Origin of the sequence: Pseudomonas sp. GM50, assembly GCF_000282375.1 — a bacterium.
GTDB lineage: Bacteria > Pseudomonadota > Gammaproteobacteria > Pseudomonadales > Pseudomonadaceae > Aquipseudomonas.
In genome coordinates, this window is record NZ_AKJK01000067.1 from 1 (window position 1) to 57,671 (window position 57,671).

46 protein-coding genes and 1 pseudogene (1 of these 47 running past the window's edge) are annotated in these 57,671 nt (G+C 54.7%); 19 read left to right on the plus strand and 28 right to left on the minus strand.

Annotated elements, in window-relative coordinates; all coding sequences use genetic code 11:
* Positions 1 to 319: 319 nt before the first annotated feature.
* Positions 320 to 2,257, plus strand: a complete 1,938-nt coding sequence (locus PMI30_RS13045) for an alkaline phosphatase D family protein (protein ID WP_008010522.1) — start codon at positions 320 to 322, stop codon at positions 2,255 to 2,257.
* Between the two features lie 16 nt (positions 2,258 to 2,273).
* Positions 2,274 to 2,801 carry a hypothetical protein gene (locus PMI30_RS13040; RefSeq protein WP_008010523.1) on the plus strand — a complete coding sequence of 176 codons (528 nt, stop codon included), beginning with the start codon at positions 2,274 to 2,276 and terminating at the stop codon, positions 2,799 to 2,801.
* Between the two features lie 65 nt (positions 2,802 to 2,866).
* Here PMI30_RS13040 and PMI30_RS13035 read toward each other — a convergent pair whose 3' ends face one another.
* Complete coding sequence (locus tag PMI30_RS13035; protein ID WP_008010524.1) at positions 2,867 to 4,042, minus strand: aspartate aminotransferase family protein; 1,176 nt, start codon at positions 4,040 to 4,042, stop codon at positions 2,867 to 2,869.
* A gap of 102 nt (positions 4,043 to 4,144) precedes the next feature.
* On the opposite strand from PMI30_RS13035, the gene PMI30_RS13030 reads away from it, so the two are divergent.
* Positions 4,145 to 5,050 carry a LysR family transcriptional regulator gene (locus tag PMI30_RS13030; protein ID WP_008010525.1) on the plus strand — a complete coding sequence of 302 codons (906 nt, stop codon included), beginning with the start codon at positions 4,145 to 4,147 and terminating at the stop codon, positions 5,048 to 5,050.
* A gap of 75 nt (positions 5,051 to 5,125) precedes the next feature.
* Positions 5,126 to 6,139 carry a sensor domain-containing diguanylate cyclase gene (locus PMI30_RS13025; protein ID WP_008010526.1) on the plus strand — a complete coding sequence of 338 codons (1,014 nt, stop codon included), beginning with the start codon at positions 5,126 to 5,128 and terminating at the stop codon, positions 6,137 to 6,139.
* A 6-nt stretch (positions 6,140 to 6,145) separates the two neighbouring features.
* On the opposite strand, the gene msrA is transcribed toward PMI30_RS13025, so the two are convergent.
* From msrA to msrB, 3 genes are read right to left on the minus strand one after another with little or no spacing between them, the layout of a single operon-like run.
* Entirely contained in the window at positions 6,146 to 6,853 is a 708-nt protein-coding gene (gene msrA / locus PMI30_RS13020) for a peptide-methionine (S)-S-oxide reductase MsrA (RefSeq protein ID WP_008010527.1), read from the minus strand.
* A gap of 42 nt (positions 6,854 to 6,895) precedes the next feature.
* Positions 6,896 to 8,683, minus strand: a complete 1,788-nt coding sequence (locus PMI30_RS13015; protein ID WP_008010530.1) for a cytochrome c biogenesis protein DipZ — start codon at positions 8,681 to 8,683, stop codon at positions 6,896 to 6,898.
* Between the two features lie 43 nt (positions 8,684 to 8,726).
* A complete protein-coding gene (gene msrB, locus PMI30_RS13010; protein ID WP_008010532.1) occupies positions 8,727 to 9,242 on the minus strand; it encodes a peptide-methionine (R)-S-oxide reductase MsrB in 516 nt (171 codons plus the stop codon).
* A gap of 153 nt (positions 9,243 to 9,395) precedes the next feature.
* Here msrB and PMI30_RS13005 point away from each other — a divergent pair, with 153 nt between their 5' ends.
* The 4 genes from PMI30_RS13005 (at position 9,396) to PMI30_RS12990 (ending at position 13,056) form a co-directional block, all read left to right on the plus strand.
* Complete coding sequence (locus PMI30_RS13005; protein WP_008010534.1) at positions 9,396 to 10,112, plus strand: response regulator transcription factor; 717 nt, start codon at positions 9,396 to 9,398, stop codon at positions 10,110 to 10,112.
* Entirely contained in the window at positions 10,109 to 11,632 is a 1,524-nt protein-coding gene (locus PMI30_RS13000) for a sensor histidine kinase (protein WP_008010536.1), read from the plus strand. The genes PMI30_RS13005 and PMI30_RS13000 overlap by 4 nt, the downstream gene beginning before the upstream one ends.
* Positions 11,633 to 11,699: 67 nt before the next feature.
* The gene (locus PMI30_RS12995) at positions 11,700 to 12,215 is read left to right on the plus strand and encodes a hypothetical protein (protein ID WP_008010538.1); all 516 of its coding nucleotides are present in this window, start codon (positions 11,700 to 11,702) and stop codon (positions 12,213 to 12,215) included.
* A 136-nt stretch (positions 12,216 to 12,351) separates the two neighbouring features.
* Positions 12,352 to 13,056, plus strand: coding sequence for a hypothetical protein (locus PMI30_RS12990; protein ID WP_007896422.1), 705 nt, complete (start codon positions 12,352 to 12,354; stop codon positions 13,054 to 13,056).
* Positions 13,057 to 13,288: 232 nt separating this feature from the next.
* Here the strand turns inward: PMI30_RS12990 and PMI30_RS31305 are convergent, their stop codons facing one another.
* Complete coding sequence (locus PMI30_RS31305; RefSeq protein WP_008010541.1) at positions 13,289 to 13,642, minus strand: hypothetical protein; 354 nt, start codon at positions 13,640 to 13,642, stop codon at positions 13,289 to 13,291.
* A gap of 259 nt (positions 13,643 to 13,901) precedes the next feature.
* Between PMI30_RS31305 and cysC the strand changes: the two genes are divergently transcribed.
* On the plus strand, positions 13,902 to 15,728 hold the full coding sequence (gene cysC / locus PMI30_RS12985) for an adenylyl-sulfate kinase (RefSeq protein WP_008010542.1): 1,827 nt from the start codon (positions 13,902 to 13,904) through the stop codon (positions 15,726 to 15,728).
* A 37-nt stretch (positions 15,729 to 15,765) separates the two neighbouring features.
* Here cysC and PMI30_RS30125 read toward each other — a convergent pair whose 3' ends face one another.
* The 23 genes and pseudogenes from PMI30_RS30125 to PMI30_RS12875 all read right to left on the minus strand — a co-directional run bounded on the left by PMI30_RS30125 (position 15,766) and on the right by PMI30_RS12875 (position 42,911).
* The gene (locus PMI30_RS30125) at positions 15,766 to 16,659 is read right to left on the minus strand and encodes a glycosyltransferase (protein WP_008010544.1); all 894 of its coding nucleotides are present in this window, start codon (positions 16,657 to 16,659) and stop codon (positions 15,766 to 15,768) included.
* A gap of 14 nt (positions 16,660 to 16,673) precedes the next feature.
* Positions 16,674 to 17,519: a sulfotransferase family protein gene (locus tag PMI30_RS12980; RefSeq protein ID WP_008010545.1), complete on the minus strand. Its 846-nt coding sequence runs from the start codon at positions 17,517 to 17,519 to the stop codon at positions 16,674 to 16,676.
* A gap of 6 nt (positions 17,520 to 17,525) precedes the next feature.
* Entirely contained in the window at positions 17,526 to 18,650 is a 1,125-nt protein-coding gene (locus tag PMI30_RS12975; RefSeq protein ID WP_008010548.1) for an acyltransferase family protein, read from the minus strand.
* The gene (locus PMI30_RS12970; RefSeq protein WP_008010550.1) at positions 18,647 to 19,846 is read right to left on the minus strand and encodes an ABC transporter ATP-binding protein; all 1,200 of its coding nucleotides are present in this window, start codon (positions 19,844 to 19,846) and stop codon (positions 18,647 to 18,649) included. Before PMI30_RS12970 ends, PMI30_RS12975 begins: the two co-directional genes overlap by 4 nt.
* Complete coding sequence (locus PMI30_RS12965; protein WP_008010553.1) at positions 19,846 to 20,640, minus strand: ABC transporter permease; 795 nt, start codon at positions 20,638 to 20,640, stop codon at positions 19,846 to 19,848. The genes PMI30_RS12970 and PMI30_RS12965 overlap by 1 nt, the downstream gene beginning before the upstream one ends.
* Positions 20,641 to 20,647: 7 nt before the next feature.
* The gene (locus PMI30_RS12960) at positions 20,648 to 22,630 is read right to left on the minus strand and encodes a capsular polysaccharide export protein, LipB/KpsS family (RefSeq protein WP_008010554.1); all 1,983 of its coding nucleotides are present in this window, start codon (positions 22,628 to 22,630) and stop codon (positions 20,648 to 20,650) included.
* 221 nt (positions 22,631 to 22,851) lie between these two features.
* On the minus strand, positions 22,852 to 24,090 hold the full coding sequence (locus PMI30_RS31310) for a hypothetical protein (protein WP_157173029.1): 1,239 nt from the start codon (positions 24,088 to 24,090) through the stop codon (positions 22,852 to 22,854).
* Positions 24,065 to 25,465 carry an MBOAT family O-acyltransferase gene (locus PMI30_RS12955; RefSeq protein WP_008010558.1) on the minus strand — a complete coding sequence of 467 codons (1,401 nt, stop codon included), beginning with the start codon at positions 25,463 to 25,465 and terminating at the stop codon, positions 24,065 to 24,067. Before PMI30_RS12955 ends, PMI30_RS31310 begins: the two co-directional genes overlap by 26 nt.
* The gene (locus tag PMI30_RS12950; protein WP_008010560.1) at positions 25,465 to 26,634 is read right to left on the minus strand and encodes a glycosyltransferase family 1 protein; all 1,170 of its coding nucleotides are present in this window, start codon (positions 26,632 to 26,634) and stop codon (positions 25,465 to 25,467) included. The genes PMI30_RS12955 and PMI30_RS12950 overlap by 1 nt, the downstream gene beginning before the upstream one ends.
* A 99-nt stretch (positions 26,635 to 26,733) precedes the next feature.
* A complete protein-coding gene (locus tag PMI30_RS12945) occupies positions 26,734 to 27,678 on the minus strand; it encodes a glycosyltransferase (RefSeq protein ID WP_008010562.1) in 945 nt (314 codons plus the stop codon).
* A 95-nt stretch (positions 27,679 to 27,773) separates the two neighbouring features.
* Complete coding sequence (locus PMI30_RS12940; protein WP_008010563.1) at positions 27,774 to 30,185, minus strand: glycosyltransferase; 2,412 nt, start codon at positions 30,183 to 30,185, stop codon at positions 27,774 to 27,776.
* Positions 30,186 to 30,963: 778 nt separating this feature from the next.
* A pseudogene (locus PMI30_RS12935) lies at positions 30,964 to 32,180 on the minus strand (ISL3 family transposase).
* A 77-nt stretch (positions 32,181 to 32,257) separates the two neighbouring features.
* Positions 32,258 to 33,145, minus strand: a complete 888-nt coding sequence (gene cyoE, locus PMI30_RS12930; protein WP_008010569.1) for a heme o synthase — start codon at positions 33,143 to 33,145, stop codon at positions 32,258 to 32,260.
* A gap of 11 nt (positions 33,146 to 33,156) precedes the next feature.
* The gene (gene cyoD, locus PMI30_RS12925; protein ID WP_008010572.1) at positions 33,157 to 33,492 is read right to left on the minus strand and encodes a cytochrome o ubiquinol oxidase subunit IV; all 336 of its coding nucleotides are present in this window, start codon (positions 33,490 to 33,492) and stop codon (positions 33,157 to 33,159) included.
* Entirely contained in the window at positions 33,493 to 34,119 is a 627-nt protein-coding gene (locus PMI30_RS12920) for a cytochrome o ubiquinol oxidase subunit III (protein ID WP_008010573.1), read from the minus strand. It lies immediately after the preceding gene.
* Positions 34,120 to 34,122: 3 nt separating this feature from the next.
* The gene (cyoB, locus tag PMI30_RS12915) at positions 34,123 to 36,153 is read right to left on the minus strand and encodes a cytochrome o ubiquinol oxidase subunit I (protein ID WP_008010575.1); all 2,031 of its coding nucleotides are present in this window, start codon (positions 36,151 to 36,153) and stop codon (positions 34,123 to 34,125) included.
* A gap of 3 nt (positions 36,154 to 36,156) precedes the next feature.
* On the minus strand, positions 36,157 to 37,101 hold the full coding sequence (gene cyoA, locus PMI30_RS12910; protein WP_008010578.1) for a ubiquinol oxidase subunit II: 945 nt from the start codon (positions 37,099 to 37,101) through the stop codon (positions 36,157 to 36,159).
* An 829-nt stretch (positions 37,102 to 37,930) separates the two neighbouring features.
* Positions 37,931 to 38,440 carry a disulfide bond formation protein B gene (locus PMI30_RS12900; protein ID WP_032835574.1) on the minus strand — a complete coding sequence of 170 codons (510 nt, stop codon included), beginning with the start codon at positions 38,438 to 38,440 and terminating at the stop codon, positions 37,931 to 37,933.
* A 212-nt stretch (positions 38,441 to 38,652) separates the two neighbouring features.
* Positions 38,653 to 39,105, minus strand: a complete 453-nt coding sequence (gene moaE / locus PMI30_RS12895) for a molybdopterin synthase catalytic subunit MoaE (protein ID WP_008010582.1) — start codon at positions 39,103 to 39,105, stop codon at positions 38,653 to 38,655.
* 3 nt (positions 39,106 to 39,108) lie between these two features.
* A complete protein-coding gene (gene moaD / locus PMI30_RS12890; RefSeq protein WP_008010586.1) occupies positions 39,109 to 39,351 on the minus strand; it encodes a molybdopterin converting factor subunit 1 in 243 nt (80 codons plus the stop codon).
* On the minus strand, positions 39,348 to 39,821 hold the full coding sequence (moaC, locus tag PMI30_RS12885; RefSeq protein WP_032835575.1) for a cyclic pyranopterin monophosphate synthase MoaC: 474 nt from the start codon (positions 39,819 to 39,821) through the stop codon (positions 39,348 to 39,350). The genes moaD and moaC overlap by 4 nt, the downstream gene beginning before the upstream one ends.
* Positions 39,822 to 40,055: 234 nt before the next feature.
* A complete protein-coding gene (locus PMI30_RS12880) occupies positions 40,056 to 41,450 on the minus strand; it encodes a PhoH family protein (RefSeq protein ID WP_008010591.1) in 1,395 nt (464 codons plus the stop codon).
* 336 nt (positions 41,451 to 41,786) lie between these two features.
* A complete protein-coding gene (locus tag PMI30_RS12875; RefSeq protein WP_032835576.1) occupies positions 41,787 to 42,911 on the minus strand; it encodes a polysaccharide deacetylase family protein in 1,125 nt (374 codons plus the stop codon).
* Positions 42,912 to 43,177: 266 nt separating this feature from the next.
* Between PMI30_RS12875 and yaaA the strand changes: the two genes are divergently transcribed.
* From yaaA to PMI30_RS12825, 10 genes are all read left to right on the plus strand, one after another.
* Positions 43,178 to 43,957, plus strand: a complete 780-nt coding sequence (gene yaaA / locus PMI30_RS12870) for a peroxide stress protein YaaA (protein ID WP_008010594.1) — start codon at positions 43,178 to 43,180, stop codon at positions 43,955 to 43,957.
* Between the two features lie 819 nt (positions 43,958 to 44,776).
* The gene (locus PMI30_RS12865; RefSeq protein WP_008010596.1) at positions 44,777 to 46,093 is read left to right on the plus strand and encodes a nucleotide sugar dehydrogenase; all 1,317 of its coding nucleotides are present in this window, start codon (positions 44,777 to 44,779) and stop codon (positions 46,091 to 46,093) included.
* A gap of 224 nt (positions 46,094 to 46,317) precedes the next feature.
* The gene (gene alg8, locus PMI30_RS12860; RefSeq protein WP_443216305.1) at positions 46,318 to 47,799 is read left to right on the plus strand and encodes a mannuronan synthase; all 1,482 of its coding nucleotides are present in this window, start codon (positions 46,318 to 46,320) and stop codon (positions 47,797 to 47,799) included.
* A gap of 35 nt (positions 47,800 to 47,834) precedes the next feature.
* Positions 47,835 to 49,004: an alginate biosynthesis protein Alg44 gene (locus PMI30_RS12855; protein ID WP_008010600.1), complete on the plus strand. Its 1,170-nt coding sequence runs from the start codon at positions 47,835 to 47,837 to the stop codon at positions 49,002 to 49,004.
* A 9-nt stretch (positions 49,005 to 49,013) separates the two neighbouring features.
* Positions 49,014 to 50,522, plus strand: a complete 1,509-nt coding sequence (gene algK / locus PMI30_RS12850) for an alginate biosynthesis TPR repeat lipoprotein AlgK (protein WP_443216306.1) — start codon at positions 49,014 to 49,016, stop codon at positions 50,520 to 50,522.
* Positions 50,519 to 52,006, plus strand: a complete 1,488-nt coding sequence (locus tag PMI30_RS12845; protein WP_008010602.1) for an alginate export family protein — start codon at positions 50,519 to 50,521, stop codon at positions 52,004 to 52,006. The genes algK and PMI30_RS12845 overlap by 4 nt, the downstream gene beginning before the upstream one ends.
* Positions 52,007 to 52,032: 26 nt before the next feature.
* Positions 52,033 to 53,622 (plus strand): mannuronan 5-epimerase AlgG, encoded by a 1,590-nt coding sequence (gene algG, locus PMI30_RS12840; RefSeq protein ID WP_008010603.1) that lies wholly within the window; start codon positions 52,033 to 52,035, stop codon positions 53,620 to 53,622.
* A 10-nt stretch (positions 53,623 to 53,632) separates the two neighbouring features.
* The gene (locus PMI30_RS12835; RefSeq protein ID WP_008010605.1) at positions 53,633 to 55,084 is read left to right on the plus strand and encodes an alginate O-acetyltransferase; all 1,452 of its coding nucleotides are present in this window, start codon (positions 53,633 to 53,635) and stop codon (positions 55,082 to 55,084) included.
* Positions 55,085 to 55,095: 11 nt separating this feature from the next.
* Positions 55,096 to 56,229, plus strand: a complete 1,134-nt coding sequence (locus PMI30_RS12830) for a mannuronate-specific alginate lyase (protein WP_008010606.1) — start codon at positions 55,096 to 55,098, stop codon at positions 56,227 to 56,229.
* Positions 56,230 to 56,437: 208 nt separating this feature from the next.
* Positions 56,438 to 57,671, plus strand: partial view of an MBOAT family O-acyltransferase gene (locus tag PMI30_RS12825; RefSeq protein WP_008010608.1) — the 5' portion only. Its footprint extends 332 nt past the window's final position; 1,234 of the gene's 1,566 nt are visible here — the first part of the coding sequence; it begins with the start codon at positions 56,438 to 56,440; the stop codon falls past the right edge of the window.

Consider the following 57,671-nt stretch of genomic DNA (forward strand, 5'->3'; position numbering starts at 1 on the left):
CTCTCGTTAGCGGGAGGCGAATAGTACAGCATTTTATTTCGTGGTCAACCACCTGCTGCGATTATTTTCCCCCTTATCAAAGGGCCTCAAGACGGGTACTGATTTCTGCTTCTATAAGCAGTCCTTGCTTTACTCATCGACACACCAGCTCTGGGCAGGGTGAACCCAGCATGCGTCCGTCACAACTCCTTTGGCAGATGTATTGTGCGAAGCGATCATCCATTACAGATTCGGGCATAAGCCATTGGCTATCAGACAACCCTCGCCACCGGCTGCGCTATCATCGCACGCCTCTCTACACCAAGAGTCTTGACCCCGGATGCCCGTATCCTTGCCATTGCCTGCCAATCAATCCCCATTGCCACCGGTCCTCGTCGGCCCGCTATTACGGCGCCTGGAACCCACGCGGCTAGTGCTGTGGCTGGTGGGGTCACGCACGCTGACGCTGACGTTACGCTTGCAAGGAATAGACATCCGTCTCGACGCAGGGCAATGCACGATCATCCCGGTCGGTACTCATGCCTTCATTCATTTGATAGACGTGCCACTGGATGCCGCCCTGCCCTGCGACACGTTGATCGAGTACGACCTGCTGATCACCGAAGCTGATGGCGCGCCGTCAGGCATTGCCGAGTGGGCACCGCATCTGTTGTACAGCGAAGCACGTTGCCCGAATTTCGTGCTGCGCTCGCGCATCGATCAGTTGTTGCATGGCTCCTGCCGTAAACCTCACCATCCGGCTGCCGATGGTTTGCTGTGCGTCGATCGGTTGCTGGAGTCCGAACCAGATGCTTGCAAGCGCCCCGCACTATTAATGATGAGCGGCGATCAAGTGTATGCGGATGATGTCGCGGGGCCGATGTTGCGGGCAATTCATGCCTTGATCGAGCGTCTGGGGCTGTTCGGCGAACACCTCGACGGTGCAGTGGTCAGCGATAGCGCCAAACTCTACGAGCACCCGGCCAGTTACTACCATCGTGCAGATTTGTTACCGGCGCTTGAGAGCAACGAAACCCTGCGCGAACGATTTTTCGGTGGAGCGCGTAAGCCGATTTTTACCAGTAGCAGCGCCGACAACCATCTGGTGACCTTCGCCGAGGTCATGGCCATGTACCTATTAGTATGGTCGCCAACGTCCTGGACACTGATCGCGCCGCAACCACCGGCACTGACGCCCGACCGACGCAAGCGCTATGTCCTGGAGCAGACACGCATCGATGCGTTCAAGGCGGGGTTGGGTGGTGTGGGGCGAGCGATGGCGCATCTGCCATGCCTGATGATTTTCGACGATCACGATATTACCGATGACTGGAATCTTTCCGCGCAATGGGAGGAAACGGCCTACGGCCATCCGTTCTCCAAGCGCATCATCGGTAACGCACTGCTCGCTTACATGTTGTGTCAGGGTTGGGGCAACAACCCGGACGCATTTGGCAGCATGCTGGAAAAAACCCGTTTATTGAGTGCCACGGGGCAAGACCATTACCTCGACAGCGACGTCCAGAATGGCTTGATCGATGAGTTGCTGAGCTTTCAGAAGTGGCATTACGTGCTGCCCACCCGCCCGGCGCTGGTGGTGCTCGACACCCGCACACGGCGCTGGCGCAGCGAGATGAACCTCAAGCAACCGTCGGGCCTGCTGGACTGGGAAGCGCTCAGCGAGCTGCAACAGGAATTACTCGATCATCCCTCGGCGATCATCGTTTCGCCCGCGCCGATTTTCGGCGTCAAACTAATCGAAACCGTGCAACGGGTGTTTAGCTGGTGCGGCTATCCGCTGCTGGTGGACGCCGAAAACTGGATGGCCCATCGCGGCGCGGCCCAGGTGATCCTGAACATTTTCCGACACTCCCGAACTCCCGGTAACTATGTGGTGCTGTCCGGCGATGTGCACTATTCCTTCGTCTACGAAGTATTGATCCGACACCGCAAGGCCGGCCCACAAGTCTGGCAGATCACCAGCAGCGGGATCAAAAACGAATTCCCGCCCGCCCTGCTCGAATGGTTCGACCGTATCAACCGCTGGCTTTACTCGCCCCGCTCGCCCCTCAACTGGCTGACCAAGCGCCGGCGCATGCGCATTGTTCCGCACATCCCCGAACACGCCGAAGCCGGCGAGCGACTTTGGAACTCAGCAGGAATCGGCCAAGTGTTCTTCAATGAAAAAGGCCAGCCGCAGGATATTTATCAATTCAATGCGGATGGATCACCGAAGACGCGGATGATTGCGCCTGAAATTTCCGAAGCGGCTGACTGACTTTGCCCGAGTTGCCATGAGCAATCATTACCCGCACACCATGAACCTCACCCGAACCCTGATCATCGGCAATTCCGGCTCGGGCAAGAGTTGGCTGGCCAAACAACTGGCTGAGCACTTGCAAGCGCCCTGGACCGATCTCGACCTGATTCACTGGGTATCCGATGAACACAGCATCGCTCGTCCCCGCGCCGAAGCACTGGGAATGGCGCGAGTGGCGGCGAGTGGAGAGCGCTGGGTTATCGAGGGTGTTTACGACTGGATGATCAGTGAACTTGTGGAGCAAGCGACAGCGCTGATCTGGCTGTGTCTGGAGGACGAAGACTGCGTCAGCCATATTCGCCAGCGAGAGGCAAAGCGCGATGAGCATGACGAGTTACTGATAGCGTTACTGGAATGGGCCGGCAGCTACCGTACTCGCGAAGGGTCCAGTGGATTTGCTGCGCATCAGAGTTTGTTCGAAGGGTTTAGCGGTTCGAAACTTCAACTGATGAATAGGGATGAAGTCACGGCTTTCGTCAGTACGATGCAACAAACCGACTGATCGTTCCTGATTCCACTGACACAGACACCGATTCTGTAGGAGGGAATGCGTACATCCAATAGAAGTCAGGCTGCGCTCACCGCCCGACCAACTCCTCTGACAATCATCTCCACTTCCCGCTCATCAATCGTCAGCGGTGGCAGCAGGCGAATGGTTTTGCCCCGTGTCACGTTGATCAGCAGTCCATGATCGCGGGCTGCAATCAGGGTCAGGTCGCGAATCGGTTGTTTGAGTTCGATGCCGATCATCAAACCCTGGCCGCGAATCGCCAGGACGTTGGGGTCATCGGCCAATTCGATACGCAATCTGGCGAGCAAGCGTTCACCCTGCAGTTTGGCGTTTTCCAGCAGGCCTTGTTCCTCAATGATCTCCAGCACGGTGCACCCCACTCGGCATGCCAGCGGATTACCGCCGAACGTGCTGCCGTGGCTGCCGGGGGTGAACAGGTCGGCTGCTTTGCCCCGGGCCAGGCAGGCACCAATAGGGATGCCGTTGCCCAAGCCTTTGGCCAGACTCATGACGTCCGGGATGATGCCTTCGTGCTGGAACGCAAACCACTGGCCGGTGCGGCCGATGCCTGTCTGGATTTCGTCGAGCATCAGCAGCCAGGCGCGCCGGTTGCACAGTTCGCGTACTGCCTTGAGATAACCGGGTGGAGCCATTTGCACACCGCTTTCGCCCTGAATCGGCTCCATCAGGATCGCCACGATGCGCGGGCCGTGGGCTTGATGCACCACCTCCAGCGCCGCGAGGTCGCCGAATGGCACTTTAATGAAGTCCCCCGGCAATTCGTTAAACCCCAGGCGCACCGCCGGGCCGTCACTGGCGGACAAGGTGCCAAGAGTACGGCCGTGAAAGGCGTTTTCCATGACCACCACCAGCGGCTGCTCGATGCCTTTGTGCCAGCCGTAAAGCCGCGCGAGTTTCAGCGCGGTTTCATTGGCTTCGGCGCCGGAGTTGCTGAAAAACGCCCGCTCCATGCCCGACAGCCGAACCAGTTTCTGTGCCAACCGCTGTTGCCAGTCGATGCTGTACAGATTGGATGTATGCAACAACAGCCCAGCCTGTTCGCTGATGGCCGACACAATTCGCGGATGGGAATGGCCGACGTTGGTTACCGCTACACCCGCCACCGCGTCCAGATATTCGCGACCGGCCTGATCCCACAAGCGCGTGCCCAGGCCTTTGCTGAAACTCAGGGCCAAGGGTTGGTAGGTGCTCATCAGGCAGGCGGCGGTCATGACATCAAACTCCATTAATAGTCGGTGTTTTTGCAGTATGGTTAGCCACCTGAGCTGGATAAACACTGCAACACTTCAATCATTTTAAAGCCGAGCTTGATAATGGATTTGTTCCAGGCAATGACCGTTTACGTAAGAGTGGTGGAAGCCGGCAGCATGACCGCCGCCGCTTTGCAGTGCGAAATGTCGACGACCATGGTCGGCAATCACCTTCGGGCCCTGGAGCAACGCCTGGGTGTGCGCCTGCTCAACCGTACGACACGACGCCAGCGACTGACAGAATTCGGCACGACGTACTATCAACGTTGTCTCGAGGTATTGGGGCTGGTGGCCGATTCCGAACGCCTGGCCGAACAGACCCTCGACGAGCCGAGCGGCACCCTGCGCATCACCGCGCCGCTGACCTTTGGCACCGAACGGCTGGCGCCGGCCTTGAGCGAATTCGCCCTGCGTTGTCCGCAAGTCAAACTCGACGTCGTTTTGACCAACCAACGCCTGGATCTGCTCGACAACGGTTTCGATGTGGCTATTCGCTTGGGCACTACCGAGATGTCCAACATGATCGCCCGCCCGCTCATCGACTACACGATGACCCTGTGCGCTTCGAAGGACTACCTGGCGCGCCGAGGCACTCCGGAAAAACCTACCGACCTGCAACACCATGACTGCCTGGCCTTCGCCTACCCGGCCGGAGATGACTGGCACTCGGTAGCAAAACAATGGCGCCTGAGGGGACCCGAAGGCGAAGTCATGGTAGAGGTCAGCGGACCGATGCTGATCAACAGCTCGGCGGGGCTGCATCAAGCGGCGCGAACCGGGATGGGCATCGTGATGGTGCCCGATGCGTTGGTAGAACAGGACCTTCACGACGGAAAACTGGTGGCCTTGATGCAGGACTACCAACTGCCGAGTCGACCGATGAACCTGGTGTACGCTCAGGACCGCTACCGTTTGCCGAAATTGCGCAGCTTCGTCGACTTTGCGCTGCAGAGGTGGGGCAAGCACTAGCCGAGGCAATACCCCATGAACTAATCTCCCCGACTGGCGAGTCACGTTGATATCAGTTCGGCAGGGAGACCGATGATGGGTGAGGCATCGAATATCGAGCCGTTGAAGTTCAATCTGTCAGATTTTAACGAAGACATGCTGCACACCATTCTGGAACTGGTCAGCGATGGCATCTGGGACTGGAACGCCAACACCGGGTTCGTCTATCGCAACCCCGGGTGGTACGAGATGCTCGGCTATCCGCCTCATTCCCTGGATAACAACGTGCTGACCTGGGAAAACGTGATCCATCCCGACGATTATTCACAGGTCATGGCGCTGTTTGATGACTACCTGGATCAGCGCGCTCCCGGTTATCAGGCCGAGTATCGCTGCCGCAAGCGCGATGGCACTTACACCTGGATCGAAGATCGTGGCTACGTACTGGCACGTAATGCCGACGGCTCGGTGGCACGAATGGTCGGCGCGCACCGCAGTATCGAAGACAAGAAACGCCTGTTCGAAGAAATGGAACGGCGCAATCAATCCCTCGAAGCCATCGTCGAAGAACGTACCCGTGAGTTGTCTCGGGTCAATCAGCAGTTGCAGATTCAACTCGAAGAGAATCGCAAACTGGCGGAAACCGATGTGCTGACTTCCATCGCCAATCGCTATCGACTGGAAAAAGCCCTGCCCCAGGAATGCGACCGCGCCCAACGATTTCGCCAACCCCTGTCGCTGATCGCGATGGACATCGATGACTTCAAAAACATCAACGATCACTACGGCCACGCCCTGGGTGATGCGGCGTTGGTGCAGGTGATCGAGAGTGTGAAGCACTGCGTGCGCGAAGGCGATCTGTTGGCACGGTGGGGCGGTGACGAATTCATCATGATCCTGCCCAATACCTTGTTGGCCGACGCCAGGGCACTCGCTGAAGAAATCCGTCACAGCCTGTCGAGCTTGCTGCCGGTTGGGGACTATCAAGTCACCATGAGTTTTGGTGTGGTGCAACGCTTTGAGGAAGAGCAACAGACCGGACTGCTGGCCCGGGCCGATCAGGCGCTGTATCGGTCGAAGATTGCGGGCAAGAATGTGATTTCGGGGTGAGCTTGCCTACATGCCTGCTTTAACCAATACCGGCTTCTCCTGATATCGATCCGGATACAGCTGCTTCAACTGCGCCACCTTCGGCAGGTCATTGATCACGATGTAAGGGTACGTCGGGTGCTCCGTGAGGAAGTCCTGATGCTCCTCCTCCGCCGGGTAAAAGCCGTTGTAGGTTTCCAGTTTGGTGACGATGGGTTTATTGAACGAATGGGCGGCGTCGAGTTGCGCGATATAGGCCTGGGCGACGCGTTGCTGTTCAGCGCTTTTCAGGAAAAGGGCCGATCGATACTGGGTGCCGCTGTCCGGACCCTGGCGGTTGAGTTCAGTGGGGTTGTGAGCCACCGAGAAATAGATCTGCAACAAACTGCCATAGCTGACTTGAGCCGGATCGAAGGTGACTTCTACGGCCTCCGCATGACCGGTATCGCCATTGCTGACCCGCTCGTACTGAGCGGTGTCAGCGGCGCCGCCAGCGTAACCGGAAACGGCATTCTTCACTCCTTTGACGTGTTGAAATACCCCTTGGACGCCCCAGAAGCAACCGCCCGCAAAGACCGCCGTTTCGCTGTGTGCCTGGGAGGTCTCGTCAAGCGTTGGCGGCGGGATAATGACCGCGTCTTCGGCGGCCCCGAAAGAGAACGCGGAGCACTGACCGATAACACTGGCGGCGGCCAGACCCAGCAAGGTGCGACGCCAGTTAAATAGGGTTTTCATGGGCTGTCTCCTCAGTGAATGGAGCTATCAACCAAACGGCTATCAACCAAAGGTAAATGCATACGCCGACACACCCGGATCGAGAAACTCAATGCTGAATGTCCGGTCCGTTACGCCTGCGGTCTGGCGAACCAGTTGATACAAACGCTGCTCGGTGACGCTGCCGCTGCCATCAGGCGCCACGTCGACACCGTGGGCATCACCTGGGGGCTTGCCGTCAATCAACACTTTGAAACGCACCGGTTTGCCGTCAGCGCCGGGGCCCAATACCAGATGCAGATCGCGAGCGTGGAAGCGGTAGACGATACGACTGGCCGGTGCGTTTGAAATAGCCCGCTCCGGACCGACAGTCCATTGACCCTCCAGGCTCCAGTTATTGAGGGCCAATTGTGACGGCGGGCTATAGGCCGCCACCTTGTCTGGCGCCAGATCGGTTTCAGCAACGAAATGCTCCGCCCGTCGGTAGCCGACATAGGTTTCCGGCGATTGCACTTCACTCATGTCCGGCGCGAGCTGGACACCCTCGGCACGAGCATTTATCAGCCCGTCCGCGACCTTCGCGGCGCCCGCCTCACGCAGCAGTTGCTGAATCACTCGCTCCGATTCGGCATAGTTGCCTTCACCAAAGTGGTGATAACGAATGCGCCCTTGAGCATCGGCAAAATAGTGGGCTGGCCAGTATTGGTTGTTGAAAGCACGCCAGACCTTATAGTCGTTATCGATTGCCACCGGATAAGTGATGCCCAGGTCTTTCATGGCCTTGGTGACGTTGCCTGCATCACGTTCGAAGGCAAACTCGGGCGTATGGACGCCGATCACCACCAAGCCCTGATCACGATACTTCTCGGCCCAGGCCCTTACGTACGGCAGGGTGCGCAGGCAGTTGATGCAGGAGTAAGTCCAGAAATCCACCAGCACAACCTTGCCCTTCAAGGACTGGGCGGTGAGAGGAGGTGAATTGAGCCATTGCACAGCGCCGTCCAGCGATGGAAGGTTGCCTTCCATCGGCAGTTCGCCCGGTATCTTGGCGGTCATTTTCATGCTGCCGGCGGGTTGATCGCCACTCCGTGGAATCTGCGACATCATCGCCCCACTGTCGGTAGGCAACTTACCAGCCAGTCGACTTACCAACGCCTGTTCGATGCCGCCGGTGGAGGCTGTCGAGACCCGCGCCAAAATCCCTGTATCCAACCCCAAAGCGATCGCCACCACACCAGCCAGCATCGCGACTCCCAAACCTCGACGCAGCCACTCGCCTGCACCTATCGAACGCTTCATCGCGGCGAAGACTTTACCGCCCAGCAGCAGTGCCGCGGCGAGAGAGGTGGCGGCGCCGGCCGCGTAAGCCAGCAGCAACAGGGTGGTGGCGACATTTGCCCCTTGCAGCGCCGCGCCAGTCAACAGCAGGCCCAGAATCGGCCCGGCGCAGGGTGCCCAGAGCAGTCCCGTGGCGACGCCGATCAGCAACGACGCACCGGGCCGCGGCCGGGTATCGGCGCCCGCGGCCTCCGACAGCCGACCTCCCGCCGCCACCAGCGGGCGCGTCAGGCGCTCGGCCAGCCGGGGCAGCAACAGCGTCAGCCCGAACAGTGCAACGAACAGCAACGCGAGCCAGCGACCGTACTGATTGACTTGCACCACCCAACCGCCGCCCACCGCCGCCAACGAGGCGACGAGCGCGAAGGTCAGCGCCATCCCCGCCAGCAGCGGCAAGCCACTCTTCATAAACGGCTGCCCGGTGCGAGCGAAGACAAAGGGCAATACCGGCAGAATGCACGGGCTGACGATCGTCAGCACACCACCGAGATAAGCGAGGACCAGAAGCCACATAACGTCGACCTGCATGAAGTGAGTGAAAGGAAGTGCCCATGGATTACGCCTGCGGTTTGAAGGTCAGTGCCAGACCGTTCATGCAGTAACGCAGACCAGTGGGCTTTGGCCCGTCTTCGAAAACATGACCCAAGTGACCGCCACAACGACGGCAATGAACCTCTTCGCGCAGCACGCCGAAGGAGCGGTCCCGACGGGTGGCCACCGCGTTGTCCAGTGGCGCCCAGAAGCTCGGCCATCCAGTGCGGCTGTCGAACTTGGTGTCGGAAGAAAACAACGGCAGATCACAACCGGCGCAGGCAAAAATGCCCTCCCGATGCTCGTTGTTCAGCGGGCTGCTATAGGCCCGCTCGGTGCCCTCTTCACGCAGGATCTCGTACTGCTCGGCGCTGAGCTTGGCGTGCCATTCGCTATCGCTGTGGGTCACCTCGAAAACCTCTGCCGCGCGGGCCTCATCGATCAGCGCGACGCTTGCGGAAAATTTTGGCAATACACCGACCACCAGGGCTGCAGCCCCCAGCCCGCCGCTCGCTACAAGAAACTGTCGCCGTGAAAACATGGGCCTTCTCCAAAACTCCAGATGCCTTGCATGGAACACAGCCTAGGCTTGAGTTGATCGCCAAATCCTCACGAGGAGTTAAATAATTCGTGATAACTCAACCTCAGGAAAACCCGCACAATGTGTTCATTGCGTCACAAAGGATTGAGCTCCATGGAACAGACCAAACGCGTCCTGGTGGTCGAGGACGACCTGCATATCGCCGACCTCATCTGCCTGCATCTGCGCGATGAGCAGTTCGAGGTGGTGCACTGCGCCGACGGCGATGAGGGCATGCGACTGCTGCAGCAAGGAAGCTGGGACGCACTGATCCTCGACCTGATGCTACCCGGCGTCGACGGCCTGGAAATCTGTCGCCGCGCCCGGGCCATGGCCCGCTACACACCGATTATCATCACCAGTGCGCGCTCCAGTGAAATGCATCGGATTCTGGGACTGGAACTCGGTGCCGACGATTACCTGGCCAAACCCTTTTCCATGCTCGAACTGGTGGCGCGGGTCAAGGCATTGCTGCGACGGGTCGACGCCATGGCCCGCAACCTGAAAATGGATGCCGGCAGCCTGATCAGCGATGGCCTGTCCATCGACCCGATCACCCGTGAAGTCTCCCTCGACGGCCGGCGGCTTGACCTCACGCCACGGGAATTCGACCTGCTGTACTTCTTCGTCCGCCAGCCCGGAAAGGTCTTCTCGCGCATGGACCTGCTCAACGCGGTGTGGGGCTACAGCCATGAAGGCTACGAGCACACGGTCAACACCCACATCAACCGCCTGCGGGCCAAGATCGAGGCCGATCCGGCGCAACCGGCGCGCATCCTCACAGTGTGGGGTCGTGGTTATAAATTCGCGACGAGCGGAGAGCGGCCATGAGGCTGACCCTGACTCAACGCCTGGCCCTGGTGTTCGCCGTGCTGTTGCTGGTGTGCTGCGGTACCTCGGCATGGATGCAGGTGCGCTCCAATCAGATGCATGAACTGGAAGTGGTGCAAGGCTTGTCGCGGGATCTGGCGCAACACATCGCCCACGACACCGTGCTGATGGACCGCAATGGCCCGATGCCCAATGCCGTGCGCGAATTGTTCAGCCAGTTGATGCTGGTCAACCCCAGTGTCGAGGTCTATCTGCTGGACACCGGAGGCCGAATTGTCGGCAGCGCCGCACCCGAAGGTCGGATTCGCCGAGAACGGGTCGATCTGGCGCCGATCCAGCGTTTGCTCAAAGGCGAGGCCCTGCCGATTCTCGGCGACGATCCGCGCAGCGTCGATGGCAGCAAGGTGTTCAGCGCCGCGCCATTGCGGGTCAACGGTCAACCGGCCGGTTATCTCTATGTGGTGTTGCTCAGCGAAGAGCATGACCGCTTCGCCGAACGCGGCGCAACCAGCGCAGCGCTCAATACAGCGTTGTTGTCCATTGGACTGGTCGCGTTGCTGTGCCTGATTGCCGGCCTCACGGCATTTGGCCTGATCACCCGGCCATTGCGCCACCTGACCGAAAAAGTCAGTCAGTTCGACATCAACGGTGTTCCGTCCGCCTCGCCCGAACCAGAGCCTGAACCGGTAGAAAAAGCCGCTAGCCACGATGAAATTGCCATCCTCGACGCCGCCTTCCGGCAGATGCAAGCGCGCCTCGGCGAACAATGGCGCTCGCTGACCCGTCAGGATCAGGAGCGTCGCGAACTGGTGGCGAACATTTCCCACGACCTGCGCACACCGCTGGCCTCACTGCATGGTTATCTGGAGACCCTGTCGCTCAAGGACGCCACATTGTCCCCCGCCGATCGCCGTCGTTATCTGGGGATCGCCCTGGATCAAAGCCGCAAGGTCGGCGGCCTGGCGCAATCGCTACTGGAACTGGTGCGGCTGGAGCATGGTTTCGTGCAACCGGTGCTGGAGCGCTTCTCCCTGACCGATCTGGTGCAGGACATCTTTCAGAAATTCGAACTCAGCGCCGAAGCGCGCCAGATCGAACTCAAGGCCACCTTCGCCCCCAACGTCTCGGCGGCCTGCGCAGATCTTGGGTTGATCGAGCGGGTGCTGACCAACCTGTTCGACAATGCGCTGCGCCATACGCCCCAAGGTGGAGAAATCGAACTCAGCCTCCGCCCTCAAGGGTCTTTTATCGAAGTCACCGTCAGCGATACCGGCCCGGGAATCGCTCCCGAACTGCGCGAAGGTCTATTCCTGCGCCCGTTCAACATTGGCGGCGCACGGCGCGATGGCGGATTGGGGCTGCGGATCGTGCACCGGATCCTGCAATTGCATGGTCGAGAGATCCATCTGATAGATATTCCCGGACGCGGCGCGACCTTTCGCTTCTCGTTACCGGTGGATGAGCAGACCGCCGAGCAATGGGCCGTTCGGTCGACGAATCCGAACGCAATGAGGAAATAGTCGACAGCTTTGGCCATAGCAACGGCTACTATCCCGGTCCTCATTTTTCGGCAAGGAACGCTGCGCAATGCTCATCACCCTGCAAAACATCCCGCTGTGGGTTTACGTGATTTTTTTGGTGTTGTGTTACTTCGGGGTCAAAGCGCTTTATCCGACCCATGAACGCAAAGCCGCATTGCTTGTCACTCCGCCGGCCTTGCTGGCATGGTCCCTGTTTTCATTGAACCTCACGCTGAACCCTCAGCTCTCGGTGGGTTGCTGGTTGGTCACGTTTCTGCTGGGCAGCCTAGCGGCGCTGGTGTTTTTTTCACGCAAGGGCGTGGAGCTGGATGATCCGGAAACCGGGTTGATCGTGCCTGGCAGTTGGAAGACGCTGGTGCTCTACCAGCTGTTTTTTGCCGTAAATTTTTACTTCGGCTATCAGGACGACGTGCATCCAGAACAGGCCGCTACGCTTGAGGTGTTGCTGCTCAAGGCTTCGGCGTCGGGGTTTGTCTATGGATTGATCTGCGGACGGTCGCTGAAACTTTATCGACTGTTGCTGGAGCTTCAGGCGCAACGTCCCAAAATGGCTGCCGGTTAAAAGCCCCTCGCCAAAAATGCTGACCAGCCGCCTGTTCCTCCGTGACAACGCAGCCTCGGTCCAATAGATTAGGCGGCCTGAAAAGGCCTCGTGCTTTCTCGCCTCAATCCAAGTTAAAAGAAGTAGTGAAATTTCAATGTCCGATTCCAATACCGCTGAATCCGTAGTCACCTTGTCGTCCAAAGCGGAATACGAAAACTCCATCAATCTTTCACAACACGTGCCACAGGCCAAGACCATCAGCGAGATGGTTCTGGATGCTTTTCAATCCACCCGGGAAAGCGACCAGATCCGCGAGCTGCGCGCCGCGATTCGCCAGGCTCATGACAGCTTCGACGACGATAAAGCCTATGAATTGATGGGCGAACTCAAGCAATTGAAAGACGCCGAGGCGGCCGACATTGCCGCCCTGGAAGACCTGAGCAGCAAATTCCCGATCAGCCGCATTCTGTCCAGCTTCAAGGACGACCCGGCGTTCCAGGAAATCGTTTATGGCCTGGCGTTGAAGGTACTGAATCAGACTCACCAGGCCATCAGCAACCCGAGCAGCGGCAAAAGCAAAGCGGCTCGCGCCAAGAAAGACGTCGAAGTGTTCACCATCAGCAAGGACGGCATCAGCGTCACCCTGCCCCTGCGCACCCCGCGCTCGCGCCTGAACGTTGACCGTGAAGCGCTGGAATTCCTGGGCTTCACTTTCGTCGGCGAAGGCGAAGAAGCGGAACTGGAAAGCGAGACGTTCCTGGACAATGCCGGGGCTGAACAAGCGGTCAACCGCAAGAACATCATCACCGCGCTTCAGCAGCAAACCGCGTTCGACGGCTACAGCATCGCTGCTCAGTAACACGCCCCACTCGCTGTTGACTAAAAAGCCCCTCACTGACTTTCAGACGGGGGCTTCTCGTTGCCCGTGATTCCAGCCCTGCAAATTGGCCTGCTTATTTACAACGCCGATGGGTGCAAGACCGCGTTTAATGGGTCAGCTGCAGCACTGCTTCTTTATTATCATCAGCGCCAACACTATGTAGGCTTTCGATTTACCAACCCGGCGACACGGTGCCATTCGACGATCTCTCTCAGTGACTTACTAAATGACTTTGGGGTTCACGGTCGGTCGGTTCTGTGGGCGGGCGAAGGATCACGTCGTATCGAGCGTCGCTATCACCCCAAACATGAACCTGACTGCACAACCGTTCAAAATCATCACTCAGGCATGGTTCCTTGACGCCGCTGCACAGGCGCCCTGAATATGAACAGTGTTTTTCCTGTATCAAACGTTGCTCGCGTTCGTCGGTGAAAGCGATCAGGCTGAACTGGAGACCGAAACCTTCATGGGAAACGAAGGTGCCGAACAGTCCGCTACCCGGAAAAGTATCATCACAGCCCTTCAGCAGCAGATGGCTTTCGCCGACTATACGATTACTCAACAATAACAGTTCGCCTCTCCTGAAAAGCCTCTTTATCTGAACTTTTGCCATTCCCCAGATAAAATGACATGTTTAGCCCGAGTTCGACCAAACATCACTACCTGAGACGTTTTCAATGCCTTCTCTTTGGAAATTGCTTCAGGGTCACGAGACCCACGCCTGAAACCGGGTTATCTCGAACTGCGTGTAGGCCTAGATAAACGTGAACCTTAGGCCGTTACCGCACCGCTGGGTCAGTTAATATTCAATAAGGAATTTAGAAATGTTCTCAGAAGACGCACCGAAGTCTTGCCTGACTCCACTCTACCCAGAGACCTCCACTACAACAGAACCGCTGCAGTCTCCTGAGCACACTCCAATCCGGATTTTTATAAACAATTTTTCCTCTACAAACGCTGAGCGCCTGCTAGACAACCTTCCTGAGACATCTCACTTGAGCTCAAAGAGTTGGACAGATGACCACTTGGGCTATGCCGAGAGCGTTCCCTTCAGCGTCCTGCCAAAACGCCTACTACGAACAGCCCGTGGTAGCTTTGTCTTCAGCGAACGTACGGCCTCCTCATTACCGATCAATGAATTGCTCATCGAAGCAACCAATGCCGACTGGGCCATTGTCATCGTCGATGACAATGGCCCAGTCGGGTTGTTGAACCGACAGTTAAATTCACTTTCGATCCTAGGTATCAAACATCTGCTTCTAGTTATTTATAGCCCCCTATTGGCTTCTCCTGAAGGCCTCTACGACGCAAAAAAAATAGAGCTTCTTCGCATAGCAAAGCCGTTGGAATTCAAATCCGTTCAAACTCTACGGTTATCCGATGAGACTACAATACCTGGCAACGCAGCCCTTTCCAGCAACGATCTCTTGACGTGGTTTGGAAACATAAACTTGCCATCCACGGCGGATGAAAAAACCGTTTTCATTATTCAACAATCAACCCAAGCATCAGCCGGGTCGAAACAGCACAACGGCTACTTAGCCTCAGGCACCTTAAAAATAGGTGACGAGATCCGAGTGACACGTTCCGGCTGCAAAGCCATTGTTACCGGATTGAGCAGCCCGCAGGATGATGCATTTCAAGCTAACAAAAACGCGTCTCTAGTCCTTACTCTGGATACCGACATAAAAATCAAAACTGACGATATTATTAGCCTGGCTCAATATCCTTTGGAATCGACGGACCAATTCCAGGCAACAATTGTCTGGTTGAGCAAAGAGCCAGGATTGATCGGACGATCTTATGAGATAAAATTAGCAAATCAAGTTTGCAAGGTATCAATAACAAACCTGAAATATCGAATCAACCTCGACACCTTGGCCCATGAAGCTGAAACCAAAATAGAATATGGCGACGTTGTTGCCTGCACGCTGGCAACAACTCAATCTCTCGTAGCCGATGCTTATGAAAACAACAAGACCCTCGGAAGATTCGTTCTCAAGGAGCATCTAACCCAAAGACCACTCGCCGTCGGCATGTTCAAACATAGCTTAAGGCGCGCTGACAACGTTCACGCGCAAGCCCTTACTGTTACTTCACAAGACAGGTCAAAGCTAAACGGCCATACAGGTAAAGTTATTTGGTTCACCGGCCTGTCAGGATCGGGTAAGTCGACCTTGGCGAATGCACTGGAAGTAGCCCTAAATCGCTTGGGTTATCATACCTATCTACTCGACGGCGATAATATTCGTCACGGGCTTAACAAGGATTTGGGTTTCACCGATGCCGACAGAGTAGAAAATATCCGTCGAATATCAGAAGTAGCAAAGTTAATGTTGGACGCAGGATTAATAGTAATGACCGCCTTCATATCGCCATTTGCACAGGAGCGAAAAATGGCCCGGGAATTGATAGGAGAGGAAAGCTTTATAGAAGTATTTGTTAGCACTTCCTTAGAGGTTTGCGAGGCGCGCGACGTAAAAGGGCTGTATAAGAAAGCCCGAGCAGGCCAATTACCAAACCTAACTGGAGTGGGCAGCATATACGAACCCCCCTTGGCGGCAGATATAGACATCGACACCACAGAGAATAGCGTAGATGCCGGAATTGAAAAAATACTAGGCCAACTATTTCCCACCAGCAGAAGTTGAAAAAGTAGGTTAGCCAGTGTCTTTTAAAATATTGGCTTCAAGAGCGGCAAACCATAGCTCTAAATAAATTTAAATAATGAAAAGTCCTAGACCTCAATTTTCTCAGCCATCCACCGCGCAGACGATAATAAGGTGGATGGAATGCAAAATCCCTCCACAACGCGGATATTCCAAGCTTACGGAGGGAATTCTCATCAGCGTTCAATTGAGCCAGCAGCGACGGTCTTACATGGCCCGCTTCGACCTCTTGCATAACCTCGCCTCTGGTGATGAAACCCGAATCTATCGCCCTTCTCAAGCAGGAAATCCAAAGAACCCCATTTGTATTATGAAGCGAAACCCAAGGCTGGGTATTCATATCAGTATAATGAAGTAATGCGGTTTGGTCAGGCATATAAGCCTCAAGGGAATTCCACTTCAATGGAATTCCGTAGCCAATTTCACGGGCAACTTTCATATCAAACATCAATGTTTGATAATCCAGTGAGCCGTCATCCAGCCTGGCGACAATGTCCTCGACCTTCCAATCGAGACGCGCACAATCCAATAGCATAACGCTAAACTGCGACCGTCTTCCATCATTCGCAGTACTCACCGTTTGAAGGTGATTTCCTTCAAGGGGGTGATCCCAAAGCTCGGCGATATCCTTAAATACCTGCATATCAGCATCAAGATAAATGGCTCGGCCGGTGAAGTGACACAACTCTGGTATCAAGAAACGCTGGAATGAAAATGGCGTGCGTGCACGGTTTTCCAGAGCCTTCGGCTGTGGAATTTCGCGCCCGTGAGAATAAATAGTCGACAGTTCGATTGGAAGCGTCGAGTGCTCGCGAATCGAATACTCGAGTACCCGCATGGGCAGCCATTCCGCAGGAGTTGCCGCAACAAAAATACGAACCGTGTCATCAGAGCATCCTGAAGGAACAGCCATCTTGCCCCCCTCCATCAATGTTTAAACATGCCAAGTGAAGCCGCAACACTCGGATAATCGGTATTGTCCGAAAATCGTTTGACATAGTGCATGACATGCACATTGGAGCCGATCAGCTGTTGAACTTCATCAGTAATATAACTGCGGCCATAGTGCTTGGCCGGATCATCGACCATTACATTCTGATAGGCGAGATCGACTCCAATGAACGCATTTATTTGCGCGACAGTCTTATCAAACTCGAAAACCAGACTTTCATACTGTATATGCAACGTGTTCGTAGCCGATTCAACCTTGCGCATCGCCTTATAGGCACTCGCCCAAGAGTCAATCATATTTTCCACATCAGTGATTGCCTTCCACCAGTCTTTCCCCTGCTTCGACATCTCGGTACGTCTGAGCATTGAATTAACCACATCATAGGGATTACGTGTGATATGCAGATACTTAACCCGCGAAACCGATAGAACAGTTTCGAGCTCCTTATAATAGTTTGGTAATTTGTCACCCCATAAAATTAGAGGCTCATCACTATTGGATTGCTTATGATGCCACTTGTACAAATAGCGGATTGCAGGCCAGAGTGACTTCTCGGTGAAGTTGTGACTGTGAATATTGTCAGCCGTTAGCGTTTCGCGCTCAGAAAGCTCTCGCATCCCCCCCGCCAATGTCGACGCCCTGCGTTCACGTGTCCCCAAGGACTTGCCAAACACTTTGATCATATTCAGAAGATTCTCTTCAGACGACACATAAGCGTTGACGTTGGAGTTCAATACCTGCAACAAAGCCGTGGTACCGCTGCGCGGGGCACCACCGATAAAGAGAGGAGAGCGCAACATATCCATTTCAATATCAACCATGATTGATTAGCTTGCTTTAACCGTGAGTCTGCCCACACGGTTCTCTAAGTAAAATCGCTTTAACGACAATAACGGTCTTTCAAAAAATATGTATGAGACGCTGGCCAATGCAATAGAAAAGACTCCAACCCCAAAGAAAAGCAGATAGGGCTGCAGAACTGAAGGGAAGATGTTTTGATAGTGGGAGAACAGCGAAGAGCTATATGGCCTTGCAATATAATGAATGACGTAAACTCCATAGCTCACGCGACCTAGCCATCTGAATGCAGGCCACTCAAGTATGCTCACCAACAGGCCCGATTGAAACGCAATAACATGGGCAATCAACGAGAGCGAGAGCAGCGCAAAACAAATATGCGAGAAAGAAGCATAAAATGGATCCTGATTGATATCCGAAAAGTTGAAGTACCGATAGACACTTGCGCTAAAGGTCAAAGCAATGCCCAACGACATCCAGCATTTACTGCCAAATCTGGTGCCAAGGGATGGTTTGTAAGCGAGCAATGCTCCCAAACACAGTCCTTCAACACAACCCCACAAAGGATGCGTCACCTTATTCCAGAGACCTTGCACCCCATGGGATGCCAACCAGTAGGCCGAGACGGCCTTTATTAAAACACCCGCAAACAGCATGCCGATAATCAAGGCACTGGAGCGCTGCCGAGTGAAGAAAACAACCAGGAAAGGAACAATAAAATAAAACTGCTCTTCTATGGCCAATGTCCAAAAATGGTCCGCACTATCAAAGCCAACATCGAACATGGGACCATAATTTGATCCGTAAAAAATCAGCCAAGGCAGCTTGGCGATAAACGCTGGATCAGTGCTGCTGCAGTACAAAAAAAACAACGCCAGGTAATACAGGGGAAAGATACGTAACGCCCGTCTGAATCCAAATACAGAAAGCATCCGCCAGTATGAACCTGAATTATTTTCAACCTTGCTCCGTAGATCCAGCAGGGACCTGACTACCAGAAAGCCACTAATCGCGAAAAAAAGGATGACACCTACCCGTCCAAAATGGAAGTAGTCAAGCATCGTTCCGGGCCTGGGCCAAAGGTGCGCGATCAACACCAGAATCACGCCGAGCGCCCTTAATCCATCCATGCCCTTCAAATACGACTGACTCATGACTCGTTGCCGACTTCCTTGAACGACCACTGTGCTGTACGTTGAACCGGCACCGCGTAGTAATAATCACCCGTTACACGTAAAGGAATCGACTCGGATAGTGATACATGATCCACACCATCCGGGCTCATAACCTGAATTGATAAGGAATACGCACCGGGCGTCAGCTCAGCCCGTCCCAAATCCGCGTGCAGGATACTGGCTGTTTCAGGCCACTCCAGTTCACAACGTGCCGAGTTCCAATCCATCAGCACACTTTGCGATGCATCCTTCAACAGCACGCGTATCTGAACATTGTCGGCAAGCCTGGATATGTCGATATCCAGTGCCAACGCGGCACCATAACCGAGTTTCTTTCCAGGAGTGAAAAGCTCACCATTGACTTTCAAGTCAAACGATACGAGATCTGCATGATAGACGTGCCCACGCTTTTTCTCGTTTTGGTCGCCCACCTTGTCCTGATAGAGAGAAATAGCTTGCTGGACGCCACCGTCAAAAAGTGCACAGCCCTTCTCCAGATAGATACCGCGATTACAGAGGCGAGCAACCTGCCCGACCGAATGAGAAACAAAAATGACCGCGGCATTACGAGCGAGCTCATTGATTCGCTCGTAACAGCGTAGCCGGAATGCCAAATCACCGACGGCAAGAACCTCATCGATAATAAGAATGTCAGGCGTCATCACCGACGAAGCAGCGAACCCTAGACGTGATTTCATTCCAGAACTATAAAACTGGACCGGCGAATCAAAAAAATCGTCAATATCAGCAAACTCTTTAACCTCTTCGATATAACGAGTAAGGTCTTTTCCACCTTTCCCCATTAAACGACCACGAACTGAGACATTGTCTCGACCAGTCATTGTTTGCGCAAATCCAGCACTCATTTCCAATAAGTGACCAAGGTCGCCGTGATGGACAACGCTTCCTCTATCGGCCTTCAGTTTTCCCGCAATACACTTGAGCAAGGTACTTTTCCCGGCTCCGTTGTGCCCTAGTATCGCAAGGACCTCTCCTCGGCGGAGCGAAAAATTTATATCTCTCAATGCCCAAAATTCGGATTCACGCAGTTCTGAATCTCCTCCCTTTCCAAGAAAAGCTCCTCGCATCAAATCTTTTGCTGCATATCTAACGGACGCCCCCAAGTCCTTCGAGTATTTTTTCCACAGACCATTTACCTCTATGAGAGCACTCATTAATTGCCCATCCGCTCGAGAAGAATTGGAACCTGACGACCCAGTAACTTAAGTGACCAACATAAAATCATCAGTGCTCCGACTGTAAATAGCACCATAGGAAGCATATAGATCGAGTATGTCTCACGTAGAGCACATGATATAACTGCCAGAGGCGAAGCAATCGGATTGAATATATTCAGCCAATAAAGCGCCCCTGCCTGCTGTTCAACGGCAGGATAAAAAATGGGAGAAATCAAAATCATTGGCAAGCTGATGGAAGTCAGCGCTTTACGTACATCAGCATATAGAACGGACCAAGGCGCCAGTAACAGCCCGACCGTTGCTGCTGATATCAACAACGCTAATAGACTGAAGAAAAACCAAATCCAGGACATAATGTCTATCGGAAAAGGCAATCCTAAAATGGGGATCGCTATAATAATCAACAGACTCCGAATTGCCAAAGCAATCACACCCTCAAATACCACAGCCAGAACAAATGGGATGGGACCTACATCTATTCCGCGCAATAGCCCTCGGTGTGTTCGAATGAATGCCGACATATCCTGAACAATTTGCATCCAGCACTGAAACAGTGTTATACCCGCAAAAGCTCTTAACACGTCCCAGGCACCATCAACCGTTTGTGCTGAACCATGACCACTCAGCTCGCGCTTTATAAATATGTAACACGCCGCATATAACACGGGAATAATCAATGCCCAGGCATAGCCGAGTGCATGCTGCCTGATTTGAATGCGAATACTACGCACTGCAAGGGTAAAACCAGAGCGGATTACGTCTAAAAACATTATAATTTTAGCCTTGGTGTAATTCGGAATTGCAAACTTTCAATACAACCTGAGCGGCAATTTCATTAAGCCTCAGAGATGAAGCGTCACTATTCGACATATCGACCGCATAACATTCAAGAAACCAATTAACAAACTTTGAGTACTTCAACTCCAACTCCGGAACACTGCAACCCCTGATATAGCCCCATGCCTCATCAAGATTATTCAGATTTGCGTTGAAGGATACGCAGTCATATTCCACCCGTCCGAAGGTAACAACAGGCTTTAACTGCAATAAAGCTTCAAAACCAACTCCACTATTTATCGTATACACTGCCAAGGAGTGGTTTATTAAATCCTGAATATTCGCATCACTGTAAAAGACTGTTTCCCCATCAGCCAGACTTTCGAATGACTTCATGCTCTTCATGTTAGCCGGGTGGGGTTTCAGGACGATCGCCACTCCATTTTTACGTGCCCAAGCCACCAGCGCCTCTACAACATCCAATTCAGCAAGATCAGAGAAATACTGGATTGACTGATCAGTGGGAATTTGAAGAGGAAAGAAAATATAATCTCTTGGTACATTGATAAGTTGACCATAAGAGTTTGTTGCACGAGGAATCAACCCATCGACCAGCAATTGAAGCTTTGTTTTAGAGTCACGTTGTCCAAATTTACTGGGTAACGTGCCCTCCAACAACTGCCGACGATACCTGTCAAACGCCTGCCCGTCAGCGTAAATATCATTCAAGATGACAGGATAAATGCTTGAGGCCGCACTCCACCCCCGATCATTCACCACAAAAGCCCAACGAAAAAACTCCTGCATGTAAAAAAGCACGGGGGTTTTTCCATCCTCGAAGTCAATATGACAGCGATGAGGTATAAGGGCTAACGCAGATCCATCAGCCTCGACCCTCTCTCTATTAATTTCCCAATTAGGCAGTTCGAAAATATCGACTGACAGCCCTGCCCGTTCCAATGCACTTGCCAAACGCAACGCAAACTCTTTCCAATACAGCCGTAATTCAATGACATCATCAGTAAGCGGCTTGGGCAGGCTGGACACCACACTGCTCCGTTTCCAGGGCAGGTCCAGTCTAGGAATATAAAATGCGATGCGCTTAGTCAAATAAACTGCGGCCTGGATACGTTGATGCATCCACTCCGTAATCATATTACTTTCCTGGGTGAAGAACGCTTGCACAATGTTCTGCGCTACTTTGCGCTTGGCATCATCATCCGACAGCAGATTCTGGAAAATAAAGAAACGCAGATCGTACAGTTTACGCCCGCCTTTACCCGCCCAAACCATGCTTGAATGTCCAAACTCCCAATCAGCATACTTCCGTTTCAGGTTGTAGAACTTAACTCGCTTGGCGAAGTCTTTCATGCGGCGATAGAACACCCGCTGATCGATAAACCATTTCAATGAACCGTCAGTGAAGTGTCTATCTATATCCGCAGCGACCCGACTCAAGAATTCGATAACATTCGGCAAAGGGGCGAACCAGATCGAACCTGTAAGAATTGCCAAGTGCTCAGGTTGCTCCTCCAGCAAATCGCGTCTTGTAATAATGACTTGCGCATCGACCTTATCTGAAAAATTAAGATCGAATGGGTTCACGACCAATGAATCTGCATCCACACTAAAAACGGGAAGTGAACATTCAGAGAGTATGTGGGAAATCTGGAGAAATCGCGCACTGGCATAATAAGCACGCTTCTGATCGAGGCTCAACCTTGAAAGGTCAATGGTTTCAAATGACACACTCAATCGCGTCGATTTTAGAACCTCAAGCATACGATTAATACGATCAATTGTATTAGGCGCTGGATTCACGACATGCAGAGAAAAAGTAAAGCCTGGAGAAAAAATATCCACACTTCGTATCAGGGATATTGCGTAATCAAGATACCCGGCATCACAGGCAGAAAACAAGATAACCCGCTCGTTACCCTTTATCTCCGGTGGAATAATCCACTGTGTCGCCCGACTCACCATGCCAACAACTCCCCACTCAGATTATGCTATATGATCACAACGCCAACATAGCACAAAATCGAACTTTTCTAAAATGCTCAAAGTAGCCATCAAAATGGCATTCGGCGTCAATCATAGCAGGTTACAAAACATCACTTAATTTAAAATTGAACCACCTTTCACTCGACACACAGATTAGCTGTGTGCCGTAATCCCGGCCTTCTGTGGAGTTCACGCCCCCATTAATGGCATATAGACACCATTTTAGCCCCGTCAGATTCAATCTCCTCCCGGGTGACACGTGGCATTAAGTCTCCCTGACTCTCATACTGTCGAAAACCTCGGTCAATTGCCAAAGTCAACAAGCCACTACCCCAGCAGGTTTCCATATGATCCTCGTCACTAAATAACGAAGTATCTTCCATAAACCCCAATCCTGGCTGATCCAGGTTTATAAAGGGGATTTTATATGTCCCGGAAATACTGGTGATATCCGCCAAGTGCTCTTTCAATCCATACTGAACCTCAAATTTATAGTAATCAGTCCGCACAGGTGGTTGAAAGAAGACGATCTGAATACCATGGTCCCGCCCCCACAGCGCAATCATGTTAAAAAGCGAATCCCCCGTCCCATATGTGCTTATATCGCGAATGCCCTGTATCTTAGCGCTCTCGTTAGTAACGATCATCGTTTGATCTACGTCCGCCATCCGGGTCTTTGGAAGACTTCGGCGCTCTCCATTCAGTGACAGGCTCGCCAACAATGGGTCGTCGGCAACCTTGATTGCTTCACGTGACTTCGACCAAAGTGCAGAGATCCTTAAAGAGCTACGTTTTGCCAGCAATTCTGATTGAAATTTTAGATCATTACTATTTTTTAAACTTTCAAGCATTCTAAATACCGGCTTGCAACCTGAGTCTTCCCTATCCTTATCACACAAGGAGGAAAAAGAGCTCAACAAAGGCAAGTATTTCCGATGATCATCTTCAAGAATCAACCTATTGGGTCGCCTTAACAAGAATGATGTTTCAAAATAAACACGCTTTATGTTCGGAAAACTTAAGCGAAGAATTTCCGCCTGCAGCAGTAGACCATATGTAATTTCGTTATAGCTGTTCCCAGCACCCAGCATTGTACCCTGCAATCCGAAAAGCGAAGGACGAAGCACTTTGCTTCTTGATGTCCCTACATACCCGGTTGTGATCTGTTCAGGGTTCGGATTCTGGCTAAACAGGGCGACATTTTGCACCAACATCTGATTCCCATTTTCTCTCCCCTCAATGCTTAATCGAGGCAATATACTCATCAACTCGACCGGCGTCAGATCAGCATTAGAATCCAATACTGAATTAGAGCGGCGTACAATTAGCTCAACAACAAGCCCTGCCCCCAATACCATAAACCCCGTGAGTAGGTAAAGGCTCGCACGCCTCATACGGGTTTTTCGCGTTGTATCAGAATTGAAAATATATGAAGTCATTACCATCAACATAATAGACAAGAGTGAATATCGAAATGGCTGTAAAGGTGACTGCTGCCTTCCACATATCCATTCCAGCCATATTAAAATTATATGTTGTCTTATGTACAATCCACTGTATTGGAAGAAACAAAATTAGCAATTCGAAATACAAAGGCTCCAACTTCGTCGATGACCATCCAGGAAGAGGGGTTACTATTTTTTCCAAGATCGTTATAGCGTCCGTAAAAGTCACCGCCCGAAAAAAGACCCATGCTATAAAAACGACGAGCATCGTCATAAGCCAAGCAAATGGGGGCCAACGTAATGTGTTCTTTACAACACCAGGTAACGGTGCCGTGTCAAACCAGCGGTTGACCGTAAGTGATACGCCATGTATCCCCCCCCACAAAATAAAATTCCAACTCGCTCCGTGCCACAAACCACCTATCAACATCGTCAGTAGTAAATTTCGCTGGATTTTCCATTTCGCGGAAACCCGAGCGCCTCCCAAAGCAATATACAGATAATCACGTAGCCAATTGCTTAGTGTGATATGCCATCTACGCCAAAAATCGCGTATGGAAAACGCTGCATAAGGCTGGTTGAAATTAAAAGGTAACACGTAACCGAACAATAGCGCCGCTCCCAGCGCCATTAACGAATACCCCCAGAAATCGCATAGAATCTGTATACCAAACCCAAGTACGGCTAAAAAATTATCCAAACCAGAGTAATTTGCAGGGGCTTTGAATATAACATTGACAAAGTTAGCAAGTCCATCAGCGAGCCCGGCTTTTAGCGCTAACCCTGCGACAAACATATAGAGGCCATTATAAAAACGAACACTATCCCGTTTCTGCATTACATGAATCTGAGGCATAAACTGCCCCGCGCGACAAATAGGTCCAGCGATAAGGTGCGGAAAGAACAAAACAAAAATGGCAAAAACTGAAAAATCCCTTTCGTGTTTTATTTTCTTTTGACACACATCAACCTGATAGGAAATCAGTTCAAATACATAGAAAGAAATCCCCAAAGGAAGAATGATCGACAGAGCTGAGCCATGCAAACCTTCATCTTCAACATTCATCAACGCATGAATATTTTCCAGGAAAAAATTCATGTATTTAAAGTAAGCGAGAAGCGCCAGATTAAGTAGGCAGGCTACAAACAACCACCTGCGGCAATGAGTACGTTCTATGAGGCCTCCAATTATCCAATTCACGACAATCAGACCAAATAGCATTACCCCGAAAGCAGGGCTCCAGCTAAAATAAAAATAACCGCTTGCCAACAATACAACAGCCTGCCTTAGCCTTAGCCAAGGCGACAACCAATATGCAAGTAGCGTGGCACTTAGCAATACAATATACTGAATTGAGTTAAACAGCATTACGCCTCAACTCCAGAGATCTTTATTGTTTGATTAAAAACCGATCTCAGCTGAAGCATTAAACGTCCAACTGAATAATTTTCGGATAGGCTTGCCTGGGCTTTAGATACTAAACTCATACGCAACTGTGGATTATCGATCAGTTGTGTTAAAGCGGCTTCCCATCCTGCCTGATCTGTAAGCAGCCCACAGCCATCAGAACAACACTCATCATAAATCATGTCCGCCGTGGCGACTACCGCAGTCCCAACGGCCGAGTACTCTATCCACTTATTAATATTTTTTACCTGATTAAAATCGGTCGATGCAAGCGGACAAATGCCTATATCCCATTTTCTAAGCGCCAAAGCATCTAAAAACTCTTCATAATCAGGGATACTGGGCAATACAACTATACGCCCACCAAACTCTTCAAGGCTCGGAGGTTTGGGAATTTTCCCAAAAAGTTCAAATTGAGTATCTGGGTATTTCCGTAGAACATTTATAAGACCAGGTAATGCGATCTCAAAATCGTGGGCATGATCAAACCCCATATACCCTATTACCTTGACACTCCGCAGTTCGACTTCAACCATGGGCTCACCCGAACAAAAAATATCACCGGCATATACTCTATCCTTATTTACACCCAACTCAACCAACCGCTCTCTCAATCTAATATTTGAACAATAGACCAAGTCCACACTGTCTAAAAGATGACGAACAGCATTTAATCTCAGCGGATCATTATGATAATTATATTTTTTCTCCCCCAACACTTCAGGCACATTCAAAATATCATCATCAATACAATATAAAGTAGGCAACGCATTCGCCTTACAATAGGCCAACATACTTTCTGCGTGAGGACCGCTATAACGACAAAAAATCACAAATGTTGGAGCCGCATCATCCAGGTATTTTTTTGTCCAATCCCAAGACTCTGCTGATCGTATGCCCACTTTAAACTTTTTTGCTATTTGTTGCTCCGTCAAAAAACTTACCGCACACTCACCTGAGTCGATAACCTCCTTCATCGGTTTTAGCAGACATAGCTGCACCGTCGGGATGATTGCGTTCGCAACGATCAGGAGACGCATGGGAGCGCCTGCGACTCCACGTGGAGCCTCAGAAACACGCTTATCTTCCTGACGAAACTTACCCATCAGAAAATTGATAAATTTTAACATCTACTACCTCATAATGACCTGATTTTCCTGGAGCATTGAACGCCTTAGATGAAAGCGCCCCTGTTCTGTCAAAGAGCTCTAATAACTTAAACTATCGCATTACAAAATAGAGGTCTTAATAGATTCAGCGCTTTCAGCTGCTTTCAATTTCGCCTCGTAAGCCTTAATTATTTTTTGGCGCTTACGCTTTGCTTCATAAACGTCTTTATGTGGAATGTAGCCCGCAATTTTATCTGCGGCGGCATTTTTCTTATCCCAGATTCCCCGCAAGAACGAAGGAAGCAAATGACGGTACTTTATGTCTCTGATTAAAGATGGCCGCAGGTAACCGATAGTGATTTCTTCCTGAATTCTTTCTTCAGTCAGAGATCCATCGGCCAGCATCCGTCGAACTTCTTGAAACCAAACCCAGGCGAATTTATTTCCACAACAGGACCACGGCTGTGTATATACATCGGTGTAATGAAGCAAACGAGTATTAGCATCCCAATGTTCAAGGCTATTCCACTCAAAAGGAACACCATACTTCACATGCTGTTCGTCCAGAATACAGAGTCCCGCCATCAACTCATCATAATTGTATTTCCCTTCGTCCATACCCGCGACGATGGCATTAACATCCCAATCAAGATTAGCGCAATCCAGCAACATTACCGCACATTGTTTTTTTCTTAACTTCGGAGCCCCTACTTTTTGAAGAGTTTCCTCGACAAACTTCACTTCCTCCTGAATAATAACTTTTGCGCCTTCAAACGGTATATTCCAAAGTTCACGTATATCATGCATGACCAACATGTCCGCATCCATATATATCGCTTTGCCTTTATACTCGCATAGCTTCGGAATGCAGAAACGACTGAATGAAAATCCCGTTCTCTGACCATTTCTTGGATCGAGCGGCACCGGCACCGGTAGGTCAAGCATTGGAATCACCTCAACCTTTGCTGTCGTATGCCGCCGGATTGAGTACTCCAACACGGGGACGGCCAGTAGCTGGGAGCGATCCACGCCTACAAATACCCGGATTACTTCATCATCAACCATTTCCAACTCCTTATAATATATAAACCGTCTGTAATGTTTCACATCATTCGTAATCAGGCACGCAAAGCCGAGTTTCGAACGCGCATTAGAGTCGGTCAGGAGGCTGTGCACTTAGGGCCGAACAGATCATCCACAATACGTGAGGATGCGTTGCCACCCACTATCATTCGATTAACATAATCACGGGAAAGCGAATTCTGCGGCGCCTTCACGGACTCTTGCATCACGCCAGCTACAAAATCAGCCCAGTCTGTGGACTGACGAATTTCATAGAGTGGCTTATAGCTGTCGATTTCCAGCTCATGTGCAACCACTGCAACCGAAAGATCTAACCTTGCCGCATCCATCGCCACGGTAGAAGGTGTTGTAATCACCGCTTTCATACGACCCAGTAACGCACTGGCGGTGTAGCTTTCCCAATCAGGACTTTGAGGATCAGCGATCAATACATTAGGTGCAACTGGCTTGTCGCCTTCGTATTTCGAAGTTAACCACAGCCCAGCATGATGTGGCTTTATCAAAAATGTGATCGTTGTAAATTTTTGGGCAAGCGCCATCACACCATCCAGAAAAAATTTGCGGTATTCATCAGAGTAACGATGCCAATGCAAATTTTCAAATATACCGATCACGCACTTATCTTCTGTAATCAAAGCGCTCAAATCGGCGGTCTTTTCCGAGATTGGTTTCGAAAGGCCAATGGGCAGACATTTGGACTTCGTTTCTTTGCTCACTCTCGGATGCAAGGTATCTAACGGTCCCCAAAGATAAATCCTGTCTGCCGCAAAATTTATTTTTTCGATGACATGAATTTCATCACTGTAGGTTAAACCTACATTTTCAAATCCATGCTGCAACGTAGCAGTGAATATTCCCGCTTTCTTTGCATGCTCTGTTAGTTTTCGGGTGAAGCGATGTGGCCCCAGATTTGTTTCCGCAATAGAAAGCATGACTTTTGTATGATCGCTAAAAACCGGCGCATCGTTCGCCGTTGCCTCTGCAATGGGACTCAAGAAGATATCGTGCTCACGCATGGTTTTTACGACGCGTGGAGACTTCCTTAACAGAGTGATGCTGCTCCACACTTGAAGTGGTATTCCACGACTCTTGGCTTCCAACATGAGTGGTAGCGCCAGGTCCAGATCTTGAATAAGGTGCAGCAGAACGATCAATTCCGGATGTTCTGCACTGTCTTTCGCCAGCTGAATGTCCATGGCCGCGAACAGAACGTCCTGCCATAACGCACCAATCACCGGTGAACTGAAGTGCTTGTCAATTAGCTTGAGACCGAGTGCAACATCGGTGACGGCCGCTTCTTTGCTTGACAGATACCGGCGTAATCCCGATACAAAGTCGTCCACTACGATGCTGCCAGCCAATGGCAAGAGGGCCGGCGTCCCCGTCGCCACAACCGGAATGCCACGGGTAAGTGCATGCACGGTACGGTTGGCCGACTTGCAAATACTGAAGGCATCGCGAGAATTCGGAATCAGCACGACACACGCGTCACTCATATACTCTTCAACTCTCTCTATCGACCATTCGTGGTAGATAGAAGGAATAGCCATCGGCTTGATAAACTCTTCATATTTATTGAAACTATTACTTATGACGACCAGTTGAACCGGAAATTCAAGAGCAATCATTTCAAGTGCTTCACGAATTTCAAGCAGGTCAAGCATGCCAAACTTGGCATAAGCGGCACCGTGGTTGCCGAACCACAGTAAACGCATTCGCCCCTGGGGAGCGACCGCCATCGTCTGGACTTTCTTTACAGAAATATCTTGTGCACGGCGTAGAGTATCCTTGACAATTTTCGTCGCAAGGGTACGTGAGGCATCATAACCCTTATAGGCCTTCTTGGCCCAAAACCTCCACTTCAACCAGGACTTTCTGCGTTTGATCTGCGCCTTGATCAACCCTTTAAAAGAAGATGTTCGTAAAACGTTGATACGAGCAGAGAGTTTATTCACTTGCTTGGAAGGAGCTGTCTTGAGCTTGATGTCCTTAACATCAAGCGCATCAACAATTCGCCGACTTCCTCTCTGGTTCGTTGAGTCAGACGCTACACCATCCGGCACAATGCAAACCGGAACGCCGGGCACCCGGCCCCTGATCTGCTCGGCAAGAGGCTCTGTCGTTGTGACGATAGCCGTTGCATGTCTGGACATCGCAATAAACATGTCAGAAGCTTTGTTTTTATTTTTTTTCCCATAGCCATCAATAAAGATGTTATCACACAGATCAATAATGACTGGCACCCCCCGAGCACGGGCCTTTTGCGCCAAGCTATAACTTTCAATAGAGAAATTTTTAACGATAACCAAGGCATCTAAAGTTTCTACATCAACAGGTTTCTGACTCGTAAACAGCTGATTTGTGTGCCCAAAATCTTCCAGGGCCAAGAGTGGCAAAATAGCACGATAGCGTACACTCGCCATATCGAGTGATAATGAGACGACACACCACCCCACTTGTAGCCTACGACCTCTTGATTCTGCACCCATATTTAAACTCTTTAATATTTAAAACAGCTGGTAGTTTTATTGAAGAACCACACCCCGCCCTCTCAAGGCGAAGATATCGATTCAAGCGATCTTTTCGCACACACCTTTTTAACCATGCAGCAAATACAAAACCGAAACGCCCAAAACGTGGCTTTTCGGTAGATCCCGCAACGTTCAAGCTCTATCATTCGCCTTACAAATGGTTGAACTCGCGCTGTTTTAAAAGATTCAAGAATTTGGCAATTATTTTCATCCGACAGATAATTTAACGTATCGAGAGCAACAATATTTTTTCATTCCATTCTTTGAAGCGACTAGTAATCACGAATTTCATTCATGCCAACCGATCCGCCATGGTGTTGTTTGATCCGAGACAGTTGGAATATTGACAAAACCGGGTGCACGATCGAACAAAGGGGCGCAGTCCAACGAGGAACCCTCTTCACTCACGAGCTTGGTTCTACTGCATGGCAAGCTGAACCTGCGCTCTAACGATGGGAAAAATTGCATTCGGACTTACCTCAAACACTCCAGCTCCCCGTTCCTGACTTCCCGAGTGGCTTAATGCCGGGCGCCTGGATGCGGCTTTCTTGGTTTCGCGAAAACGCCCTCAATATATCAAAAGGCCATCACTGGAGCACCCAGTTCATGCGTCTGTTTTATGACGCCTACTGCCTTATAAATTGATTTCTGCAAAAAAAGTGCCTTACAGGGTCTATTCAGGAGGAATCACAAAAAAAACCGGATCTTCACATCGAAGGCGGTTTTTTTTGGTTCTTCACGGAATCCCGGGAAACACATTCTTGATCTTCACGAAAAGAATTCGCTATCCCGGTAACCGTACGCCATCCGTTTGATGACCTTTATTCGATTGTTTATTCCTTCCAACTGCCCCGTGTGCATCGGCCAGCGAACCCGACTTACAATGCCCCGCCAGTAAGTCTTTAGCCGTTTGGCGAATTGGATCAGAGCCGGTATTCCACTTTCATGAGCATGGCGCAGCCATTGCTTCCAGGTCGATCTCCAGCCCCAGGCGGTACTCGGTGTCCAGAGCGTTTTGAGTTCAGCCTTCATCAAATAGACCGTCATCAACGCTTGGTTGGCCGCCAGCAGATCCTCCAAGCGGACCTGTTGTTCCGGTGATTTCAGGTTCTGCGGGTTACGCAGAAGTAGCCATCGCGCCTGCTTGACGACCTTTCGGGCAGGCTTGTCATGCCGCAGTCGATTGGCTTCGTCGACGCGGACCCGATCAATCACCTCTCGGCCATATTTGGCGACCACATGGAAGAGGTCGTAGACCACTCGCGCTTTGGGGCAATGCTGGCGAACCTCCAGGTCAAAAGCGGTGTTCATGTCCATCGCCACCGCTTCGATGCGAGCACAACCCTCTGGCCCCAGTTCTTCGAAAAATGGTCTGATCGCCGCCCGGCTGCGACCTTCGCCGATCCACAGCACTCGTCGTGTATCCGCATCCAGCACCACACTGGCGTAACGATGACCCTTGAACAGGGCGAACTCGTCCATCACCAGACGTCGCGGTTGCGCCTTCGGCAAAATGCTCAACGCCGCTTGCAAGGCTCGACGCTCCAGCAATCGAACGGTGTCCCAATGCAGCCCAAACATCTGCGCCACGTGTAGCGTGGGGAGGCGCTCGCAAGCTTGAATTACCGCCTCTGCCAGACGCCGCGTCATGCGGGCATAGCGATCCAGCCAACTGACAGCCTCCATGCGTTTGCCACAATCACGGCAGCCCACCCGCCTGAGCAACACGCTTAGGCGTACCGCACGACCGAGAATCGGCAAGTCACGAACGGTACGCTCGCAATACTCATGCGTGGTTGAACAGGTTTTTTGGCAGCCGCCACAGGAAGGGAATCGGGTGGCGTGGGGAATCAGATCGATCTGGAGAGCGTCGCCATCAGGCTTGATCGTGACGACAGAAAAGCCCGCGCATAAGAACGCCGGTTTGTTAGATGTGTTTGCTCGCACGAACATCATCAATCAAATCGGCGTTCTTGTTTCTGTGTTTCCCGGGATTCTGTGAAGAACCTTTTTGTAGCTATTGCTCTAGCTTAAGGCGCGTAAGTCAGCAACAGCTCACTCGGCACTTTAAAATCCAGCGACATCATCACGCTCAACGCGGTAATGGTGAAGATCGAGAACACGAACAGCTTGCGTGCCCAGACCGTGTCATCCACTGCCTTGTAGCCGGTCCAGGCCATGTACAACCAGTACATGCCCATGGCCGCGGCGACGGCGAGGTAGCTCATGCCGGCGTAGCCGCTGAAGGTCAGCATCAAGGTCGCTACGAGGAACGCCAGGATGTAGAGCAGGATGTGCTTCTTGGCCACTTCAATTCCGCGCTTCACCGGCAACACCGGAATCGATGCGGCCAAATAATCGTTGAAACGGAAGATTGCGATGGCGTAGGAATGCGGCATCTGCCACAGGCTGAACATCACCAGCAGCGTCAGTGCGGCCATGTCGAAGCTGTTTGTCACAGCCACGTAGCCAATCACCGGCGGCATCGCCCCCGACAGACTGCCCACCAGCGTGCCGTGAACCGACTTGCGCTTGAGGTACAGACTGTAGAAACCGACGTAGATGACGAAACCGATCACCGCGAACAACGCAGCCAACGGGTTGGCCACCTTGTACAACAGTGCAACGCCGAAAACACCAAGGATGGTCGCAAAAGCCAGGGCCAGTTTCAGAGGGATCAGGCCCTGGACCAGCGCACGGTTCTTGGTGCGTTCCATCTTCAGGTCGATGTCGCGGTCGATGCAGTTGTTGAACACGCAACCGGAAGCGACCACCAGGGACGTGCCGATCATGGCGGCCAGGAAGATGGCCAGATCGACATGCCCTTTGGAGGCCAGGAAAAATCCGCCTGCCACAGAAAGCACGTTACCGAAAATGATCCCCGGTTTGGTGATTTGGATAAAGTGCTTGAGGGACATGCGGATTTACCTCACTTCGCCATCATGTTGGTGTGGATGCTGAACATGATCCACAGCGACAGGCCTACCAACAGGACGATTACGATCGCGGCGAAAACAAACGCAATGACGTTGTTACGCTGCGCCGCCGAACGGTCCAGGTGGAGGAAGTACACCAGGTGCACCAGCACCTGGATGACTGCGAAGGCCAGTACGATCCACAGGGTCAGGGCTTTCGGCAGTGACGGGTACATCACCAGGCCGAAAGGAATGACGGTCAGGATCACCGACAGGATGAAACCGATAGCATAAGACTTGACGCTGCCGTGGCCGGCGTCGTGGCTATCGTGGGAATGAGCGTTAGCCATTTACATAGTCCCCATCAGATAAACAACGGTGAATACGCAGATCCACACCACGTCCAGGAAGTGCCAGAACAGGCTCAGGCAGCTCAGACGGGTCTTGTTGGTCGCCGTCAGGCCGTTTTTCTGCACCTGGTACATCATGATCGCCATCCAGATCAGACCGCTGGTCACGTGCAGACCGTGGGTGCCGACCAGGGTGAAGAACCCGGACAGGAAACCGCTGCGGCTAGGACCGAAGCCCTCGGAGATCAGCATATGGAACTCGTTGATCTCCATGCCGATGAAGCCGGCGCCGAACAGGAAGGTCATGGCCAGCCAGCCCAGGACCTGGTTCTTCTTGCCCTTGAACAACGCCAGCATGGCGAAGCCGTAGGTGATCGAACTGAACAGCAGCAGAGCGGTTTCGCCCAGTACATATGGCAGTTCGAAGATGTCGTGGCCCGACGGGCCACCCGCTACGTTGTTAACCAGTACCGCGTACGCCGCGAAGATCGACGCAAACAGGATGCAGTCGGTCATCAGGTAGAGCCAGAAACCGAATACGGTCATCTCGCCCGAGTCGTGGTGATGGTCATCATGCCCATGTCCATCGACATGGGTGTGTCCAGCATTGGTCACTAAGTTCGACATGGTTTAAGCCTGTTCCAACGAGGTTTCAACACGGGTGGCGGTGGCTGGAACTTTCCCGGCCGCTACCAGACGCTTGTGCTGCTCGGCTTCGATGCGCTCGATCACGTCGACCGGCACCATATAGCCTTGATCATCGCGTGCAGCGTGGATCACGAAGTAGCCCACAGTGCCGACCAGGCTAACGATGGCCAGCCACCAGATGTGCCAGATCATCGCGAAACCGAACACGGTCAACAGAGCACCCATGACCACACCGGTGGCGGTGTTGTTTGGCATGTGGATCGGCTCGTACTTGGCCGGAGCCTTGTACGCAGTGCCGTTTTCCTTGGCTTCGGTGAACGGGTCGATGGTTTCTGCTTTTGGCAGCACGGCAAAGTTGTAGAACGGTGGTGGCGAGGAGGTCGACCATTCCAGCGTGTGGGCATTCCACGGGTCGCCGTGTTCGCACATGTTCTCTGGCTTGTTGCGATCACGCACGCTGACGTACAGCTGGATCAACTGGCAGGCGATACCGAAGGCGATCATCACCGCACCGAACATGGCAACGTACAGGTACGGTACCCACTCAGGGTTGGTGGTGGCGTTCAGACGACGGGTCATGCCCATGAAACCCAGTACATAGAGCGGCATGAACGCGACGAAGAAGCCGGTGATCCAGAACCAGAATGCTGCCTTGCCCCAGCCTTCGTGCAGCTTGAAGCCGAACGCTTTCGGGAAGTAGAAGGCGAAACCTGCGATGTAGCCGAATACCGCGCCGCCGATGATCACGTTATGGAAGTGCGCGATCACGAACAGGCTGTTGTGCAGAACGAAGTCAGCACCCGGGATGGCCAGCAATACGCCGGTCATGCCGCCGATGGCGAAGGTCACCATGAAGCCCAGGGTCCACAGCACTTGGCTGGTGAAACGCAGACGGCCCTGGTAGATGGTGAACAGCCAGTTGAATAGCTTCACCCCCGTCGGGATCGAAATCAGCATCGTCGCCAGACCGAAGAAGGCGTTGACGCTGGCCCCCGAACCCATGGTGAAGAAGTGGTGCAGCCAGACCATGAAGCCCAGGATCGAGATCGCGCCCGATGCGTAGACCATCGAGTGGTGGCCGAACAGACGCTTGCCGGTGAAGGTCGAGATGACTTCGGAGAAGATCCCGAACGCCGGCAGAATCAGGATGTAAACCTCGGGGTGACCCCAGGCCCAGAACAGGTTGACGTACATCATTGGATTGCCACCAAGTTCATTGGTGAAAATGTGGAAATCCATGTAACGGTCGAGGGTCAGCAGTGCCAGGGTAGCGGTCAGGATCGGGAACGAAGCCACGATCAGGACGTTGGCCCAGGTGCAAGTCCAGGTGAAGATCGGCATGTCCATCAGCTTCATGCCAGGGGTACGCATTTTCAGCACGGTGGCCAGGAAGTTGACCCCCGTCAGCGTCGTACCCAACCCGGATAGCTGAAGTGCCCAGATGTAGTAATCCATCCCCACGCCCGGGCTGTATTGCAGGCCCGACAGCGGCGGATAAGCAACCCAGCCGGTCTTGGCGAATTCGCCAACGCCCAGGGACAGGTTGATCAGCACTACGCCGGAAACCAGCAGCCAGAAGCTCAGGGAGTTCAGGAACGGGTAGGCAACGTCACGCGCGCCGATCTGCAGCGGCACTGCAAGGTTCATCAGGCCGGTGAAGAATGGCATCGCCATGAAGATGATCATGATCACACCGTGAGCGGTGAAGATCTGGTCATAGTGTTCAGGCGGCAGGTAGCCAGGCGAACCCTCGGTGGCCATGGCCAACTGGGTACGCATCATGATGGCGTCGGCAAAACCGCGCAGCAACATGACCATGGCGACGATGATGTACATCACGCCGATTTTCTTGTGGTCGACCGAGGTCAACCACTCGGTCCACAAATAGGTCCACTTCTTGAAGTAGGTGATTGCAGCGAACAGCGCCAGACCACCGAGCGCGATCATGGCGATGGTTATCATCACGATCGGTTCGTGGAACGGGACCGCTTCCCAACTTAATTTACCAAACATCGTTTACTCCTCTGCCCCGGCAGCTGAATGCGAGTTCATGTCCATTCCTTGCGTAGCGGCCACTTCTTTCTCTTCTTTCTCGTGCTTCACTTTCGGACCCGGTTTCATGCCTTCGTACTTGTCGACGATGGTCTGGAACAGGTTCGGCGTCACCGAGGAGTAGAGCTCGACTGGGTTGTTCTGGCTCTGCTTGGCAAGGGCTGCGTATTCAGCTTGTTCAAGCTTTTTAGGTGCCTTTTTGACTTCGCTTACCCAGGCGTCGAAATCCTCCTGAGAAGTGGCGATAGCTTTGAATTTCATGCCGGTGAAACCCGCGCCGCTGTAGTTGGCGGAGATACCGTCCATTTCAGCGTTCTGGTTGGCGATCAGGTGCAGTTTGGTCTGCATGCCCGCCATCGCGTAGATCTGGCCGCCCAGAGCAGGGATGAAAAACGAGTTCATCACGGCGTCGGAAGTGATCTTGAAGTTGATCGGGGTGTGCGCCGGGAACACGATCTTGTTGACCGTGGCAATGCCTTGTTCCGGGTAGATGAACAGCCACTTCCAGTCCAGCGCGACCACTTCAATGGTGATTGGCTTGACGTCGGATTCCAACGGCTTGTAAGGGTCCAGGGCGTGGGTCGACTTGTAGGTGACGTAACCCAGGGCAATGATGATCAGTACCGGAATAGTCCACACCGCGATTTCGATCTTGGTGGAGTGGGACCATTTAGGCGTATAGACGGCGTCCTTGTTGGAAGCGCGGTATTTCCAGGCGAACGCGAAGGTCATGAAAATGACCGGCACGACGACCAACAGCATCAGCAGCGTTGCGGTGATGATCAGGTTTCGCTCATCCAGGCCGACCTGGCCCTTGGGATCGAGCAAGGTCATGTTGCAGCCTCCCAGCAACAACGTGCCGAGCAGCGGCAATAAGCCTAGTAGTCTGGGGTACCTGTTTTTACTCATCTCACGACCTCTAAAGCAGCTTGCGCAATGCAGTTGGGTTTTGATCGCCAACACTTCACCCTGCCAAGGGTTGGCATTTTTCTTGGATTGAATAAGGGCCTGCCCGTCGCGCGTCAGACGCTGTTCGACAATTGCTGGGCCTGCGGTGAGTTCTTATTCGAATTCGTGGTCAAGGGCCTTGTTACAGACCAATTCCATTTGGTGCGGATAGTCGGAAGGCACCGACACCTGGGAGTCGCATGAAGCCATCAGGCCTCTCGACACCCTAGTTCTGCTCATGCACCCGAGTAAGGGTGAGGAGTGCCGGGAATTCAGTGCGGGCGATTGTAGATATGTAACGATTCATAAACCATGTCTCATCCCGAAATAATTTTTATCCGATCCAGCAACAATCATTAACGGCTTTTGCAAAAGTGCGCCATGGTATCGAAATCCATTCTCAACAAAAACACCAAAAAATGTAGGTCTACCACACGAAGTTCAGACAGTTTCCAAGGCTCTGCGCTCGCCTTCGACCCTGCTCTACCCCCTATGTGACAAGGACTTCGGCAATTCGCCAGGCCCTGTTAAAACTGCCTGTTTCGACTGAGAAGCGCTGAAACCGGCAGCGCCTGAGGGAGCCGGTTTTTGGTGCGAGATGACACCCTGAATTGGCGATTTGAAATGCCTTGCGACACTCAAGCTGTGACAACATGTCGCACACGTGTCGCACCCTTCCTTGCCGAGCATCAAGGTCTTTTTACCTGACCTGCAGATATGCAAAACGCCCCGGCCTCTCAACGAGAACCGGGGCGTTTTTTTGTTGCCTGCAACGGTACGGCGAACAGCCTCAGCGCAGCGCTTTGCGGTTACGCGAAGTGAGCAGCGGCACCAGCACCACGATCAGCACGAACGCCAGCAGCGCCCACTGTGCCAGGGACAAGCCGAGGATCGGCGGGTACGGCGTAGAGCAGAAGCCATCGACCTGGAAGCCCAGCGGGAAGATCTTCGCCAGCGGCAAACCGTCGACGATCGGCTGCAGCACATCGATACCGCAACTGACCGCAGGATAAAACTGGGTATAGACGTGATGCCCGGCCACCCCGACGCCCGCAATGGCGCTGATCACCACCAACGCTTCGAACAGCGTGATGCTGCGGCGGGTGCGCGTCGCTGCGCCGATAAAGGCGAACAGCGCAATCAGCAACAGCGCGTAGCGTTGCAGGATGCACAGCGGGCACGGAGCCTCGCCCAGAGCCACCTGCATGTACAGCGCACCACCGATCAGCGCCAGGCAGATGATGCCCAGAAGCACCAGATAGCGCCGCTCACGTCCCAACCGCATCGTTTCCTCGCTCATCGCGTTTCCCTTTTGTGTCCGTGGATATCGGTTGTCCGGAAGTCTACACGCAGCCCCTGCCCTTTGAGAGCCTTGAACGGGCCGCTGAAGTCGGGGGAATAAACGATAAACCGGTTAAGCACGGATTAACCTTTAAGCGATTGTTAATAATCGAAACCGCGACGCGGTCTTCGCGAATAGCTTCGCCTGCCCCTGAAGACAGACCGGGTTGCTTACTGCTTCCACCGATCTGCCGCGGCATGATCGCTGTCACGCCCTTCCACCCAACGCGGCCCATCACGGGTATTTTCTTTCTTCCAGAACGGCGCGCGGGTTTTCAGGTAGTCCATGACAAAGGCACAGGCATCGAATGCCGCCTGACGGTGGGCGCTGGCGGCACCGACGAAGACGATCGGCTCGCCCGGTTCCAGCGCGCCGATGCGGTGCAACACTTCCAGCTTCAACAGCGGCCAGCGCTGCTCGGCCTCCACCGCAATCTTGCCCAGGGCTTTTTCGGTCATGCCCGGGTAGTGCTCCAGAAACATCCCGGCGACGTCGAGGCCGTCATTGAAGTCGCGCACGTAGCCGACAAAACTCACCACCGCACCGACGCCCACATTGGCCGCGTGCATGGCGTTGACTTCGGTGCCCGGGTCGAACGGCGTGGACTGCACGCGAATCGCCATGGCTCAGCCCCCGGTCACGGTCGGAAAAAACGCCACTTCATCGCCATCGCTCACCGGTTCGTCGAGCTGGCAGAGGTCTTCGTTGCGGGCGCACATCAGGTTTTGCTCGCTCAGTACCTCGGCGCCGTCACGTTGAGCGAGCAGCGCGCGCACATCGTCGACCGTGGCGAAATCACCTTCTACCTTCACCGAGTCCACGCCGAGCGCTTCACGGTAACGGGCGAAAAACTTCACAGTCACGTTCATGGCAGATCCGCCTGGAAATGGCCGCTCTTGCCGCCGAGTTTCTCCAGCAGCCGCACGCTCTCGATGGTCATCCCACGATCCACGGCCTTGCACATGTCATAGATGGTCAGCGCCGCGACGCTGGCAGCGGTCAGCGCTTCCATTTCGACGCCGGTCTGCCCGGACAACTTGCAGCACGCCACGATGCGCACGGTGTCGTCGCCTTCGGCACTGAGTTCGACCTTGACGCCAGTGAGCATCAACGGGTGGCACAGAGGAATCAGATCGCTGGTTTTCTTCGCCGCCTGGATGCCGGCGATCCGCGCCACGGCGAACACGTCACCCTTGGGGTGGCCGCCACTGACGATCATCTGCAGGGTTTCGGGCAGCATGCGCACCAGCGCTTGGGCCGTCGCTTCACGGAACGTCACGGTTTTTTCAGTGACGTCGACCATATTGGCGCGACCTTGGGAATCGAGATGAGTCAGCACAGGGATACTCCTGATCAGGAGCATCGATTGTAAACCTGTGGGTCAATTTTCCGCACGTTTGATTATCGGATAGACATGCCCCTGTAGGAGCGAGGCTTGCCCGCGAAAGCGATGTGTCAGTCACATCGATGTCGGATGTGCCGACGTCTTCGCGGGCAAGCCTCGCTCCTACAAGGGGTTATGTGTCGGGCATAAAAAACCGGGCGGTTTTGGGCCGCCCGGTTCGGGTGAGGGTTACAGATGCGATTCGGCGTATTCGGCCAGAATCGAGCGTGGCACCCCTTGCAGGGTGATGTGTACACCGTTGGGGAAGTCCTTGAAGCGCTCGGTCAAGTACGTCAGCCCGGAGCTGGTCGCGGACAGGTAAGGGGTATCGATCTGCGCCAGGTTGCCCAAGCACACCACTTTGGAACCGGCACCGGCACGGGTGATGATGGTTTTCATCTGGTGCGGTGTCAGGTTCTGGCATTCATCGATCAGAATCAGGCTCTGCTGGAAGCTGCGGCCTCGAATGTAGTTGAGGGATTTGAACTGCAACGGCACTTTGCTGAGGATGTAATCGACGCTGCCATGGGTGTTTTCGTCATCCATGTGCAGGGCTTCGAGGTTGTCGGTGATGGCGCCCAGCCAAGGCTCCATTTTTTCCGCTTCGGTGCCAGGCAGAAAGCCGATTTCCTGATCCAGCCCCTGCACGCTGCGGGTGGCGATGATGCGCCGGTAGCGTTTGCTGACCATGGTCTGCTCGATGGCCGCCGCCAGGGCCAGGATGGTTTTACCGGAACCTGCTGCCCCGGTCAGATTGACCAGATGGATATCCGGGTCGAGCAAGGCATACAGCGCCAGGCTTTGATAGATGTCACGCGGTTTCAGGCCCCAGGCTTCCTGGTGCAACAGGGGTTCCTGATGCAGGTCGAGAATCAGCAGGCGGTCTTCCTCGATCTCCTTGATCCAGCCGACAAATCCCTGTTCGTCGATGATGAACTCATTGATATGCACAGCCGGCAGGTTGTCGATCAGCTGCACCTGGTGCCAGGTGCGACCGTGATCCTGCCGGGTTTCGACATTCTTCACGCGATCCCAGAAGGAGCCGTCCATGTTGTGATAACCATTGGGCAGCAGCGAGACGTCGTCAACCAGTTGGTCGGTGCTGTAGTCCTCGGCCGCGATCCCGCACGCCCGGGCCTTGAGGCGCATGTTGATGTCTTTGGTGACCAGCACCACGGGCAGTTTCGGCTCGCGCGCGTGCAGGTCGATCAACTGGTTGATGATGATGTTGTCGTTCAGATGCTCGGGCAGAATGATGTTCGGCTCAGTGCGCTTGCTCATCAGAATTGACAGCAAACCCTTGGGCCCACTCTTGCCACGCTGGATCGGTACGCCGAGTTCGACGTCTTCGGGGCTGGCATCGCCCAAAGTCTTGTCGATCAGGCGAATCGCCTGGCGGCATTCCGCGGCAACGCTGTGATGCCCGCTCTTGAGCTTGTCCAGCTCTTCAAGCACGGTCATCGGGATGGCGACGTGGTGTTCTTCGAAATTAAGCAGGGCGTTTGGATCGTGAATCAATACGTTGGTATCGAGTACATAAAGGATTGGCTGGTTGGAAGAAGGGCTACGTCCGTGATCATCCATACTCGGTCACCTTTGTGGGAGCCAGTCGACGCAATACCATGACAGTGCTGCGCCTCGAAGTGGCCGCCGAATTCACCTGCGAGGAGTCAAGTGAACTGCACACAAACTGGGGTCTTGGGAGACGCCACCTGTGTTGCAGGTTTCGGCGGTCTGTCTTCGTAATACTCCAAAACATGTGACAGAAAAAAGCACTTTGACGTTTTTTTGAAGTTTATTTTTCAGAGTGACGAATAGCCCTTGGCGTGCAGGCAATGGGCCGTTAAAGTCGGAAGTCCGCCTGCACCGATTTCTCTCCAGAAATCGCCCTTCACCCAATGTTTACGGCCTTTTGCAGTTTCAGCGAAACGCGTCCTGACAGTCTGCCCAACCGATCCCGCTTGGCGCCGTTTGCGTAATGAGCCAGGGCATCGCCGTTTTCAGCGCATCCTGCTTCACATTGAAATTGATCACCCCGTGCCGCCACAGCAGCATCAGGGTCAGCACCCGCTGTGCGCTCTGGCTGCCCTTGAGCTTGCCGGCGCCGTCCTGGGCATCAATATCCCACAACGCCACCTGCAAGCCCTGAGATTTGAAGAAGCCCTCGGCATCGGATCGACGCTGCCCCTCGGGCGGGCGAAACAACGGCACGTAATTCTCCGGCAGCTTGCCTTTGACCAACTCGACGCTGCGCCGAACCGAGTCCTGCCAGTCTTGCCAGTGGCTGTGGGAGCGGAATTCCCAGCCTTGCACGCCAACGCATTGCTGCGAATAAGTCCCTTGCAGACTGGCCACCGAACGCTCGGCCAGACGGGCCTGAATGTCCTTGCCGAGGACGAAGAACGTAGCGTTCATGTTCGATTTGCGCAGGTACTCGGTGACCCAGGCGGTGTTATCTGGCGCGGCGTTGGCGGCGCTGTCGAAGGTCAGCAGGAACAGCCGGTCATTCATGGCATCGCCGTTGCGCTCATAGTCGCCAAAACGATCGACTTCGCTGCTGGTGTGCGGGAACAGCGCAGCCTTGCGCAGCTGCTCGTCCAGGTACTGGGCGTGGAACAACCGGCTCGGCTCGGCCCACTTGATGTAATAGCTGTCGTCGCTCACCTGAAACTTCGCCGCTTGCTCACGCAAGGTGGCCATGTCCTCGACCAGGAAACAGAAGGAGGCATCCTGATCGCAACTCTGCTGGGCGAAGTTGTAATTGGTCAGCAAACGCTGCCACAGGCGTTGGCGCAGCTGGTTGACCGACTCCAGATTGAGGGTGCGCAGGCCCAGGCGTTGAGCCAGGCTCGCTTCATCCAGCGATTCACTGGCCAGCAGAACCCGGGCAAACATGAGGATTTCGGCCCGCGAGGCGACGTCGAACAACGTCGGGCTGCTGAGCTGTTCAGGCCAGGTGCTGCGATCCAGCGTCGCCACATCGCCCGGCGCCGCCATGGCGCCAAAGCTCAAGAGCCAGGCCGAGAATAGAAAAACGATACGCAATGGGATGTCTCCATAACAAAACCCGCGCGGCACTATAGCTGATCGCGCTCACATTCCCGCAGCAGCACTGATCTCCCGTAGGAGCGAGGCTTGCCCGCGAAGGCGATGTGCCAGTTACCGATGATGCCGACTGATACACCGCCTTCGCGGGCGAGCCTCGCTCCTACAGGTTTTGTACATAGCTACCGATCACCTATGGACTTGATAGCTGGAGTCAACAAGGACAACCCCCTAGAATCGCCGCCACGATTAAAGGAGACGACTTCATGCTGATGGTGATTTCCCCCGCCAAGACCCTCGATTACGAAACACCGCCGGCGACCCAGCGCTTCACTCAGCCGCAATACCTCGACCATTCCCAGGAACTGATCCTGCAACTGCGCGACCTGACGCCAGCGCAGATCAGCGAGCTGATGCACGTCTCCGACAAGATCGGCGGTCTCAATGCCGCGCGTTTCGGTAGCTGGACCCCGGCCTTCACCCCAGCCAACGCCAAGCAGGCCTTGCTGGCATTCAAGGGCGATGTGTACACCGGCCTGAATGCACAAACCTTCAGCGAAGCCGACTTCGATTACGCCCAACAACACTTGCGCATGCTCTCCGGCCTGTACGGCCTGCTGCGCCCCTTGGACCTGATGCAGCCCTATCGGCTGGAGATGGGCACCAAACTGGCCAATGCCCGTGGCAAAGACCTTTACGCCTTCTGGGGTACACGGATCAGCGAATGGCTGAACGAAGCCTTGGCCGATCAAGGCGACGACGTGCTGCTGAACCTGGCCTCCAACGAGTACTTCTCGGCGGTCAAACGCAGTGCCTTGAACGCGCGCATCATCAATACCGAGTTCAAGGATCTGAAGAACGGCCAGTACAAAATCATCAGCTTCTACGCGAAAAAGGCCCGCGGGATGATGAGTCGCTTCGTCATTGAAGAACGCATCAATGACCCGGCCGCTCTCAAGCAGTTCGACGTTCAGGGTTATCGCTACAGCGCCGAACAGTCTAAACCGGACAATCTGGTGTTCCTGCGCGATCACGCACCGGAGTAATGGAGCCTGCACTAAGTCAGCGCACGACACCCATTACTTCGTCGTGCGCTCCCCCTTTAATCGTCGAACAACTCCTTCTCTTTCGCCGTTTTATTGGCGCCAATATTCAAGCACTCCAATTTCTAACTTTAGTTTCACTCGACATTGAGCATTTTTTTCAGTAGTGGCACTGAAAATTTTTACTCGTAGTGGCAAAAACATATCCATCGCGACAATCGCCCCATATATAAAGGGCCAAACGGCAAGTGCTATCAATATGAAAGCAGTGCCATCTTTTTCAATATTTCAAGAAATTTCAGAATTCGCGATGGGCGGACAGGAACTATGTCCAAATGCGCCGCTCATACCACCGGTAACGATTCTCTCGGCGCTTGTGCGAGATAACTTACACAGACAAGAGATCCATGTAGCGAAGTTGTCACACTTACTTGAGCTTACTGATCCCTTATTTGGGCAACACATGAAGGACAGGAGATAACGCACCATTACTATCCCCTACAAGGCCACGGCTGCGCCCCTATAAACGTGCTCACCTGAGCACCCAACCGCTTGATTTGCGGGCTTTCGGGCCTGGCATTGAGCGCGCAAGACCTTTGCACGGAAGTCTTCTCAAAAGAGGATCGGCTGCATAACAGGGCACGTCATAACAATAAGGCCTGGCGGCGCACATCTTGAGTGCATTTATTTAGACACTCGGAACTTAGTATGCCTGCCCACGGCATTGTGGCGCCTTTAAGTCGCACTTGCGAGTGCACTATGACCGCTGAACACCATTAACTCCGGCCATGTAATGGCTTGATAAATACAGAGGTAATTGCGATGCGCATCAGCATATTTGGTTTGGGTTACGTCGGCGCAGTATGTGCCGGTTGCCTGTCTGCACGGGGCCATGACGTCGTTGGCGTCGATGTTGCCAAAGACAAAATCGATATGATCAACGCCGGCCGTTCGCCGATCGTTGAACCGGGTCTGGGCGAACTCCTGAAGCAGGGTATCGAGACGGGCAAATTGCGCGGCACGACCAACTTCGCCGAGGCGATTCGCGACACCGACCTGTCGATGATCTGCGTCGGTACGCCGAGCAAGAAGAACGGCGACCTGGAACTGAACTACATCGAAGCCGTGTGCCGCGAAATCGGTTTTGTCCTGCGTGACAAGACCACCCGCCACACCATCGTGGTTCGCAGCACCGTCCTGCCGGGCACCGTGGCAAACGTGGTGATCCCGATCCTCGAAGACTGCTCCGGCAAAAAAGCCGGCGTCGACTTCGGCGTAGCGGTCAACCCTGAGTTCCTGCGTGAAAGCACCGCGATTGCCGATTACGACCTGCCGCCAATGACCGTTATCGGCGAGTTCGACAAGGCCTCGGGCGACGTTCTGCAATCGCTGTACGAAGAGCTCGACGCGCCGATCATCCGCAAGGACATCGCCGTTGCCGAGATGATCAAGTACACCTGCAACGTGTGGCACGCCACCAAGGTGACCTTCGCCAACGAAATCGGCAACATCGCCAAGGCTGTCGGCGTCGATGGTCGTGAAGTGATGGAAGTGGTCTGCCAGGACAAGACACTGAACCTGTCCCAGTACTACATGCGCCCAGGCTTCGCGTTCGGCGGCTCTTGCCTGCCAAAAGACGTGCGCGCCCTGACCTACCGCGCCGGTTCCCTGGACGTGGAAGCACCACTGCTCAACTCGCTGATGCGCAGTAACGAGTCCCAGGTGCAGAACGCGTTCGACATCGTCTCCAGCCACGACAAACGCAAAGTCGCCCTGCTGGGTCTGAGCTTCAAGGCCGGCACCGACGACCTGCGCGAAAGCCCACTGGTTGATCTGGCGGAAATGCTGATCGGCAAGGGCTACGACCTGAGCATCTACGACAGCAACGTCGAATACGCCCGCGTTCACGGTGCGAACAAGGATTACATCGAGTCGAAGATTCCTCACGTCTCGTCCTTGCTCAACTCCAACTTCGACGAAGTGATCGCAAACTCCGACGTGATCATCCTCGGCAACCGTGACGAGAAATTCCGCGCCCTGGCGCTGGAAGCTCCACACGGCAAGCAAGTGGTCGACCTGGTTGGCTTCATGTCCAAAGCCACCAGCGTGAGTGGCCGGACTGAAGGCATCTGCTGGTAACACCCTCCTCGTAGGAGCCAGGCTTGCCGGCGAACCAGGCGACGTGATGTGTCAGGTACGCCGCCTTCGCTCCTGTAGGAGCCAGGCTTGCCGGCGAACCAGGCAACGCGGTGTGTCAGGCAAGCCGCCTTCGCGGGCAAGCCTCGCTCCTACGGTTTTTATGCCTGCCTTAACCCCATCGGGCCACCCCACAGGCTCGCCCGAGATCGAGACGGATGCAGATTATGCACAGGCTAAAGCACGGCCTACTTCAGGCCGCCGGTTGGCTGTTTTACCTAAGTTTACTGATGGGCATCGCCATGGCGCTGCCTACGTCCACGTTCGACTCCGAGTCGAAGGACTTCATCTTCCTGATCGGTATCGTCGGTATCTGGCGCTACTCGATGGGTGCCACGCACTTTCTGCGCGGCATGCTGTTTCTGTACGTGGTCTACCCGCACCTGCGGCGCAAAGTGCGCAAGCTGGGTAAAGCGGCAGACCCGTCCCATGTATTTCTGATGGTCACCAGTTTCCGTATCGACGCGCTGACCACCGCTCAGGTCTACAGCTCGGTAATCCGCGAGGCCATCGACTGCGGCCTGCCGACTACCGTGGTGTGCTCCATCGTGGAAATGTCCGATGAGCTGCTGGTCAAGAGTCTCTGGAAGCGCATGAACCCACCGACGCGAGTCAAGCTCGACTTCGTGCGCATTCCCGGTACCGGCAAGCGCGATGGCCTGGCTTACGGTTTCCGCGCCATCTCGCGCCACCTGCCGGACGACCGCGCCGTGGTTGCCGTGATCGATGGCGACACCGTGCTGGCCGAAGGCGTCGTGCTCAAGACCGTGCCGTGGTTCCAGCTGTTCGGCAATGTCGGCGGCCTGACCACCAACGAGTTCTGCGAAGTACGCGGCGGCTACATCATGAGTGAATGGCACAAACTGCGATTCGCCCAGCGCCACATCAACATGTGCTCGATGGCCCTGTCCAAGCGCGTGTTGACCATGACCGGCCGGATGTCGGTATTCCGCGCCACCGTGGTCACCAACCCGGACTTCATCGCCGATGTGGAAAGCGACTCGCTGCAACACTGGCGCCTGGGTCGCTTCAAGTTCCTGACCGGTGACGACAAGTCGAGTTGGTTCAGTTTGATGCGTCTGGGCTATGACACTTTCTACGTGCCGGACGCCGCTATCCACACCGTGGAGCACCCGCCCGAGAAGAGCTTCATCAAGGCCAGCCGCAAACTGATGTTCCGCTGGTACGGCAACAACCTGCGGCAGAACTCCCGCGCCCTGGGCCTGGGGATGAAACGCCTCGGCCTGTTCACCTCGGTGGTGCTGTTCGATCAGCGCGTGTCGATGTGGACGTCCTTGCTGGGCCTGACCGTGGCAATCATCGCCACCTTCAAGTACGGCAGCGCGTTCATCCTGGTTTACCTGCTGTGGATCGGCATCACCCGCCTGATCCTGACCGTGCTGCTGTCGTGCTCCGGCCACCGGATCGGCCCGGCTTACCCGGCGATTCTCTATTACAACCAGATCGTCGGCGCGCTGGTGAAAATCTACGTGTTCTTCCGCCTCGATCAACAGTCCTGGACTCGCCAGCCCACTTCTCTGACCCGTGATCTCGCCAGCTTTCAACGTTGGTTCAACACTTGGTCGTCTCGGACCATGACCTTCTCCGCCGGCAGCATTTTTGTTGCCGTGCTGCTGATGATGGTCTGACCGAACTCGCCTGAATTAACTAGGAAATCGCCCATATGAATACCGCCGTCAACTCCAACGTAGTGCACGAATCCGAAGCCCAGCGCCAACACGCTCGCGTGAAAATCCCGGCCAAGCTGCGTTTCTTCGGTCCAGACCGGACTCCGGTTGAAGCCCGGCTCATCGACCTTTCCGCTGGCGGCCTGGCGTTCAACGCCGGTCAGCTGCCGCTGAAGGTCGGCGATGTGCACAAGGCCCGCCTGCAATTCGTGATCGATAACCTCGGCCTGGCCATGGACGTGGAACTGCAAATCCGCTCCGTCGATCGCCAGACCGGTCGTATCGGTTGCCAGTTCCAGAACCTGGAACCCCGGGACATTTCCACCCTGCGCCACCTGATCACCTCGCACCTGGCTGGCGACATTGTCAGCGTGGGTGAAATGCTGGCGACCCTGCAGCGCGACAACTTCACCAAGGCGCGCAAGGTCAAGGATGGCGGGCACGGCATGACGCCGTTCGGCCGTCTGAAAGCGGTGACCTTCAGCGCCGGTATCTTCGTGGTCGGCCTGGTGGCGTTCGGTTTCATTTTCAAATCGGTGTACGGCATGTACTTCGTCAGCCACGCCCAGGCCGGTCTGGTCAGCGTGCAGGGCATGAACATCACCATGCCGCGCGACGGCACCGTGCAGAGCCTGATCAAGGCTGACGGCATTGCTGCCAAAGGCGCACCGCTGGCGACCTTCAGCACCAGCATGCTCGACGTACTCAAGGGCCATCTGGACGAAGGTCAACTGCAACCGTCCAAGGTTGAAGAATTGTTCGGCAAACAAATGACCGGCACCCTGACGTCGCCGTGCGATTGCACCGTGGCTCAGCAATTGGTGGCCAACGGTCAGTACGCCAGCAAAGGCGACGTGATCTTCCAACTGGTGCCGCGCAACACCGAAGCCAACGTTGAAGCACGCTTCTCCTATCGCCAGTTCGGCGACGTGCGTCCAGGCACCTCGGTCAGCTTCCAGATCGCCGGTGAAGACCAAACCCGTACCGGCAAGATTGTCAGCAGCACCAGCCTGAAAAGCGCCGATCTGTCGTCCGACATCCGCGTGCAGATCAAACCTGACGAGCCACTGGACAGCGCCTTCGCTGGTCGCCCGGTGGAAGTGAACAGCACTCGTGGCCCGAACCTGAACTGGCTGATCAACAAAGCCATGGCCGCCGGTCTTTAAACAGAGGACATGCCCGTGACGACTCCATATTTCCTCAGAACACCGCACTCCCTGTGGGAGCGAGCCTGCTCGCGATGGGATCAGCGCGGTCTGTCTGATGTACCGAGCCGCCCGAATCGCGAGCAGGCTCGCTCCCACATAGGATCACTGTGTGCCGTTGCTTTGGCCGTGAGCCTGGCCGGTTGCGCCGGCCTGCCCGACCAGCGTCTGGCCAATGAAGCCCTCAAGCGCGGCGACACCGCGCTGGCAGCGCAGAACTACCAGCAACTGGCAGACCTGGGTTACAGCGAAGCTCAGGTTGGCCTGGCCGATCTGCAGGTCGACAGCCGTGACCCGGCGCAAATCAAAAAGGCCGAGGCGACTTACCGTGCCGCGGCCAGCGTCTCGCCGCGGGCTCAGGCTCGCCTGGGTCGTCTGCTGGTGGCCAAACCCGGCGCCACCGAAGCCGAACACCACGAAGCCGAAGCGCTGTTGAAGAAAGCCTCGGCCAATGGCGAAGGCAACACCCTGATCCCGCTGGCGATGCTGTACCTGCAATACCCGCACAGTTTCCCGAACGTCAACGCGCAACAGCAGATCAGCCAATGGCGCACCGAAGGCAAACCGGAAGCCGGTCTGGCGCAAGTGCTGCTCTATCGCACCCAGGGCACTTACGACCAGCATCTGGATGACGTGGAAAATATCTGCAAAGCAGCGTTGAACACCACCGACATCTGCTACGTCGAACTGGCCACGGTCTATCAGAAACGCGGCCAGCCAGAGCAACAGGCCGAACTGATCAAGCAGATGCAGGCTGGTCACAGCCGTGGCGTCGTCTCTGCACAACGTGTGGACAGCGTGGCCCGCGTGCTGGGCGATGCAAGCCTGGGCAAGACCGACGAGAAAACCGCTCAGTCGTTGCTCGAAGGCATCGCACCTGGCTACCCGGCGTCCTGGGTCAGCCTCGCGCAATTGCTCTACGACTTCCCGGAACTGGGCGATGTCGACACCATGATGAAGTACCTGGACAACGGCCGCGCCGCTGATCAGCCCCGCGCCGAACTGTTGCTGGGCAAGCTCTACTTCGAAGGAAAAATGGTGCCGGCCGACGCCAAGGTCGCCGAAGAGCACTTCAAGAAAGCCGTTGGCCGTGAAGTCGCCGCCGATTACTACCTCGGCCAGATTTACCGCCGTGGTTACCTGGGCAAGGTCTATCCGCAGAAAGCCCTGGATCACCTGCTGACCGCTGCGCGCAACGGCCAGAACAGCGCCGACTTCGCCATTGCCCAACTGTTCTCCCAAGGTAAGGGCACCCGGCCCGACCCGGTCAACGCTTACGTCTTCAGCCAGCTGGCCAAGGCTCAAGACACCCCGCAAGCCAATGAGCTTGCGCAAACCATCGAAGCACAACTGCCGCCTGAGCGGCTGGCCGAGGCCCAACGCCTGTTGAAACAGGAACAGGCCATTCGTAGCACCGTGAGTCCGGACACGCTGGAACTGCACGCCCTGCAAGAAGAAGACGGCGAGGAATCCCTATGAAGCTCAATCCATTCGTGAAGGCCGGTATTGGCCTGACATTCGCCCTGCTGTGGTCGTGCCCGACCCTGGCGGCCCTGACCGAAGACAAGAATTTCGGCCTCGAAGTCAAAGTTACCGGCCAGTCCGAAGACGACCGTGACCTGGGCACTGCCAGTGGCGGCGACGTTAACGGCGTTGGCCTCGACCTGCGTCCATGGGTATACGGCGAAAGCGGCGCATGGAGCGCCTACGCCATGGGCCAGGCCGTGACGTCCACCGACATCATCGAAACGGACACCCTGCAACAGTCCGACAGCGACGGTACCCAGACCACCGACAACGGTGATCGCAAAACCAAGAAGAACTACCTGGCGATGCGCGAGTTCTGGGTCGGCTACAGCGGCCTCACGCCTTACCCTGGCGAGATCCTCAAGCTCGGTCGCCAACGCCTGCGCAACGACGACGGCCAATGGCGCGACACCAACATCGAAGCCCTGAACTGGACCTTCGACACCACCCTGTTGCGCGCCAACGTCGGTGTCGCCGAACGCTTCAGCGAATACCGCACCGACTTGAAAGAGCTGGCGCCCAAGGACAAGGATCGCCTGCACGTTTTCGGCGACGTTGCCACTCAATGGTCGCCGGGTAACTGGGTCGGCATTCGCGGTCATCACACCCACGATGACGGCAAGCTCGACTACCCGGAGCCGGGCGTGGCTGGCGATTCGCTGGATAAAAAACAGAACGGCGACATCAGCTGGCTCGGCCTTACCGCCGATAGCGATGCCTACAACTGGCGCAACACCAACACCGTCAATTACTGGGGCAGCATCACCGGCATGAGCGGCGACACCGACACGGTCAACCCGCTGAACGCCGATGGCACGCGTCCGACCGAAGCCAAACGCGGTGAAGACCTCAATGGCTGGGCCACCGATATTGGCCTGCGTCTGCGCCTTGATCCGCAGTGGCAAGTCGGTGCGGCCTATGCCCGTGCCAGCGCCGAGTACGAACAGACCGGTCTGGAAAGCAATCGCTCGAACTACACCGGTACACGTTCGCGGGTTCACCGTTTCGGTGAAGCCTTCCGTGGCGAAATGAACAACATGCAGACCGCTACCCTGTTCGGCTCGTGGATGCTCAACGACGAATACGACGCCAGTCTGATCTACCACAAGTTCTGGCGCGTCGACGGCAACAAGCCGGTCGGCAGCAACGGCATCAACGCCGTCGAAAACAACACCGACGACGTGACCGGCGCAATCCTCTCCAGCACCTCCCTGCCGCTGGAAGATGGCAACAAAGACCTCGGTCAGGAAATGGACCTGGTGGTCACCAAGTACTTCAAGCAAGGTCTGTTGCCGGCGGCGTTGAGCCAGTCGATCGATGAGCCTGCGGCTCTGGTGCGGTTCCGTGGCGGTGTGTTCAAGCCCGGCGATGCGTATGGCAAAGAAGTCGACTCGTACATGCACCGCGCGTTTGTCGACGTGGTCTGGCGCTTCTGATGCAAACCGCGAAGGGAGTGCCCGACATGAACAGTGCCAAGAAAGGCTCGATCAGCCTGCTGGCCGGCGCGCTGCTGCTCGCCAGCGCAGCCGCCTTCGCCACCGTCGAACCGGCCAAGCCTGTACAACAGGGTAAGTCGACGACCATAGCCAAGGGATTGCAACAGGCCAAGACCTACACCGTCAGCAGCGCGCCAACCGCGCCGCTGGACTTGGCCAAGCCGAAACTGCCGGACACCTCTGGCTACACCGCCGACGCCATCGCCGCGAAAATCGTGCGCACCAAACCCGGCAAGATCAGCGTGCGCCGGATGATGCAGGAAAACGCCCTGAAGGACTTCATCGGCGGCGACAACAAGATGGCCGAGTGGGTGGTGCGTCAGCACGGTATCCCGCAGGCGATTTTCATCGACGACGGCTACATGAACCTCAAGGATCTGGCCAAGAAAGTACCCAAGCAGTACTTCAGCGAAACTTCACCGGGTGTGTTCCTGGCGAAGCTGCCAATCGTGGTGGGTGAGAAAGGCATCCTGGAAATCGACAAGCAGACACAGGAACTGCGCCTGTCCCAAGAGGGCGGTTCGTTCCTGGTCAACGACGGCCAGTTGTTTGTGCGTGATACCAAAATCACTGGCTGGAGCGAGAAAGCAAACGGCCCGGCGGCCTTCAAGTCGCCCAAGGAATTCCGTCCGTTCCTGCTGTCCTGGGGTGGCACCGAAACCTACATCGCCAACAGCAAGATCGCCAGTTTCGGCTACGCCAACAGTAAGTCCTATGGCGTGAGTATTTCCCAGTACACGCCGAACATGGCCAAGGTGCTCAAGCGCCCTGAACCGTCCGGCTGGATCGTCGGCTCCGAGTTCTCGGACATGTGGTACGGCTTCTACTGCTACGAAACCCGCGACTTCGTGGTCAAGGGCAACACTTACAAAGACAACATCGTCTACGGCATTGACCCCCATGACCGTTCCCACGGTCTGATCATCGCCGACAACACGGTGTACGGGACCAAGAAGAAGCACGGGATCATTATTTCCCGTGAGGTCAACGACAGCTTCATCTTCAACAACCGCAGCTACGACAACAAGCTCTCGGGCCTGGTGATCGACCGTAACAGTGTGAACAACCTGATCGCCTACAACGAGATCTACAAGAACCACACAGACGGCATCACTCTCTACGAGAGTGCTGACAACCTGTTGTGGGGCAACAAGGTGATCAGCAACCGACGCCACGGCATCCGTATTCGTAACAGCGTGAACATTCGCCTGTACGAAAACGTCTCGATGGCCAACGGCCTGACCGGTGTCTACGGGCACATCAAAGACCTGACCGACACCGACCGGGACATCAAGCTCGACCCGTTCGACGCCCAGGTGTCGCTGATCGTGGTGGGTGGTGAACTGGCTGCCAATGGTAGCGGACCACTGTCGATCGACTCGCCGCTGAGCGTGGAGTTGTATCGCGTGTCGATGCTCGCGCCGACCAAATCCAGTGGCATCAGCTTCTCGGGGATCCTCGGCGAGCGCCAGGATGAAATTCTCGACCTGCTGGTGCGCCAGCAGAAAGCCGTGCTGATCGACCCTGTCGAACGCCAGACCGAAATGCGGGACTGAGGATAATTTTATGCACCCACACTTGATCAAATTACTCAGCCTGTCGGCCCTGACCGCGGGCATTCTCGCGGCCAGCACTGGCGTACGTGCCGAAGACGCCAAAGCCCCCAGCTTCAAGGCCGATGATTGCTGCAACCTGTGCCCGGAAGCCCACGACCCGAAGAACTACACCACCCGCTATCAGCAGAACTTCACCACGTTGGTGCAGGCGCAGGGCGATTGGCTGTTCCGTACGCAAGAAGACTTGCGCACCGAGTTCGACACCACACCCGCCGGCTACAAACGCATGAAACAACTGCACGATGCGTTCAAGAGCAAAGGCGTGGAACTGGTCATCGTTTACCAGCCGACCCGTGGCCTGGTGAACCGCAACAAGCTGAACCCGGCCGAGAAGGCGAGCTACGACTTCGACAAGGCGCTGAGGAATTACAAAACCATGCTCGGGCGTTTCGCGCAGATGGGCTACGTGGTCCCGGACCTGTCGCCACTGACCAACGAATCGCTGCCCGACACCTTGCCAGCCCACGACTTCTACTTCCGCGGCGACCAACACTGGACGCCTTATGGCGCCCAACGCACGGCGAAAATCGTCGCCGAGAAAGTCAAGCAATTGCCGGCCTTCGCCGACGTTCCCAAGCGTGAATTCGAGACCCATAAGTCGGGTCGCATGGGCAAGACCGGAACGTTACATAACATGGCTGGTCAACTCTGTGGCACCAGCTACGCGATCCAGTACATGGATCAGTTCACCACCGAGCCGAAAGGCGAAGCGGGCGATGGCGATCTGTTCAGTGATTCCGGCAATCCGGAAATTACCCTGGTCGGCACCAGCCACAGTGGCAAGAACTACAACTTCGCCGGTTTCCTCGAAGAGGCCATCGGCGCCGACATCCTCAACGTGGCATTCCCCGGTGGTGGCCTGGAAGGTTCGATGCTGCAGTACCTGGGCAGTGAAGAGTTCCAGACCAAACCGCCGAAAATCCTCATCTGGGAATTCTCGCCGCTTTATCGCCTCGACCAGGAAACCATCTACCGCCAGATGATGGCGCTGCTGGACAACGGTTGCGAAGGCAAAGATGCACAGATGAGCGCCAGCGCCACGCTGAAGCCGGGCAAAAACGAATTGATGGTCAACAGCAAGAACCTGGACCTGCGCAACAGCAGTCACCAGGTCGATATCCGCTTCGCCGACACCTCGGTGAAAACCTTGCAAGCCACCCTCTGGTACATGAATGGGCGCCACGAGGACATCAAGATCGACAAACCGGAAACCTCCGAAACCGACGGGCGTTTCGCCTTCGAGTTGCGCACGGACGAAGACTGGGCCTCGCAGAATCTGCTGGCCGTCGAAGTCCAGGGACCTGAAAAACCAGGTACCACGCCTCAGAAAGTCGAAGCGAAAATCTGCAAACGCAACGTGTTCTCCGGCGCCGAGCAGCGTACCGCTCAAGCCGGGCAATGAGGCTACCTCTTATGAACTGCATGCAAACCCGAACGCTGAAAAAGTTACTCGCGCCCTCCCTGCTGACGCTGGCGATGTTCGCCGGCGCCACCCAGGCCGCCGCGCCGCTGCGCCCGCCCCAGGGTTACTTTGCGCCCATTGAAAAAGTCAAAACCGGCGACAAGAGCGAAGGCTGCGACGCGATGCCGACGCCCTATACCGGCGCCCTGCAATTTCGCAGTAAATACGAAGGCTCCGACAAGGCCCGTTCGACCCTGAACGAGGCATCGGAAAAAGCCTTCCGCGAGACCACCGCCGACATCACCAAGATCGAGCGCGCCACCAGCAAGCGGGTGATGCAGTTCATGCGTGACGGTCGTCCGGAACAACTGGAATGCACGCTCAACTGGTTGACTGCCTGGGCGAAGGCCGACGCGTTGATGTCCAAGGACTTCAACCACACCGGCAAGTCCATGCGCAAATGGGCCTTGGGCAGCATGGCTTCGTCCTATGTTCGCCTGAAGTTCTCTGACTCGCATCCACTGGCTACCCACCAGGAAGAAGCGCAAGTGATTGAAGCCTGGTTCAGCAAAATGGCGGATCAGGTAGTCAGCGATTGGGACAACCTGCCACTCGAGCAAACCAACAACCACTCGTACTGGGCAGCCTGGTCGGTGATGGCCACGTCGGTCGCCACCAACCGCCGCGACCTGTTCGATTGGGCCGTCAAGGAATACAAGGTCGGCGTCAATCAGGTCGACGCCCAAGGCTTCCTGCCCAACGAGCTCAAGCGCCAGCAACGCGCCCTCGCCTATCACAACTACGCCCTGCCGCCACTGGCGATGATCGCCAGTTTCGCTCAGGTCAACGGTGTCGATTTGCGCCAGGAAAACAACGGCGCCTTGAAACGCCTGGGTGATCGCGTGCTTGCAGGCGTGGAAGACCCGGATCAATTCGAGGAGAAGAACGGTAAAGAGCAGGACATGACCGACCTCAAGGTCGATTCGAAATTCGCCTGGCTCGAACCGTTCTGCTCGCTCTACACCTGCACGCCGGATGTGCTGGCGCAGAAACACAAAATGCAGCCGTTCAAGACCTTCCGCCTCGGCGGGGATTTGACCAAGGTCTACGACCCGGCCAGCGAGAAAGGCAAAAAAGGTTCTTAGGACACACGCAACCCCTGTAGGAGCGAGGCTCGCCCGCGAAGAACGATGACACGGTTCATCAGTTCCACCGCATAACGGCCTTCGCGGGCAAGCCTCGCTCCTACAGGGATCGCGGCGGTTTGAAATGTAATGCAACCACCCAGGATTTTGATGGGGGGTTTGGGGGGGCCTTGGCCCTTGACTGTTGGTTAAACATGGAGAGATCGGGATGGTATTTTCATCCAACGTGTTCCTGTTTCTGTTCTTGCCGATCTTTCTCGGCATGTACTACTTGAGCGGGATACGCTATCGCAACTTGCTGCTGCTGATCGCCAGCTACGTGTTCTACGCCTGGTGGCGTGTGGACTTCCTTGCGCTGTTCGCAGCCGTCACGCTGTGGAACTACTGGATCGGCCTGAAAGTCGGTGCGGCAGGCGTTCGGACCAAACCGGCCCAGCGCTGGCTGCTCCTGGGCGTGGGTGTCGACCTGTGCATCCTCGGCTACTTCAAGTACGCCAACTTCGGCGTGGACAGCATCAACGCGATGATGACCTCGGTCGGTCTGTCGCCGTTCATCCTGACCCACGTGCTGTTGCCGATCGGGATCTCGTTCTACATCTTCGAGTCCATCAGCTACATCATCGACGTCTACCGTGGTGATACCCCGGCGACCCGCAACCTGATCGACTTTGCGGCATTCGTGGCGATCTTCCCGCACTTGATCGCCGGCCCCGTGTTGCGTTTCCGTGACCTGGCCGACCAGTTCAACAACCGCACCCACACCCTCGACAAGTTCTCCGAAGGTGCCACGCGGTTCATGCAGGGTTTCATCAAGAAAGTCTTCATCGCCGACACCCTGGCGGTCGTGGCCGACCATTGCTTCGCCTTGCAGAACCCGACCACGGGCGATGCCTGGCTCGGCGCCCTGGCCTACACCGCGCAGCTGTACTTCGACTTCTCCGGCTACAGCGACATGGCGATTGGTCTGGGCTTGATGATGGGTTTCCGTTTCATGGAAAACTTCAAACAGCCGTACATCAGCCAGTCGATCACCGAGTTCTGGCGTCGCTGGCACATCAGCCTGTCGACCTGGTTGCGTGACTATCTGTACATCACCCTCGGCGGTAACCGTAAAGGCACGCTGATGACCTACCGCAACCTGTTCCTGACCATGCTGCTCGGTGGTCTGTGGCACGGCGCGAACATCACCTACATCGTCTGGGGTGCCTGGCACGGCATGTGGCTGGCGATCGAAAAAGCCCTTGGCCTGAACACTTCGCCGCGCAGCATCAACCCGATCCGTTGGGCGCTGACGTTCCTGCTGGTGGTGATGGGCTGGGTGATCTTCCGCGCAGAAAACCTGCACGTCGCCGGTCGCATGTACGGTGCGATGTTCAGCTTCGGCGAATGGTCGCTGTCGGAACTCAACCAGGCCAGCCTCACCGGTCTGCAAGTGGCAACCC

Excerpts from the sequence above, each read along its gene's own strand:
- PMI30_RS12855 (WP_008010600.1), top strand. The coding sequence starts at position 47,835 with ATGAATACCGCCGTCAACTCCAACGTAGTGCACGAATCCGAAGCCCAG.
- PMI30_RS13000 (WP_008010536.1), top strand. The coding sequence starts at position 10,109 with ATGAGGCTGACCCTGACTCAACGCCTGGCCCTGGTGTTCGCCGTGCTG.
- msrA (WP_008010527.1), bottom strand. The coding sequence starts at position 6,853 with ATGAAAACCCTATTTAACTGGCGTCGCACCTTGCTGGGTCTGGCCGCC.
- PMI30_RS12950 (WP_008010560.1), bottom strand. The coding sequence starts at position 26,634 with ATGTTAAAATTTATCAATTTTCTGATGGGTAAGTTTCGTCAGGAAGAT.
- PMI30_RS13040 (WP_008010523.1), top strand. The coding sequence starts at position 2,274 with ATGAGCAATCATTACCCGCACACCATGAACCTCACCCGAACCCTGATC.
- PMI30_RS12980 (WP_008010545.1), bottom strand. The coding sequence starts at position 17,519 with ATGGTTGATATTGAAATGGATATGTTGCGCTCTCCTCTCTTTATCGGT.
- PMI30_RS12975 (WP_008010548.1), bottom strand. The coding sequence starts at position 18,650 with ATGAGTCAGTCGTATTTGAAGGGCATGGATGGATTAAGGGCGCTCGGC.
- PMI30_RS13005 (WP_008010534.1), top strand. The coding sequence starts at position 9,396 with ATGGAACAGACCAAACGCGTCCTGGTGGTCGAGGACGACCTGCATATC.
- PMI30_RS12990 (WP_007896422.1), top strand. The coding sequence starts at position 12,352 with ATGTCCGATTCCAATACCGCTGAATCCGTAGTCACCTTGTCGTCCAAA.
- PMI30_RS12960 (WP_008010554.1), bottom strand. The coding sequence starts at position 22,630 with ATGGTGAGTCGGGCGACACAGTGGATTATTCCACCGGAGATAAAGGGT.
- PMI30_RS12920 (WP_008010573.1), bottom strand. The coding sequence starts at position 34,119 with ATGTCGAACTTAGTGACCAATGCTGGACACACCCATGTCGATGGACAT.
- PMI30_RS13035 (WP_008010524.1), bottom strand. The coding sequence starts at position 4,042 with ATGACCGCCGCCTGCCTGATGAGCACCTACCAACCCTTGGCCCTGAGT.
- alg8 (WP_443216305.1), top strand. The coding sequence starts at position 46,318 with ATGCACAGGCTAAAGCACGGCCTACTTCAGGCCGCCGGTTGGCTGTTT.
- cyoB (WP_008010575.1), bottom strand. The coding sequence starts at position 36,153 with ATGTTTGGTAAATTAAGTTGGGAAGCGGTCCCGTTCCACGAACCGATC.
- cyoA (WP_008010578.1), bottom strand. The coding sequence starts at position 37,101 with ATGAGTAAAAACAGGTACCCCAGACTACTAGGCTTATTGCCGCTGCTC.
- PMI30_RS12940 (WP_008010563.1), bottom strand. The coding sequence starts at position 30,185 with ATGGGTGCAGAATCAAGAGGTCGTAGGCTACAAGTGGGGTGGTGTGTC.
- PMI30_RS12835 (WP_008010605.1), top strand. The coding sequence starts at position 53,633 with ATGCACCCACACTTGATCAAATTACTCAGCCTGTCGGCCCTGACCGCG.
- PMI30_RS13015 (WP_008010530.1), bottom strand. The coding sequence starts at position 8,683 with ATGTGGCTTCTGGTCCTCGCTTATCTCGGTGGTGTGCTGACGATCGTC.
- yaaA (WP_008010594.1), top strand. The coding sequence starts at position 43,178 with ATGCTGATGGTGATTTCCCCCGCCAAGACCCTCGATTACGAAACACCG.
- PMI30_RS12970 (WP_008010550.1), bottom strand. The coding sequence starts at position 19,846 with ATGAGTGCTCTCATAGAGGTAAATGGTCTGTGGAAAAAATACTCGAAG.
- PMI30_RS13030 (WP_008010525.1), top strand. The coding sequence starts at position 4,145 with ATGGATTTGTTCCAGGCAATGACCGTTTACGTAAGAGTGGTGGAAGCC.
- PMI30_RS12945 (WP_008010562.1), bottom strand. The coding sequence starts at position 27,678 with ATGGTTGATGATGAAGTAATCCGGGTATTTGTAGGCGTGGATCGCTCC.
- algG (WP_008010603.1), top strand. The coding sequence starts at position 52,033 with ATGAACAGTGCCAAGAAAGGCTCGATCAGCCTGCTGGCCGGCGCGCTG.
- moaE (WP_008010582.1), bottom strand. The coding sequence starts at position 39,105 with ATGGCGATTCGCGTGCAGTCCACGCCGTTCGACCCGGGCACCGAAGTC.
- algK (WP_443216306.1), top strand. The coding sequence starts at position 49,014 with ATGCCCGTGACGACTCCATATTTCCTCAGAACACCGCACTCCCTGTGG.
- PMI30_RS13045 (WP_008010522.1), top strand. The coding sequence starts at position 320 with ATGCCCGTATCCTTGCCATTGCCTGCCAATCAATCCCCATTGCCACCG.
- PMI30_RS12900 (WP_032835574.1), bottom strand. The coding sequence starts at position 38,440 with ATGAGCGAGGAAACGATGCGGTTGGGACGTGAGCGGCGCTATCTGGTG.
- cysC (WP_008010542.1), top strand. The coding sequence starts at position 13,902 with ATGTTCTCAGAAGACGCACCGAAGTCTTGCCTGACTCCACTCTACCCA.
- msrB (WP_008010532.1), bottom strand. The coding sequence starts at position 9,242 with ATGTTTTCACGGCGACAGTTTCTTGTAGCGAGCGGCGGGCTGGGGGCT.
- PMI30_RS12845 (WP_008010602.1), top strand. The coding sequence starts at position 50,519 with ATGAAGCTCAATCCATTCGTGAAGGCCGGTATTGGCCTGACATTCGCC.
- PMI30_RS12830 (WP_008010606.1), top strand. The coding sequence starts at position 55,096 with ATGAACTGCATGCAAACCCGAACGCTGAAAAAGTTACTCGCGCCCTCC.
- PMI30_RS31310 (WP_157173029.1), bottom strand. The coding sequence starts at position 24,090 with ATGACTTCATATATTTTCAATTCTGATACAACGCGAAAAACCCGTATG.
- cyoE (WP_008010569.1), bottom strand. The coding sequence starts at position 33,145 with ATGTCCCTCAAGCACTTTATCCAAATCACCAAACCGGGGATCATTTTC.
- PMI30_RS12995 (WP_008010538.1), top strand. The coding sequence starts at position 11,700 with ATGCTCATCACCCTGCAAAACATCCCGCTGTGGGTTTACGTGATTTTT.
- PMI30_RS13025 (WP_008010526.1), top strand. The coding sequence starts at position 5,126 with ATGGGTGAGGCATCGAATATCGAGCCGTTGAAGTTCAATCTGTCAGAT.
- cyoD (WP_008010572.1), bottom strand. The coding sequence starts at position 33,492 with ATGGCTAACGCTCATTCCCACGATAGCCACGACGCCGGCCACGGCAGC.
- PMI30_RS12880 (WP_008010591.1), bottom strand. The coding sequence starts at position 41,450 with ATGGATGATCACGGACGTAGCCCTTCTTCCAACCAGCCAATCCTTTAT.
- PMI30_RS12865 (WP_008010596.1), top strand. The coding sequence starts at position 44,777 with ATGCGCATCAGCATATTTGGTTTGGGTTACGTCGGCGCAGTATGTGCC.
- PMI30_RS12955 (WP_008010558.1), bottom strand. The coding sequence starts at position 25,465 with ATGCTGTTTAACTCAATTCAGTATATTGTATTGCTAAGTGCCACGCTA.
- PMI30_RS12965 (WP_008010553.1), bottom strand. The coding sequence starts at position 20,640 with ATGTTTTTAGACGTAATCCGCTCTGGTTTTACCCTTGCAGTGCGTAGT.
- PMI30_RS30125 (WP_008010544.1), bottom strand. The coding sequence starts at position 16,659 with ATGGCTGTTCCTTCAGGATGCTCTGATGACACGGTTCGTATTTTTGTT.
- moaD (WP_008010586.1), bottom strand. The coding sequence starts at position 39,351 with ATGAACGTGACTGTGAAGTTTTTCGCCCGTTACCGTGAAGCGCTCGGC.